The organism is Xenorhabdus sp. TH1 (genome assembly GCF_037260955.1).
GTDB classification, from domain to species: Bacteria; Pseudomonadota; Gammaproteobacteria; order Enterobacterales; family Enterobacteriaceae; genus Xenorhabdus; species Xenorhabdus griffiniae.
Window position 1 is genome coordinate 1,188,873 of the sequence record NZ_CP147734.1, and the last position, 57,671, is coordinate 1,246,543.

Here is a 57,671-nt window from a genome sequence, read left to right on the forward strand (position 1 = left end):
GGATAGCCAATCGGGATATTATCGGTGATATCAGTCGATGGCGTACTCGTTCCATCCACTTTTAATGTGGTCGCAATGACCGTGGTTTCGGTAGGACCATAAGAGTTAATCCAACGGCAGGATTGCGTTTCAGGTATAGATTGCCAACTGATTAAATGGCGCAGTTCCGCTTTCTCGCCACCGACGATAACGGTGCGCAGATATTGGCCGAAACCACTGCGTCCCGCCATCATCTCTTGTACCCATTGATGCCAGAAGGCGGTCGGCATATCCATGATAGTGATTTTCTGCTTATTTAACAGATTGACAAATTCTGCATCCGGTACACGGATATGAGCAGGGCGCAGTACCAGTGTTGCGCCCGATGCGAGGGTAGGGAAAATATCGGATACCGAAGTATCAAAGGCGATAGTCGCAAATTGCAGGATACGATCCCCTGATTGTGGTTCGCTGGTCTGGTGCTGTGCATGGATAAAGTTCACCACATTGCGGTGCTCCAGCATCACGCCTTTGGGCTGGCCGGTGGAGCCGGAAGTATAGATAATATACGCCAGATGTTGGGGTTGAAGTTGAATATCCGGATTATGGATCGGCTGTTTTGCTACGTTATTGCGCTGGCTTTCATCATCCAGCAACAAGACAGGCATGTCTGATATTGGCAACAGCCCCTGTAAAGGGCGTTGTGTCAGCAATAACACCGGTTTGCTGTCCGACAGTTGATACGCCAGACGTTCGGCCGGGTATTCGGGATCAAGCGGAACATAGCCAGCCCCCGCTTTAAGAATGGCGTACAGACCAATAATCAAATCCAGACTGCGGTCAACACAGATTGCCACGCGATCATCGGGGCATACCCCCGCGGCGATCAGTTGGTATGCCAATTGGTTAGCCTGACGGTTTAATGCCGCATAACTCAGTTCGTTTTCGCCAAAGACCAATGCAATTGCATCCGGTGTGCGTGCTGCCTGCTGTTCAAACAGTTGATGGATTAAGGTGTTTTGCGGATACTCAACAACGGTATCGTTAAATGTTTCCAGTAGTTGGGTACGTTCGGCCCGTGGCAATATATCGATAGCGTGGATAGGTTGCCCAGGTGCATATTGCAGCGCGGCCACAATGCCTTCCAGTGCCGTCTTCATATAGGCAGTAATGCGCACCGGATTAATTTGCTGGCTGCATTGTGCAGTCAGTGCAAATCCATCATCAAAATCGTCCACATCCAGGGATAAGGGGTAGTTACTGCGCTCTTCACTGTCCAGCACTTGAATACCGTCCCAAGCCAATGAATGCGCCACTTCCTCATCACGCGGGCTGTGACGGAAATTTAGCAGGCTGTTAAATAGTGGTAATGAAGCTGGCACACCGCTGCATCGCTGGGCAATCGCCAGAGGGGTTTGCTCATGATCCAGTAATTCACTCAGGCGCTGGTAGGTTTCCTGTATCGCCTGTTTTACGGTACGGGCCTGTAACTGGATACGGACTGGCAGGGTATTGATAAACATCCCCAGCACCTGTGAAGCGCCCATCCCTCCCTGTAAGCGGCCCAATAACACCGTACCGAATACCACATCTTCACGGCCACTACACTGTGCCAGTACCTGCGCCCAGGCGACATGGAATAGCACGGCCGCACTGATCCCCAATTGACGGGCGCAATTCCGGATCTGTTGTGCCAGTTCCTCATCTAAGGTGACAATATCTTCCACGATTTTATCGTGCTTATCGCGGCTATTCCCCTGCACATCCAGTAACCCAAAGGGTAGCGTCGGTTCTTCCACGTCCCCCAGTAACTGCTGGAAATAAGCCTGATGCACTTCAATCGGCACCTGACGGGTCTGGGCGATAAAATTGCGGTAAGGCAATGGGGCGGGCAGGTGTGTGGCTTCTCCGAGGATCAGTGCCTGCACTTCACTGAAAATGATTTCCAGTGACAGATGGTCACAAACCAGATGGTGATGCAGCAGGCTTAACCACCATTGATCGGAGTCAGGATCCCGGGCGATATAAGCGGCCAGTAATGGCGCTTGAGTAATATCTAACCGTATGCTGTCTGGATCGGTCAGACGCCGTAGCTGGATTTCGGCACGTTCTCCTGCGGATAACGTCAGCTCTGTGATCGGCAGGGGCGCATGACGGTAGACCACTTGCACGGGAATGGGAAGCTCCTGCCAGTGGAAGGCACTGCGTTGGATATCGTGCCGGTCAATCACCAGCTGCAATGCCTGTAAGAAACTCGTCAGCCGTGGCCGGCTGTCAAAGTGCATCAGAATATTTTCAAGATAGGTGTCACCGGTTTCGGTCAGTAAATGGTGGAACAGAATGCCTTCCTGCAAGGGGCCAAGCGGGTAAATATCCTGAATATTGGCGACACCGCCCGGGACATGGTCAACAATACGGTCAATTTGGGGCTGGGTTAATGTCACCAGTGGCAGCATAGCGGGCGTAATCTGCGGGCTGTCTTCGCGGATCAGGTTAGGCGGAATAACCGCTAGCGCTGCATCTTGCTTTTGATGTAAGCGGGCGCTCATGGCCGCCAGAGTGGGGGCAGCGAAGACCGCGCTGACCGCCAGAGAAAGCCCTTGCTGACGCAACTGTTCGATCAGGCTGACAACCAGCAGGGAATGGCCGCCCAGTTCGAAGAAATTGTCATGGCGCCCGACCTGTTCCAGTTCCAGCAGCGATTGCCAGACTGCCGCCAGTTTCTGTTCGGTTTCGCCCTGTGGCGCTTCATATTCACGGCTGACGATAGCGCTTTGATCCGGTGCCGGCAGTGCTTGACGATCCAGTTTACCGTTGGCTGACATCGGGAAGGCATCTAGCATAACAAAGGCACGGGGTAACATATATTCCAGCAGGCGGGCACTGAGGTGTTCACGTAAATCCGCCGGTTTTAATGTGATGCCGGCTTTGGGGATCACATAAGCAATTAAGCGTTTGTCACCGCTTTCTTCTTCACGGGCAATCACCACGGCATCGCTGACGTCTTCGTAAGCCAGCAATTGGGTTTCAATTTCCCCCAGTTCAATGCGGAAGCCACGGATCTTAATTTGAAAATCATTGCGTCCCAGATACTCAATTGCGCCATCGGGTAGCCAGCGCCCCAGATCGCCGGTTTTGTACATACGGGCATCAGGTTGTGTGCTAAATGGATCCGCCACAAATTTTTCCGCGGTTAAATCCGGGCGATTGAGATAACCACGGGCCACACCGGCACCACCGATATGAATTTCACCACTGACGCCGAGAGGAACCGGCCGGCCGTGCGTATCCAGAATATAAATACGGGTATTCGGCAGTGGATAGCCAATCGGGATAACCCCTTCGGGATACGGTGGATTTTGGTGATCCAATTTCAGGGTGGTGGCAATCACTGTGGTTTCTGTTGGGCCATAAGAGTTAATCCAGCGGCAGGATTGGGTTTCCTGATGAGACAGCCAGCTGATTAAATGGCGATATTCTGCTTTTTCACCGCCCACAATCAGGGTATGCAGATAGGGGCTAAAACCGCTGCGTCCCGCCATCATCTCCTGTACCCACAGGTGCCAGAAGGCGGTCGGCATATCCATAATGGTGATCTTCTGCTCACGCAAGAAGGTGACAAAAGTCATATCCGGTATCCGAATATGGGGCGGTCGCAGAATCAGTGTCGCACCGGCGGCCAGGGTCGGGAAAATATCGGATACCGACGTATCAAAGGCGATGGTGGCAAATTGCAGGACACGATCCCCTGATTGTGGCTCACTGGTTTGGTGCTGCGCATGGATAAAGTTCACCACATTGCGGTGCTCCAGCATCACGCCTTTGGGCTGGCCGGTGGAGCCGGAAGTATAGATAATATACGCTAGATGATGGGGTTGAAGTTGAATATCCGGATTATGGATCGGCTGTTTTGCTACGTTATTGCGGTGGCTTTCATCATCCAGCACCCAGACAGGCATATCTGATATTGGCAACAGCCCCTGTAAATGACGCTGCGTCAGCAATAACACCGGTTTGCTGTCCGACAGTTGATACGCCAGCCGTTCGGCCGGGTATTCGGGATCAAGCGGAACATAGCCGGCTCCCGCTTTAAGAATGGCGTACAAACCAATAATTAAATCCAGACTGCGGTCAACACAGATTGCCACGCGATCATCGGGGCATACCCCCGCGGCAATCAGTTGGTGTGCCAGTTGGTTAGCCTGACGGTTTAGTGCCGCATAACTCAGTTCGCTCTCACCAAAGACCAATGCAATCGCATCCGGTGTGCGTGCTGCCTGCTGTTCAAGCAGTTGATGGATTAAGGCGTCTTGCGGATAAGTGACGACGTTATCGTTAAATGTTTCCAGTAGTTGGATACGTTCGGCTCGTGGCAGGATGTCGATTGTCTCAATGGCTTGTTCAGGTGCATATTGCAGCGCGGCCACAATGCCTTCCAGTGCCGTCTTCATATAGGCAGTAATGCGCACCGGATTAATTTGCTGGCTGCATTGTGCAGTCAGTGCAAATCCGTCATCAAAATCATCCACATCCAGGGATAAGGGGTAGTTACTGCGCTCTTCATCCTCGATCTCATCAATACCTTCCCACGCCATTGCAGCCACGTGTTCATCTTCGCGTGGGCTATGACGGAAATTCAGCAGACTGTTAAACAGTGGCAATGGTGCCTGAATACCACTGCAACGTTGGGCAACCGCCAGAGGTGCCTGCTCATGTTCCAATAGCGCGGTTAACTGCTGATAAGTTTCTTGTACCGCCTGCTTAACGGTACGTGCCTGTAACTTAACGCGAATAGGTAAGGTATTGATAAACATCCCCAGCACTTCGGCTGCACCAACCCCACCTTGTAACCGTCCCAACAAAACAGTACCGAACACGACATCATTCCGTCCACTGCATCGTGCCAGCACCTGTGCCCAGGCCACATGAAACAGCACGGCAGCACTCATACCTAATTGGCGAGCACAATCACGGAGATTTTGAGCCAGCTTGCTATCCAACGTGAGAACATTTTCCTCTATCTCATTGAGATTGCCACCTTGTACGTCAAGCAACCCAAACGGCAGAGTGGGTTCTTCCACATCACCCAATAATTGGCGGAAATAGTTTTGGTGAACCGCCAACGGCACATTGCGGATCTGCGCGATAAAGTTTCGGTAAGGCAGCGGCGTGGGTAAATTGTCACTTTCCCCCAAAAGCAGGGTTTGTATTTCACTGAATATCATATCCAGTGAGATGTGATCACAAACTAAGTGGTGATACAGCAAGGAGAGTAGCCATTTATCAGAAGCGGGATCTTTGGCTATATGAGCAGCTAACAATGGTGCTTTGGTAATAGCCATCCGTATTGCACGGGGATCGGTAAGGCGGCGTAGCTGGGTTTCTGGGGGTTCTTCTGTCGATAGTGTGAGTTCAATAATGGGCAATGGTGCATGACGATAGACGACTTGTACGGGTTTAAGAAGCGCTTTCCAGTAAACGGCGCTGCGCAGAATATCGTGCCGATCAATCACCTGCTGCAATGCTTGCAAGAAACTCTCTAACCGTGTCCGGCTGTCGAAAATCATCAAATGGTTGTCCAGATAGAGATCACCTTCCGTTTCCAGCAAATGGTGGAACAGGATGCCTTCCTGCAATGGCCCCAATGGATAAATGTCCTGGACGTTAGAGATACCGCCGGTTACATGGGAAACAATCTGATCTATCTGGTCTTGGGTCAATTCCAGCAGTGGCAGCATATCTGGGGTAATGGTGGTGCTGCCTTCTTTAATCAGGTTAGGCGGTACGTCCTGTAGAGGCGTGGATTGAGTATCATGGTGACGAGTTAGGGTGCTCATGGCTGCCAGTGTGGGAGCAGAAAAGACCGCGTTGACATCCAGAGAGAGGCCGTGAAGACGCAGTTGCTCAATTAAATTGACCACGAGTAGTGAATGCCCGCCTAGTTCAAAGAAATTATCTTGCCGTCCGATTTGTTCTACATTCAGCAGGGATTGCCAGATTGCGGCCAGGGTTTGTTCAGTTTCGCCTTGTGGCACTTCGTATTCACGGCTGACAATAGCGCTTTGATCCGGTGCTGGCAGGGCCTTGCGATCCAGTTTGCCGTTGGCGGACATCGGGAAGGCATCCAGCATCACAAAGGCACTGGGTAGCATATGCTCCATCAATCGGCTGCTCAGTTGCTTGCGTAATTCAGCCGGACGAAGTGTCATGCCGGTTTCCGGGATCACATAGGCTATTAAACGTTTATCACCGCTTTCTTCTTCACGGGCGATCACCACGGCATCGCTGACGCCTGCGCAAGCCACCAGTTGGGTCTCAATTTCCCCCAGTTCAATGCGGAACCCGCGTAGCTTGACCTGAAAATCGTTGCGCCCTAAATATTCAATTGCGCCATCGGGTAACCAGCGTCCCAGATCGCCGGTTTTGTACATACGGGCATCAGGTTGTGTGCTAAATGGATCCGCCACAAATTTTTCCGCGGTTAAATCGGGGCGATTGAGGTAACCACGGGCTACACCGGCACCGGCAATATAAATTTCACCACTGACGCCAATGGGAACCGGCTGGCCGTGCGTATCCAGAATATAAATACGGGTATTAGGCAACGGATAACCAATCGGGATAACCCCTTTAAGCTGGGGTAAATTTTGGTGATCCAATTTCAGCGTGGTGGCAATCACCGTAGTTTCCGTTGGGCCATAAGAGTTAATCCAGCGGCAGGATTGGGTTTCCTGATGAGACAGCCAGCTGATCAAATGACGGTACTCCGCTTTTTCTCCCCCCACAATCAGGGTATGCAGGTGGGGGCTAAAACCGCTGCGCCCAGCCATCATCTCCTGTACCCACAAGTGCCAGAAAGCGGTCGGCATATCCATAATGGTGATCTTCTGCTCACGCAGGAAGGTGACAAAAGTCATATCCGGTATCCGAATATGGGGCGGACGCAGCACCAGTGTCGCACCAGAGGCCAGGGTGGGGAAAATATCCGATACCGAGGTATCAAAAGCGATAGTCGCAAATTGCAGGATACGATCCCCCAATTGTGGTTTGCTGGTTTGATGTTGAGCGTGGATAAAGTTCACCACATTGCGATGCTCCAGCATCACGCCTTTAGGCTGGCCGGTAGAGCCGGAAGTGTAGATGATATAAGCCAGATGATGCGGTTTCAGTCCCAATTGATCAGTATCGGGATTATGGGCTGGCTGTTTTGCCACGTTATCCCGATTATATTGATCATCCAGCAGCCAGACAGGAATATTCTGTATTGGCAAATGAGTCTGTAGATGCTGTTGGGTCAGCAATAACACCGGTTTGCTGTCTGATAACTGGTAGGCCAGACGTTCAGCCGGGTATTCCGGATCGAGTGGAATGTAGCCGGCGCCAGCCTTAAGAATGGCGTACAGACCGATGATCATATCCAGACTGCGATCAGCGCAGATTGCCACGCGATCATCGGGACGAACACCCGAAGCGATTAAATGGTGTGCCAGTTGGTTAGCATGACGGTTCAGCTCTGCGTAACTCAGTTGGCTATCGCCAAACACTAAAGCGGTAGCGTCAGGGGTTTGTTCCACCTGTTGTTCAAACAGTTGATGGATCAATAATGTTTGTGGATATGGGAAGGATGTATCATTGAAATCATCTAACACTTGAGTGCGTTGGTATGGTTGCAATAGGGGTAAACTTTCCACTGGTTGCGAATCATCTTTAACCATCGCGGTCAGCAGGGTTTGCAGGTAACTGGCGATATGTTCAACGCTGGCAGGGTCAAACAGATCACTGGAATATTCCAGGCCACCCACTAACCCATTTTCGGTATCATTTATTGAGAGAGACAGATCGAAATGCGAGCTGTTTTCAGCCAGATTGATTTCACTAATGGTGATATCCGGCAATGCTATATTCTGCTGTCCAGGGGTATTATCCACTGACATCATCACCTGAAAAATCGGGCTATGACTGAGGCTACGTGGTGGTTTTAGCACTTCCACCAATTGTTCGAATGGCAGATCTTGATGTGCGTAGGCATTGAGTGCATGTGCCTTGACCCTGGCTAGCAGAGCGCTGACCGTTGGATTGTCATCTATTTGAATGCGCAGAGCCAGCGTGTTAACAAAAAAGCCAATTAACGGCTCTAATTCGCTATATTGCCGATTAGCAACAGGTGTGCCAACCACCAGATCTTTCTGCCCGCTAAGACGGGAAAGTAAAGTAATCCACCCCGCCATCAAGGTCATGAATAATGTTGTCCCGTGACGCTGGCTAAGGCTTCTTAATCCACTACTTAATTCCGGTGACAGAGTAATATCAACATACCCTCCGGCATAACTTTGCTGCTCTGGGCGTGGCCGGTCTGTCGGTAGTTCCAAAAGCGCAGGAGCACCCTGTAACGCATCGCGCCAGAAATTCACCTGTTTTTCCAATAATTCTCCCTGTAGCCACTCTCTTTGCCAAAGGGCATAGTCAGCATATTGGAGTGTCAAAGCGGGCAGGGGATCACCTTGTCCTTCGCTGAACGCATGATAAAGCGTGGAAAGCTCGTGCATCAGGATGTTAAGGGACCAACCATCGGAAATAATATGATGCTGGGTTAATAACAGGATATGTTCATTTGCAGCCAGTCGCAGCAAGCGCCCCCTGATTAGGGGGCCTTGCGCAAAGTCAAATGGCTGGCTGGTTTCACGCTGGGTTATCTCTTCGAGGGTAATTTGTTGTTTTTCCGCAGGCAGATGGCTGAGTTCTTCCACTGCCAAAGAGAAGCCGCTATCTGGTTTACCAATAACTTGCAGGGCTTGGCCTTCGACCATCTTGATAGTCGTGCGCAGAATTTCATGACGAGCAACAATTCTGTTTAATGCAGCTTGCAGGGCATCTAAATTCAGATAACCTTGCAGACGCAGACCGCCTGGAATGTGATATGCCGTTTGTGCTGCTGGATCTAACTGCGCCAGAAGCCATAAGCGTTGCTGTGCCCAGGAGAGGGGAAGCGTTTGCTGATCAGCGTTTCTCGGGATAATGTGCCTTTTTTCTCTGATCTGCTTTTTTTCCTCAATCTGACGGTTTTCAATGCGTTCTTTAATTTTTTTCTGGAGTACCGCTTGCCTTAATTCAAACAGGCTTAGTTCTTTGTTACTCATTTAATTAATTATCTCCATTTAGCAGGGCACGCAGTTCATCTTCGGACAAGTTTTCCAATTCTTTTTGCAGCAATTCGATGTCTTCTTGTGCGAAAAAGGTTTCGATCTGTCTTGATGCGATAAGCTCGGCGAGTTCAGAAAGTTCTGGATGGGTAAATATGTCTTGAATAGACACTTCAAGATGGAATGCATCACGTAATCTTGCCATTAACTGAATGATTGATAGGGAGTTTCCACCCAGATCAAAGAAGCTGTCATGGCGTCCTATTTGTTCTAGTCCCAATAAATTCTGTAGGATAGCGGCAATTTGCTGTTCGATTTCACTTTGGGGCGCTTCGTATTCACGGCTGGCGATGGCGGAACGATCCGGTGCTGGCAGTGCTTTGCGATCTAATTTGCCGCTTCCGGTTAGCGGGAAGGCTTCCAGCACAACAAACGCGCCAGGCACCATATAACTAGCCAGACGGTTATTGAGTTGTTCACGCAGGCGATTGGCTTCTAGTGTGAAACCGGATTGTGGAATGACGTAGGCTACCAGACGTTTGTCGCCGGTTTCTTCTTCACGGGCGATGACGACAGCATCTCTGACGCCTTCACAGGTGGCGAGTTGTGCTTCAATTTCCCCCAGTTCAATGCGGAAGCCGCGTAGCTTGACCTGAAAATCGTTGCGTCCCAGATAGTCAATCATACCGTTTGGCAACCAGCGTCCTAAGTCACCGGTTTTGTACATGCGCGCATTTGGCTGTGCGCTGAATGGATCGGCGACAAATTTCTCCGCTGTCATCTCTGGCTTATTCAGATAACCCCGTGCAACACCTGAACCAGCGATGTGAATTTCACCACGGACACCAATAGGAACCGGTTGACCGAGGGTATCCAAAATATAGGTACGGGTATTGGGTAATGGGCGACCAATCGGAATATTGTCATTGAGATATGGCACTTGCGTGTTATCGATCGTCAGATGATCTACGGTCAAGGTTGTGGCAATAACGGTAGATTCGGTCGGGCCATAGGAGTTAATCCAGCGGCAGGATTGCGTTTCCGGGTGAGACAGCCAGTTCATTAAATGACGATGTTCTGCTTTTTCGCCACCGACAATAAGGGTGTGCAGATAGGGGCTAAAGCCACTGTGCCCCGCCATCATCTCCTGTACCCAGTGATGCCAGAAGGCAGTGGGCATATCCATGATGGTGATCTTCTGCTCGCGCAAGAAGGTGACAAATGTCGCATCTGGTATTCGGATATGGGGTGGACGCAGAACCAGTGTCGCGCCGGAGGCCAGGGTCGGGAAAATATCGGATACTGAAGTATCAAAGGCGATGGTCGCAAATTGCAGAATACGATCACCCCATTGTGGCTGGCTGGTCTGGCGTTGCGCATGGATAAAATTCACCACGTTACGGTGTTCCAGCATCACGCCTTTGGGTTGTCCGGTAGAGCCAGAAGTATAGATAATATAGGCCAGATGGTGTGGTTGAAGCCCCAGTTGGCGAACATCAGGGTTATGAATAGGTTGTTGTGCTAGCGCGTTACGATGGGCGTCATCATCCATCAATAAGGTTGGTATATCTTGCGTCGGCAAACGTGCCTGTAAATGGTGCTGAGTTAACAACCAGGCAGGTTGGCTGTCTGATAGCTGATAAGCCAGTCGTTCTGTGGGGTACTCTGGATCAAGGGGAATATAGCCAGCACCTGCTTTAAGGATGCCGTACAGACCAATGATCAGATCCAGACTACGGTCAGCACAGATAGCGATACGATCATCGGGACGCACGCCGGATGCAATCAGATGATGAGCCAGTTGATTGGCATGATGGTTCAGTTCGGCATAGCTCAATTGGCTTTCACCAAACACCAGCGCAATGGCATCAGGTGTCCGTTCAACTTGCTGTTCAAACAGTTGGTGGATTAAAACATTTGGCGGAAGATCAACGGCAGTATCGTTAAATGTTGCCAATACCTCAGTGCGCTCTTCTGGGGACAGAATATCGAGCGATTCAATTTTCTGTTCTGGCGCGTGTTGCAAGGCTGCGATCGTTCCCCTTAAAGCCATCTCCATATAAGTATTGATACGCGCCGGATCAATTTGCTGATAGCACTGTGCAGTGAGCGCAAATCCATCATCAAAATCATCGACATCCAGTGACAGTGGATAGTTACTGCGTTCTTCACCACTAAGTATCTGCACACCTTCCCATGCCAGCGATGCAGATTGAGATTTATTACGTGGGCTATGGCGAAAGTTCAGCAAGCTGTTAAACAACGGTAATGGTGCCTGGATGCCACTGCAACGTTGAGCAACAGCCAATGACGCTTGCTCGTGATCGAGCAATTCACTGAGTTGTTGATGGGTTTCCCGAACTGCCTGCTTAACGGTACGCCCCTGTAACCGAATACGGATAGGCAGGGTATTGATAAACATACCCAATACTTCAGAAGCTCCCACTCCCCCCTGTAAGCGTCCCAGCAGGACTGTGCCAAACACCACATCGTTTTGCCCACTGCATCGGGCTAATACGTGCGCCCATGCGACATGGAACAGCACTGCGGCACTCATACCGAGTTGGCGGGCACAGTTACGCAGGTTATTGGCGAGTTCGTTATCCAGTGTGACAGTATTTTCTACAATTTTATTGCGGTTTGTTTCTTTAAGATCATCAAGTAATTCAAAAGGTAAAGTGGGTTCTTCAACATCCCCAAGTTGTTCGCGGAAATAGGCTTGATGGATTTCCTGCGGCACACTACGGGTCTGGGCGATAAAATTACGATAAGGTAGGGGAACCGGCAGCGTGTCACTTTCTCCCAAGATCATCGCCTTAATCTCATTGAAGATCATGCCTAATGAAATGTGATCGCACACTAAATGATGGTGCAATAAGGAGAGCAACCACTGTCCAGATTCAGGATCTTGGGTAATATGTGCTGCCAGAAGTGGTGCTTTGGTGATCGCCATTCGCACCGTGTGTGGGTCGGTGAGATGACGTAATTGCGCTTCCGTTAACAACGTGTGTTCAATAACCGGCAGCGGTGCACGACGATAAACAATCTGAACAGGTTCTGGCAATTCTTGCCAATGTACCGCACTACGCAGGATATCGTGCCGATCAATGACTTGTTGCAGTACCTGTAAGAACGTATCTAAACGTGTCCGGCTATCAAATGCCATAAGCTGATTATCCAGATAGATATCGCCTTCTGTTTCCAGCAGATGGTGGAACAGGATACCAGCCTGTAATGGCCCAAGTGGATAGATATCCTGAATATTGGTAACGCCTTCAGGAACGAGGTTGACAATCTCCTCGATCTGGTTTTGTGTCAACGCCACCAGTGGCAGCATGTCTGGGGTAATAATCTGGCTGTCTTCGCGGATCAGGTTTGGCGGAACAGCCAATTCGGTGCGACTCCGTGCGCTATTTTGATTTAAACGAGCGCTCATGGCAGCCAAGGTGAGTGCAGAAAAGACGGTACTAACATCAAGGAATAGATCATGCTGGCGTAATTCTTCGATCAAATTAACGACCAACAAAGAATGTCCGCCCAGTTCAAAGAAATTGTCATGGCGTCCCACTTGCTCCAGACCCAGCAGGGATTGCCAAACTGTCGCCAGGATTTGCTCCGTGTCTCCTTGCGGCGCTTCATATTCACGGCTGACAACGGCAGAGCGATCCGGTGCTGGCAGCGCTTTACGATCCAGCTTGCCATTGGCGGTTAGCGGGAAAGCATCCAGCATAACAAAGGTACTGGGGAGCATATGTTCCATCAAACTGGTGCTCAATTGCTCACGCAGATAGGCTGGGTTGAGGGTCACTCCCGATTGTGGAATAAGGTAAGCAATCAGGCGCTTATCACCATTTTCCTCTGCACGGGCAATCACCACCGCATCACTGACACCTTCGCAAGCGGCCAGTCTCGTCTCAATTTCTCCCAGTTCAATGCGGAAACCACGTAGCTTGACCTGGAAATCGTTGCGCCCCAGATATTCAATGGTGCCATTTGGCAACCAGCGTCCCAGATCCCCTGTTTTATACATACGGGCTTCGGTTTGTTCACTAAAGGGATCGGGAATAAATTTCTCTGTCGTTAAATCGGGTTGGTTTAGATAACCACGAGCCACCCCTGCGCCGCCGATATGAATTTCACCACTAATCCCAATGGGAACCGGCTGGCCTTGGGTATCCAGAATATAAATTCGGGTATTGGGTAGTGGATAACCAATTGGGATCACACCTTCAAGTTGTTGCAGGTTTTGGCTATCCAGCTTCAATGTTGTGGCAATAACGGTGGTTTCAGTCGGGCCATAGGAGTTAATCCAGCGGCAGGATTGCGTTTCCGGGTGAGATAGCCAGTTTATTAAATGACGATGTTCTGCTTTTTCGCCGCCGACAATAAGGGTGTGCAGATAGGGGCTAAAACCACTGCGACCTGCCATCATTTCCTGTACCCAGTGGTGCCAGAAGGCAGTTGGCATATCTATGATGGTGATCTTCTGCTCGCGTAAGAAGGTGACAAAAGTGATATCCGGTATTCGGATATGAGGCGGACGCAGAACCAGTGTCGCGCCGGAGGCCAGGGTCGGAAAGATATCGGATACCGAAGTATCAAAAGCGATGGTCGCAAATTGCAGAATACGATCACCCCATTGTGGCTGGCTGGTCTGGCGTTGCGCATGGATAAAGTTCATCACATTACGGTGTTCCAGCATCACCCCTTTGGGTTTGCCCGTGGAGCCGGAGGTATAGATGATATAGGCCAAATGATGGGGTTGCAGTCCCAGTTGGCGAACATCAGGGTTATGAGTGGGTTGTTGTGCCACCGCGTTACGATGGGCGTCATCATCCATCAATAAGGTCGGTATATCCTGCGTCGGCAAACGTGTCTGTAAATGGCACTGAGTTAACAGCCAGGCAGGTTGGCTGTCTGACAACTGATAAGCCAGTCGTTCTGTCGGGTACTCTGGATCAAGGGGAATATAACCCGCACCCGCTTTAAGGATGCCATACAGACCAATGATCAGATCCAGACTGCGGTCGGCACAGATAGCGATACGGTCATCGGGACGGACGCCAGACGCAATCAAATGGTGAGCCAGTTGGTTAGCATGACGATTCAGTTCGGCGTAACTGAGTTGGTCATCACCAAACACTAATGCGAGCGCATCAGGTGTTTGTTCCACTTGTTGCTCGAATAATTGGTGGATCAACTTGTCTTGTGGATAGGGTTGAGCGGTATGGTTGAAATCCACTAATACCTGCTTGCGTTGTTGCGGTTGCAGCAACGGTAAATCTTGTATCCGCAGAGCATCATCAGCCACCATCGCGGCTAACAGGGTTTGCAGGTAGCGTGCCAGCCGTTCAATACTGGCACGATCAAACAGATCACTGGCGTATTCCAATTCGCCAGCTAACCCATTATTGGTGTCGTTCATGGAAAGTGACAGATCGAAATGGGTGCTTCTGCGGGCCAACGGCAACTCATCCAGCACTAGACCGGGTAATTCAAGGGATTGTTGTATCGGTGTGTTATCCAGCGCGAGCATAACCTGAAATATCGGGCTATAACTCAAGCTACGTGGCGGTTGCAACGCTTCGACCAATTGTTCAAAGGGTAAGTCTTGATGTACATAAGCTGCCAGTGCATGGGCTTTGACTTGTGCCAATAACGTGCTAACGGTGGGGTTATCTTCCAGTTTTATCCTGAGTGCCAGCGTATTGGCGAAGAAACCAATCAACGGCTCTAATTCACGGTGCTGCCGGTTAGCGATCGGGGTTCCAATAACAATATCGTGTTGACCACTGATGCGGGCAAGCAAGATTGACCATGCAGCCAGCAATGTCATAAATAATGTGGCACCATGGCGCTGGCTCAATGCCTTTAAGCCATCACTTAATGCAGGTGAAAGGGTGAATGCCACTTGATCGCCATGGTAGCTCTGAACCGCAGGGCGTGGCCTGTCTGTTGGTAGCTCCAGTAACGCCGGGGCGCCTTGCAGGGCTTCTCGCCAGAAACTGACCTGTTTTTCCCGCACTTCACCCTGTAGCCATTGTTGCTGCCAGAGAGCATAGTCAGCATATTGCACTGTCAGTGCAGGCAGTGGATCGTTTTGCCCCTGAATGAAAGCACGGTAGAGGGTGGTGAATTCATATATCAGGATGTTTAATGACCAGCCATCCGAAATCATGTGGTGCTGAGTCAACAACAGAACATGTTCATTATTGGCGAGTTTTAGCAATTGTCCGCGAATTAATGGCTCCAGGGCAAAATCAAAGGGATGGTTAGTTTCAAATTGAGCGGCGGTATCAATAGCCGCCTGTTTTTCTGTCTCAGTTAACTGACTGAGATCTTTAATGGTTAACTTGAAGCCACGCTCCGCATCGGCAATGACTTGCCGGACAATACCCTCCTCCATTTTGATCGTTGTGCGCAGAATTTCATGGCGGGCAACGATCTTATCCAAAGCCGCTTGCAGTGCATTCAGGTTTAACTGGCCTTGCAGACGTAACCCACCAGAGATGTGATATGCCGTTTGGGCGGCAGGATCTAACTGCGCCAGGAACCACAGGCGTTGTTGTGCCCAGGAAAGTGGCAGAATTTGTTGCCGGTCGGCGGGTAATATCACCGGTTGTGTGGCATGTTGTAATGGTTGATTGGTTGTATCCAGTGATTGTGCCAAATCGGACAAAATGGGATGAGTAAATAGATCTTGCAAATCCACTTTACGGTTGAAAACCTGACGCAAGCGGGTTGCCATCTGTACTGTCAGTAAAGAGTGACCACCCAACTCAAAGAAATGGTCATGACGTCCCACTTGCTCCAGCCCCAGCAGGGATTGCCAGATTTCTGCCAGTTTCTGCTCAATATCCCCTTGAGGGACTTCATATTCACGACTGGCAATGGCAGTACGATCCGGTGCAGGCAAAGCCTTGCGATCTAATTTACCGCTGCCGGACAGGGGGAAGGTGTCCAGTATGACAAATGCACTGGGGATCATGTGCTCCATCAGGTGGATACTCAATTGTTCACGCAGATGGGAAGGAGTGAGCGTAACACCAGGTTGTGGTATCAGGTAGGCAACCAGACGCTTGTCGTCAGCCGTTTCTTCACGGGCAATGACGACAACATCTTTAACTCCGTCGCAAGCTGCCAATTGCGCTTCGATTTCTCCCAATTCAATACGGAAGCCACGTATCTTGACCTGAAAATCATTGCGTCCTAAATATTCAATGTTACCGTCCGGCAGCCAGCGCCCCAGATCGCCGCTTTTATATAGACGGGCATTAGCTTCTTTGCTGAACGGATCGGGTATGAAGCGTTCTGCCGTCAGTTCTGGTCGGTTTAAGTAACCACGGGCGACACCGGCGCCACCAATATAAATCTCTCCACTGACACCGATAGGAACAGGTTGACCGGAGGGATCGAGAATATAAATACGGGAATTGGCATTGGGGCGGCCAATAGGAATGCTATGGATAATCTCGGTAGGGGTGTCACTATTTAGGATCAGGGAAGTCACGATCACGGTGGTTTCAGTTGGGCCATAAGTGTTGATCCAGCGGCAGCGTTGCGTTTCGGGCAATGATTGCCAATCTACCCAATGGCGGTATTCCGCTTTCTCACCACCGACAATCACCGTATGCAGGTAAGGGCTGAAACCTGTACGATCGGCTTTCATCTCCTGTACCCATTGGTGCCAGAACGCAGTCGGCACATCCATAATGGTGATCTTCTGCTGCTGTAAAAAATCGATAAATTCTATATCCGGTACACGGATATGGGCAGGACGCAGGACTAAAGTTGCCCCCGCAGTCAGGGTCGGGAAAATATCTGAGACGGAAGTATCGAATGCCATGGTCGCAAATTGCAGAATGCGATCCCCTGGTTGGGGATGGCTGATTTGATGTTGGGCATGAATAAAGTTGACGACATTACGGTGTTCCAGCATCACGCCTTTAGGCAATCCAGTCGAACCGGAGGTATAGATAATATAGGCCAGATGGTGTGCTGACTGGCTAGCATCAGGATTATGGGTCGGCTGTTGTGCCGCAACATTTAGATAATTTTCATCATCCAGTAACCAGAACGGCACTTCCGTCAGCGGTAAACTTGGCTGTAACTGTTTTTGGGTCAACAATAATTTTGGTGTGCTGTCTGATAACTGATAAGCCAGCCGTTCGGCAGGATATTCTGGATCGAATGGAACGTAACCTGCCCCTGCTTTGAGAATGCCTAACATGCCAATGATCATATCCAGGCTGCGCCCGACACACAGTGCCACGCGGTCATCTGGGCGTATACCAAAGGCAATCAGGCGGTGGGCCAGTTGGTTGGCGCGTTGGTTTAGTTCGGCATAACTTAGTTGCGTATCTTGGTACACCAAGGCAATAGCATCAGGTCTTGATTCTGCTTGTTGTTCAAAGAGCTGGTGGATCAACTTATCTTGTGGGTAGGTGAAGTTTGTGTCATTAAAATCCACCAACAATTGTTGGCGTTGCTGGGGCGTTATCAACGGCAGTTCAGCCACGTGCCGGCTATCATCAGCCACCATTGCCGCCAGCAAGGTGTTTAAGTGGCTGACTATACGTTCAATCGTGGCGTGGTCGAACAGATCACGGGCATATTCCAGATCACCCACTAACCCATTTTCAGTTTCATCCAGGGTTAATGTCAGGTCAAAGTAAGCACTATCCCTGATTAATGGCCGCTCATCTAATACCAATCCTGGCAGCTCAAAATGCCGTTGTCCCGGCGTATTATTGGTTGCCAGCATGACCTGAAAAATGGGGCTATGACTTAAGCTGCGCGGAGGTTGTAAGATCTCGACCAATTGTTCAAAGGGCAGATCTTGATGGACAAAGACATTGATTGCTTGTTCTTTTACTTGTGCCAGTAGTTCACTGACAGTAGGGTTATTATGCAATTGCACACGTAACGCCAATGTATTGGCAAAAAAGCCGATTAAAGGGGCTAATTCAGGCTGCTGGCGATTGGCGATGGGAGTGCCAATCACAATATCATCCTGACCACTCAGTCGGCCAAGCAATGTAGCCCATCCCGCCAATAACGTCATAAATAAGGTAGTTCCGTGACGCTGGCTGAGTTCTTTTAAACCGGTCTGTAATGCGGGGGGAAGAATAATATTAACCCGTCCGCCGGTATAGCTTTGCTTCGCGGGGCGTGGACGGTCGGTAGGTACTTCCAGAAGTGCGGGAGCACCTTGCAGGGTGTTACGCCAGAATTCGGCCTGTTTTTCCAGCGCCTCTCCCTGTAACTCATTTTTCTGCCAGAGAACATAATCAGCATACTGAATGGTCAGGGCGGGCATGGGATCAGGCTGTCCTTGACAGAATGCGCGATAAAGTGTGGACAGTTCTTGCATAAAGACACTGACTGACCAGCCATCAGAGATAATATGGTGTTGAGTTAACAGCAGGACATGCTGATCTTCTGCCAGTTTTAGCAAGCGTCCCCGTGCTAATGGGCCATGGACAAAATCAAAAGGGTGGTTTGCTTCAAGACAGGCGATTTTTTCAATAGCCGCTTGTCGTTCTGAGTCTGTTCCTGCGGAATAGGATTGGCTGAAATCTTCTTGTATCAGGGGAAAACCACAATCTGCATCATGAATGATTTGTTGGGCTTCGCCTTCTACCGTCACGATAGTGGTACGCAGAATTTCATGGCGTGCCACAATACGATCCAAGGCTGCTTGCAAGGCATTCAGGTTCAGTTTTCCCTGTAGGTTCAACCCTACTGACATATGGTATGCCGTTTGTGCAGCAGGATCTAACTGAGCAAGGAACCATAAACGTTGTTGTGTCCAGGATAATGGCACGCCGTTATCACGCGGTTGAGCCGTGATTGTTGTCTTTTGTGTCGATTGGCGGGTTATTTTTGCTGATTTGGCTAACTCAAGTAGTCTTCTGCGTTCCGCTAATGGTAGAGATGAAAGCTCGTTATTATTCATTTGATTATCACCATTTAAAACAAGGTAAATTAAAATCTAATTCATTGATTTATAAACATCTTGCAGAGACTCTGAATCGAATTGCAGCAATAGAGAGTCAATAATGCATTCTTCAAGTTGACAGAGGGTTGGGTGGGAAAACAGTTGATGAATAGATAATTCAACATCAAATGTTTGTTTTATTTGCGACTGTAGCTGTAGCACTAACAGAGAATGACCACCTAGCTCAAAGAAGTTGTCATAGCGACTTACCCGATCCAGCCCCAATAATGTTTGCCAAATAGCGGCCAACTGCGCTTCGGTTTCGCTTTCTGGAGCCGCATATTCACGACTTGACATCGCTGCGTGATCGGGAGCAGGCAGAGCTTTGCGATCGAGCTTGCCATTTGGCGAGAGAGGAAACGCCTCCATTACCACAAAGGCAGCCGGTATCATGTAATCGGCGAGAGTGCGGCTTAATTGCTCACGCAGTTGAGAAATGCTTGGGGTGCTATCCTGATTTGGGATCAAATAGGCAACCAGTCGTTTGTCATGGGGTCCATTGTCACGGGCAATCACCACCGCTTCACGAATGCCCGCACACTGGGTCAGGCAAGTTTCAATTTCACCCAGCTCAATACGCAATCCGCGAATTTTGACTTGAAAGTCGTTGCGTCCCAGATAGGCGATACTGCCATCTGGTAGCCAACGTCCCAGATCGCCAGTTTTATACAGACGAGCATCAGGATCGGCATTAAATGGGTCGTTAATAAAACGTTCAGCGGTTAATTCAGGCAGGTTTAAATAACCACGGGCGACACCCACTCCACCGATATAAATTTCCCCCGCCATACCAATTGGAACGGCTTCTCCATGAGTATCGAGAATATAGATTTGGATATTGGCAATAGGCTGTCCAATCGGCACTTGTCCGATATAGCGATCCGGAACACATTGCCAGGCCGTGACATCAATGGCTGCTTCCGTGGGGCCATATAAATTATGCAGTTCACTGTGAGGCAAGTGAGAAAGACAGTGTTGTTGCAAGGCATAAGGCAGCGCTTCTCCACTGCATAAAATTTGGCGTAGGGAAAGGCAGCGTCCGGCTGGAATGTAATGGAGAAAACTTTGCAACATGGAGGGGACAAAGTGGATCGTCGTGATATGACGGCGTTCTATCTCTTCCAATAAATAATGCGGTTCTTTATGACCGCCGGGGCGAGCCATCACTAATTGCGCCCCAGACATCAGGGGAAGGAAGAATTCCCAGACGGAAACATCAAAACTAAACGGCGTTTTTTGTAAGACGCGATCGTGTGGGGTTAATTGATAAGCCTCTTGCGCCCAAAGCAAACGGTTAACCACGCCGCGATGCTCATTCATCACCCCTTTGGGGAGTCCGGTTGAGCCAGAGGTATAGAGGACATAGGCCAGATGACGTGATGTCAGCCCTAAATAAGCGGCCTCTAAGTTATCATTATCCTGGCGGGTAATATTGGCCTGAACGGTGGGATTATCTAAAAACCAGACAGGAATTTCAGTCACGGGCAGTTGTTCTTGCAAGCCATGATGAGTTAGCAGGATCACAGGTTCACTGTCTGACAGGATATAAGCGAGCCTGTCTGTGGGATATTCCGGATCGAGTGGCACATAAGCCGCCCCCGCTTTCAAAATCCCCAACAGACTAATGACCATATCCAAACTACGTTCCATGCAAACGGCGACGCGATCATCGGGATGAATTCCCGTTGCGACAAGGGCATGAGCTAGCTGGTTAGCCCGCTGATTCAATTCCATATAACTGAGCTGCGTATTCTCATATAGCAGTGCAATGGCAGTTGGGTTGCGTGCTGCTTGTTGCTCAATAAATTGATGGATTAAGGCGTGTTGCGGGAAGGGCTTATCCGTATTGTTAAAATCATGAAGGATTTGCTGACGTGCCTGTTCATCCATCAATGGCAAACGATCAATTGTCTGTTGTTCGTCGTTTATCATCGCTTCCAGCAGAGTCAAAAGGTTTTGCATAAGCTGGGAGATGAATGCTGCATCAAATATTGCCGTGTCGTAATAAAAGGTATAACCAATATGCTCGCCAGATTCTAAGACATTTATCATTAATGGAACGGGGACATCGGCATAGAGAGGATATGGGAAAGGTCGTAACTCTGCATTTCCCCACTGTACCGTGATATCGTCATCTTCCGCCATCCAGAGGGTAGTCAGGTCACCGATATATCTGGCTTTTTGGAATATCATGACTGTCTGGAAAACAGGGTGAACTTCTGCATTGCGTTGCAGTTTTAGTTGTTCCAGTATCTTGGTGAACGGATATTTCTGGTTTTCAATACCCTGCCGAATAGTCTTCGTCGCTTGTGTGATATGTTCCTGTACGGTCATATCACGGTTTATCTGGCAGCGTAAAGCAACCGGATTGATAAATTCGCCGACTAATTTTCCCCAACGTGCCCGGCCTCTGCCCGGCAAGATAGAACCGATAATGACGTCATCCACTGCGGTATAACGGCTGAGAAGGATTTGGTAGGCAGCCAGAAAAACAGCAAATAGGCTGTTGTCATATTTTAGCGCTAATGCTTGCAGCTTGTGCGTCAGTGACTGGTTAATGATTTTCTTTAACGATATTTTTCCTGTGGCGTGCAGGGGGCTGTTTTTTGGTGGCCATTGTGAGATAGCTAAATCACCCGCCAATGTGTTTTGCCAGAATTGTTGTTGTTTTTTAGCGCTGGTACTTTTTAGCCATTGTTGTTGCCATTCCACATAATCGTGGAAACTATTTTCTGGTGCGGGTTCCAGGGGTTTTGCCGACAGCAGAGCATCAAGTTCATCTAACAGTATCCAATAAGACCAGCCATCAACGGCCAGATGATCAAAGGTCAAGACCATGACACTTTCTTGTTGATTGCGTTGATACCAGCTGGCATAAACCCGCAACGGATGGGCCAGGTCAAACATATGCCAGCAATCGTCCTGAACACGCTGTTTAAGCGTTTCTTCGCTAAGATGCTGGGCATCGTGTACTGTAAGTGTGATGTTAGCGCTGTCTGCGATGCAATAACCTAATTCGCCGTGGTATAGTCCAAAACTTGCCCGCAGCATCGGATGTCTTTGTACCAGTTTATTGAGAGCCTCTTCTAAACGCTTGGCCGTTAATCCTTTAATGCGTGTACAAAATGCACTATTATTTTGACCGCGTTTGTCAGGATCAATTTGATATTGAAACCAGCGGCTGCGTTGAGCTTCTGATAAAGGGAATGATTTCAATTTTTCGGGGTAATTCATTCTATAGCTCCCTTTTTATGGGTACATTAAAAATAAAAACATGAGAACGGATAAAACAAAAAATCACACTTGGGTTTTAACAATAAAAATAACTGACCATTCTAATAAAAAAGAACAGTCTTATTTTTTATATTTATTTAATTCCTTCTTGCCGACTAGGAAATTATGTTTATACCAATCCAACTTCAAGGTGCAGTTTGCGAATCAATGTGATTGTTTATATCTCCCTGCGTAGCGGGGAGATATAAGACACATATTGAAAGACGATTGGTATATTACAAAATTAGATAATTCACATTAAATAGTTCTATTACATATTTCTAATAATATTTTTCTAATGTATCTCACTTTATTATGGGAATTATGTAATAAATTTTATTACCGTTAGTGATTTTTTTCTCAAGTTTTTCTGGGTATCTAAAGTGAAATAAGAGCCTGCTTTATCAGGCTCTCTGCCATAAGATTTATTTCATTTTATTGAATATAATGGCCCTTATGATCAACTTCTTTAATATGGCCATCCTCTAATTTAATAATGCGGTCAGCTATATTAAAGTAAGCATCGTCATGACTAATAACCAGGACAGTTTTACCTCTGGCTTTTAATTCTGGCAGTAGCTCAGTATAGAATAAGCGTTTAAACACCGGATCCTGGTCGGCGGCCCACTCATCAAACAGATAAATAGGGCGGTCTTCCAGGTAAGCTGAAACTAAAGCCAGTCGTTTCCGTTGACCTGCGGAAAGATTTGTGGTGGAAAATCCGCCATCAACAATTTTAACTTTGTGTGCCATATTTAACGCTTCAATATAATGTGTTGCTTTTTCGGTGACATTCGCATCGCTATTGAGTAACTGCTCAAATAGATGGTAATCAGAAAAAACGGCCGCAAAATGTTGACGATAATGTTCATTATTTGCTGGTGTGACTTCCACACCATTTAATGAGATAGTACCGGATTCTTGCTCAAACAGGCCAACAAGCAACATGGCAAGTGTTGTTTTCCCACTGCCATTCCCACCGACGATAAAAACAATTTCACCTTGCGATATTTTTAAACTTAATGGGCCGAGTGCAAACTGGCGATCTTCTTTATCCGTTGTGTAATGGTGGACAACATCTTTCAGCTCAATCTCGATGGCTTGCTGCTTGTTAAATGGGTTGGGGCCTTCAATTTGTGCCGATAGGGCTTCTTCCAGTTGGCTGTCAAGACGCCGCATTTTATTTAATGAAACTTCCGCCTCTCTCAGCTCCGGAATTGCGCCAATAACTTCACTGATTGGGCCGGATAAGAAGAGAACAAGCAACGATACAGTCACCAATGTTGATGGTTCCTGGGGAAGCCAAATCGGAACAACAAAAATAATGATACCAATCATGACATAAAATGTTACAGAACTGGCATTAATCACCCAGGCATAGCTGGAGTTCGCTTTAATACAGATCTCCTGAAACACTTTGGCAGCAGGCGCAATCACTTTATTAATGAAAAGATTTCCTTTTTGTTTATTGAGTTGCAGCTCTTTACTGCCATCAATCAGGCTTTGGAAATTAAGGTATATTTTATCTATTTGATCACGCATATCTGTCATTAATTGTAATGGATATTTTTCCCATAGATAAAACACATACATGCCAATCAGGCTAAGTGCCGCTAAAATGAGAAACAGTTGCCATGACATCCAGGCTAAATAACCAAAACAGGCTATGATTAGGGTGATATTACCAAAAACAGAGGGAGCCAACATAAAGGAGTGTACAAAAACATCGACATCTTTGGTTAAAACCGCCAATAAACCGTGCCGCCCAAGTTTATGTAGTTTTTTAAGTGGCGCCCGCAAAATTTTATTACTTAAACTTAGACGTAATGAAAAAACCGTGGATTGGGCTAAATGCGATAATGTAATTTCTGACACGGTCTTAGTAATGAAAAAAATAAAACAGATGCCAAAAAAGCTCCAAAGAAATGTAATCAGGTTAATCTCTTCTGTTACTCCTTGACTGATCATCCCAACTATCGAAGCACCGGCAAACCCACTAATTAATGCGCTTATTGTCGATACCAACAATAATACCCAAGATTGACGATATAAATAAGCTATTAGAGTCATAGAAAACAAGCCATTTCGAAGGTTATAATTAATATGAAAATTCATATATCTGCTTACTCAATCCATTATGGTTATTTTTTTCTTATAAAACTGCAAGCGTGATTTATGGCATAGTAATATTAATAAATATAATTTTGATAAAGATTATTCTCAATGTGAATGATAATGCGAAATTGCTTCCCTTTATCGCCGACAAACAGGCTGTGGCCATCTGCTTATTATTTCCTGTATCGATCCTCTCATTGCAGCGATTTTTGTGAATGAGGTCAATGCAGATATATTTTCGAATGGCAGGCAACTTTCTGTCTGGTGTGGTTTGGCTTCCCGGCAACACAGTTCGGGCGGTGAAATCCGCTTGTTTTCCCTCAGTAAATATTGCTATATGATCGAGCAATTCAGAATACATTATCCAGTGGCTTTCCTTGCCAACTGTTCGGAAATTTTGATATTTCTACTCATCTTGACGAGCAGTTTGCGGTCACTGAACCCCATCAAGTATAGGGATGTGACCGACATTTGGATCGGTAAACGTTGGGTGTATTTGGCTGTAGTTCTCGACTTGTTTGCGTGCAACCCCATTGGCCGGATGATGTCATTTTCCCGGATTCTGAGTTGACATAGAAAGAGTTAGAAATAGTATTTGAATCAAGGGAGAAGCTATAAGGTATCATGTTTCATCGCGATCAAGGCAGCCAATGTACTAGCAAAGCCTTCCAGGACTCAATAGATTAATGTCATGATCCAAAATCCCCATACCCACGCAATAGTTAGATGACTTTTCTCTGTTGCTATATCTATAGAAATTTTTACAAGAAAACGGTATCAATTAATAATACAAATTACATTGATAATCATTTCTATTTAAAATATTGTAATGGGGTTTTCCTTCTCAGGAGCCAACACCTCTCCTGATGAACGTTTTGTCAAATTGGATTTCTGGCGCCGCCTGTAAGCAGCACAAATTAATTGTTATTAAATATTTTCATAAGGCAAATCAGACGGTGTTTGATTATGTTTAAGATAAGAAGAAAAAAATTTATGGCGAAAATCATCGCCAGACGTACAAAATTTGGGTTTCAGGCGACACTATTTTCAATATCCATGTTATCTGACGGGGCGTATGCGGCTAGCGATGGGGAAGGGACCATAAGGGATGCAGTCGCGGAGCGGAAAAGCGTAACGCTACCCATGAGAAGGATTGTAGCGAAAAGTTTCGTATCAGGCGCTAAAACGGCGATCCTACTTCTCAAACTACGGCAGGTCATCTCCGTGGTTACTCGTCACCAGATGGATAGCAAAAGAACGATTTTCATATCCAAGGCACTAAATTATACCAACAGTGTTTTCACCAATTATCTAGATTCATCTAACCGCAACGATGAAGTCGTAAGCCACCGCTTTTGCTACATAAGTAATAAACTAAGAAAAAATACTTCCAATTTGAAAGGCGCATCTGTGCAGTTTAACGTCAATAACCTCACCATGTCGCCTCCTGCTGTAGAAAAGAAGCGCGCTTCTACTGCTACGACTACAGCATGTTCTCCACGTCCAGCTATCGCTAATAACACCTGGTATCCGGCACCGCTGGCGGCTCGCTCTCATGTTGCCGTCGGTATTTTTCTCCTCTCAGGAAAGGGGGAAAAGCTGGCACCTACACCAACAAGAGGAACTTGATTTTGTCTGGTATTACCCATGATCTTCCTTCACTAACGTTGCAAGAGGATGACTTTATCTTTCTGTCGCCCCACAAAAGCCTGCTCGCTCGGGGATGCTTCGCTACCTTGACACATCCTGCCGCATCCGGACATCATGTTGAGAGTGAGTTCCAGAAGAAAGTGCAACAGTTGCTTGGTCAGGCTCAGCAGGCCGGAGTAGAAAACCCCATTGTAGTGGGAGCTATTCCGTTTGATAAACGCCAACCCTGCTCGCTGTTTATTCCGAAGACCCACTACTGGTTCGATCGCCACGCCTTTAATCTCTCCGATTCTCCGGTGCAGGTGAAGGGGCAAGCTCACTACATTCCAGATCATGATGTATTTTGCAGCATGGTAGAAAACGCCTTGAATCCACTGCGCATTGGTGAACTGAATAAGGTGGTGTTGTCACGCTTGCTGCAGATTGAAAGCACTTCCCCGCTTAATGCTTTGAGCTTATGGCTACAGCTCAACAGACAGAATCCTGAGAGCTACAACTTTCACTTGCCGCTAGCAGATGGCACTCTAATCGGTGCTAGCCCTGAACTGCTGTTACGTAAAGAGGGGAATGTCCTGCGCTCCTGTCCTCTTGCCGGCTCAGCGCGGCGAGGTGACGATGACTCTAGTGACAGAAATATCAGGGAAAAGTTGTTGAACTCCGGAAAGGATCGCCATGAGCATTTGGTGGTCACAGAGGCTATCCGTCGCCAATTGACGGATCTCTGCCAGTCTCTGACGATCCCTGCAGAACCCTCGCTGCTCAGCACGCCTGCGCTTTGGCATCTCGCTACTGAGATCCAGGGGATATTGTCTGGTGATTGCGATAACGCATTGTCTCTTGCCTGTCTACTTCATCCCACGCCTGCATTATGTGGTTCTCCTTATACCTCATCCCGCAACCTGATCGGCGAGCTGGAACCATTCGACCGCGGTTGGTTTGGCGGTATTGTCGGCTGGTGTGACGCCCGCGGAGACGGGGAATGGGTTGTGGCGATCCGCTGCGGTAAAGTTCGGTCTCATCAGATTGAGTTATTTGCCGGTGCTGGCATTGTTCCGGATTCTGTTCCGGAAAACGAATGGTTGGAAACCCGTACCAAATTTAACACCATGCTGAGTGCACTTGGTTTTGCAACGCAACAGGAGCAGATATTATGATTGAATTTAGTCGCTGGCCTCAGGATATGGCCGAACGTTATCGACTGAAAGGGTATTGGATTGATCGCCCGTTGAGTGAGATCCTCGATATTCACCGCGAGAACGATGCTGTGGCACTATTCTGCGGGGAGCGATGCTGGAGCTATCGAGAGCTTAATGAAGCAGTAAACCGACTCGCTGCTTCCCTGTATCGACGTGGCGTGCGTCAGGGACAAACTGCATTAGTACAGCTTGGCAATGAAGCGGAGTTTTATATCGTCTTTTTTGCCTTGTTGCGCCTGGGCGTTGCACCCGTTAACGCGCTTTATAGCCACCAGAGCAGTGAATTAACTGCGTATGCGCACCAGATTACGCCAGAGATACTCATTGCCGATCGCCAGCATCGCCAGTTTCATGACGATACTTTTATTGATCTTCTGATAGCCAAGTGTCCGGAATTGAAAACAGTGGTGCTTCACCATGAGGATTCAGATTCGAACCGTTCGCTTTCACGCCTGATATCGGAAGAGCCCGGAGACTTCACGCCAACGCCAACGCCAGCGGATGAGGTCGCATTTTTCCAGCTTTCCGGCGGCAGCACTGGCACCCCCAAGCTGATTCCACGCACCCACAACGACTATTATTACAGTATCCGCGCCAGCAATCCGATCTGCGACATCAGTAGTAAAACTCGATATCTCTGCGCACTGCCGGCCGCACACAACTATCCTATGAGTTCACCGGGTGCGCTGGGCGTATTTTATGCGGGTGGTCAGGTCATCCTCGTCCCCGATCCTAGCCCGGACGGATGTTTTCCGGTCATAGCCCGTCACCAGATCAATATCGTCGCTCTGGTGCCACCAGCAGTCAGCATCTGGCTGGAATATGCCAATATCAGAGGCCACGCCAACGAACTCTCTAGCCTGAAAGTGATGCAGGTCGGCGGTGCCCCTCTGGGAGAAACGCTGGCCAGACGCATTCCAAAAGAGTTGGGCTGCCAACTCCAACAAGTATTTGGTATGGCAGAAGGTCTGGTGAACTACACCCGACTAGACGATGACGATGCGCATACCTTCACAACTCAAGGACGCCCCATCAGTGAAGATGATGAGGTATGGGTTGCAAACCGAGAAGGCCTTCCTGTACCGCACGGAGAGCCTGGATTGCTGATGACTCGGGGCCCATACACCTTTCGAGGTTATTACCGCAGCCCAGAACATAACCAGACGGTGTTCGACAGTAACGGGTTTTATTGTTCTGGCGACGTGGTTATTCAGTTTCCCGATGGATATCTGAAAGTCGTTGGACGTGAAAAGGATCAAATAAATCGTGGTGGCGAAAAAATTGCCGCTGAAGAGGTTGAACATCTGTTGCTGCGCCACCCAGCGGTGGTGTACGCCGCACTGGTCGCTATTACTGATTCTCTAATGGGTGAGAAAACCTGCGCCTTTGTGGTAACGCGCGAACGCGAATCCGTGAAACCAGCTGTGCTGCGACGCTGGCTACGCGAGCAAGGTATAGCTGACTACAAAATCCCCGATCGTTTTGAAAGTCTACCTGAGTTACCGCTCACTCCGGTAGGAAAAATCAACAAACAGGCGTTACGTGCACTTGCCAGCGCCACCTTAGAAAATTGAGAAAATACGCTATGAGCATTCCTAAAATTCAGGACTATATCCTGCCCGATGAAACCGCCTTACCTGTAAATAAAGTCGAGTGGAGGTTGGAGCCACAGCGCGCCGCTCTGCTAATTCACGATATGCAGGAATATTTCCTCAACTTCTGGGGAAAAGAGAGCAATATGATTCAGCAGGTTATCGACAACATAGTGACTCTGCGCGCGCGTTGCCATGAGCTCGGTATTCCAGTGTTTTACACAGCTCAGCCTAACCAACAAAATGACGTTGATCGAGCGCTACTGAATGATATGTGGGGACCTGGCCTGAACAGCTATCCAGAACAGCAAAAAATCGTAGCAGCACTGTCCCCCGAACCGAAGGACACTGTGTTGGTGAAGTGGCGCTACAGTGCGTTTCAGCGCTCTGGCTTGGAAACCTATCTGCAAGAATGTAAGCGCGACCAGCTTATAATCTGTGGCGTGTACGCCCATATCGGTTGCCTAACCACTGCTACTGATGCCTTTATGCGCGATATACAGGCTTTTATGATAAGTGATGCGCTGGCGGATTTCAGCCGGGAAGAGCATATGATGGCGCTCCGCTATACTGCGGGTCGTTCCGGACGAGTGTTGAGTACCTCTATGGCGTTGTCGGCACTTATCCCTCCCGCAGTAGAACGTAGATGGGATCGCGAACGTTTGCTTGCCATATTGCAACCCGCACTGGACGAAGATGCACACGACATTGATGATGACGAAAACCTGCTTGATTACGGCTTAGACTCGCTACGCACAATGTCCTTTGTTTCAAAGTGCCGCCAGGAAGGGTACGAAATTGATTTTACCACGCTGATGAAACAACCAACGCTGCGAAACTGGCTTGCACTGCTGAACGACGATTTGGAAGAGAAATGAACGACTTCAAGGGAAAAACTGTCTGGGTAACAGGAGCTGGGAATGGTATCGGCTTTCGAACAGCCCTCCGTTTTCACGAGGCAGGAGCTAGGGTTTTTGGATTCGATTTGAAATTTCCTGATTCAATGCCGTTTGAGACGCTCATTCTGGATGTCAGCGATGCTCATGCGGTGCAAAAAATCTGCCCTCCATTGCTGAAGGCAAATGGGCTGGATGTGCTGGTTAACGGTGCGGGAATTCTGCGCTTTGGCTCTGCAGAAACGTTAAGCCATGAAGACTGGGAAAGCTCAATCAACGTTAATGCAGGTGCAGTATTTAATCTGTTTAAAATCCTTATTCCACACTTCCAGCGTCAGCGCAGAGGCAATATCGTCTCAATAGCCTCCAACGCAGCTCACGTGCCGCGCGTTAATATGGCAGTTTACTGTGCCTCTAAAGCTGCGATGCGTAGCTTGTGCCTGAGTGTGGGGTTGGAACTGGCCCCTTTTGGGGTGCGATGTAACATTGTTTCACCTGGTTCCACACTGACGCCAATGCTGGAGGGAATGCTCAACGATGATGATATGGCATATCAGCGTCTTATCAACGGCTTTACCGAACAATTTAAGCTCGGCATTCCACTTGGGAAAATCGCACAGCCCGACGAAATAGCCAACGTCATTTTGTTTTTGGCCTCCGACCAAGCAAGCCATATAACGTTGCAAGATATTGTCATTGATGGGGGCGCTACACTTGGTGCTTGATAAACCGAATGTTTAAATTTGTTTACCTGTATGCCACTATAAAGAACGGAAAGACTATAATGAGATGGAATGGGTAAGTATTAAAAATCTAAACCAAAAACTAGTTAAAGGAAAGGGATATAACATGAGCCATATTGCAGCATTGAGAAAAGTCAATAATTTAAAACAAGAATTTGATTTAATAGAAGAAATTTGGTCACCGAAAGTGATAGCTGAAACAAATGAATATAAGATAATCATATTGCTCGCTGAAGGTGATTTTATGTGGCACACACATGAAGATGAAGACAAGGTATTTATGGTTATTGAAGGTGAACTTCGTATAGATTTTAAAAATGATCACGTAATAATAAAGCAAGGTGAGTTTTTTGTGGTTCCTAAAGGGGAAGAAAGTAAGCCTTCGTCCAAGGAATTAACCAAGCTGCTATTAATAGAACCCTATGTAGTCGCGAATTCAGGCCAATAAATGATTAAAAAAATTGTCAGGCCGTGAAGTCAGAGAATAAGTACTACGCGTGATTTAAGATGGAAAAAGGGGGAGCGGCTGATTAGCTCCCCCTTACTTCTTACCACCGATTTACCACCGATAAGTCGGTGCGGTCAATACTGATTTTAGAAGCGTACTTTCATTCCGACACCCACTTCACGTGGCTCCAGCATGTATCCTGAAATCCCAGCTTTACGATCATGGTATTTGTATGTTGGCGCACGTTTGTCAAAGATGTTATTTCCGTAAACAAAGAGTTCGAGATTGTCGATCGGATTATACGATAAACGGAGATTGGAAACTAAATAGGAACTGACGCGCCATTCGGGATCGTTCTGGTCATTTGAGAAGTAACGATCCACATAACGAAGATCGCTACTTAGACGAACTTGTTCCGTGATGTTCCAGTCAACACCGACGTTAAACATGTAGCCAGGCGCTTTAGCGAATTTTTTTCCTTCAAACAAGTTTCCTCGATAATCGGCGAATTTTTTGATTTCAGTATGAAGCAATCCAAGTCCACCACGTAGGCGAAGATTGTCCAGAGCCCGATAATCTGCCGCCAGCTCAAGTCCATAGGTTACCGCCTTATCGGCGTTGACAAGGATAGAACCGTTAGGTTGGTCTTTCCTATAATCCGTTACAGCACTCTGGAATCCCTTATAATCGGTATAAAAGATATTACCGGTTACCAGCAATCGGTTATTGAGTGCTGTACCACGTGCAAACAACTCGTAATTCCAAGCCTTCTCCGGCGCGAAGGTGTAATAGGAATGCCCAGAGAAATTCACACCTGTACCACCCGGCGCATAGCCTTTACTTATCAGAGTACCGACGGTTATATCGTCAGTAACGTCATAGGCGAGAGACGCTTTCGGCAGAATAGCATGGAACCCTTTGCTATATTCATGATAAACACCAGGCACATAGCTGGTGACCCCTTCATGCTTGACTTGGTCATATTGATAACGCAAACCGCCAGTCAGAGCCCATTTTTCCGCAAAACGCCTAGTAGTCTCTGAGAAAAGACCGACACTGGTATTAGTCAGATCGGCGTCTGCCTTGCCCAGCAGATTATCAAGTACATTTGAGGCCTTGTCCCGCGAGTAATATAGCCCTGTCACTCCACTCCAGGTTGAATATTCATCACCGAAGTTCAAATGCATTTCGTTGGAAACATTGTTCGAATCGCGATTCGCGATACCAGAAACCTGCTTCGAGAAAGTGTAACGATACTTCGATGAAGAATATTGGAGCTGGTTGGAGAACACCATATCGTTTTCGAACGTATATTGGAGATCTAAGATACCGACATCACTGTTGGTCTTAGTTCTGTTGATGCCTAGCGTAAAGTTATTCAATTTACTGTAAGGCAATGATGCCGACTCACTGTCAGGATTTTTTGCTGCCATATGGGAGTAGGTCAGTTTGACCAACCAAGGGCTATCCAGAGGTTGCCAAAGTGCCTTAGCACGGATATCCAGATTTTCGAAATCTTTGTTCATATCAGAATCATAGAAATCGGGATTGGTATATTTAATGAATGTCTTTCTATCGCTGTAATCCATGGCGAGGCGTACTGCGAGATTTTCTGTCAATGGGCCGTTGACAGTAAAAGAAGCACGTTTCTTTTGGTGGCTTCCGTATAAAACCTGTCCATCGAATTCGGGGGTAAAGGAGGGATCGTTAGTCTTGATAATAACTGCACCGGCGATACTATTCGCGCCCTGTGTCGTCGTTTGTGGGCCACGGAATACTTCTACTGAATTTACGTCCCAAACAGCTCCTCTCCCCAAACTAAATTCTGCGGAGCTGATATAACGCCCATCAACACTGATAGTCGCTCGTGGTATGGGTTTAGAAAGAAAGGTATTTCCTCCTACGAGAGGCCCATTTGTCTCAATACCACGAATACTCGGTGCATTTGCATTGCTGGTATAAAGCACATTAGGTGTACCCTGCAAAATATCAACGATAGTTGTCGCCTCAGGTTTATCTTGTATCCGCTGCCCAGAAATAACTGTGACTGAACTTGACGTTCTCTGCAGAGTTCTTTCTGTTTTTTCACCTGTTACTGTGATGACATCGACATCATCGCTCCCTGTTTTGTTTTTCTCTGGTGGAGTCAAAGTGGCAGCTTGACTTCCCAAGGATGATAAGGAAAACAAAATCGCACTACTAAGTAACATTTTTTTGCGTGAAAACAGCGGATTTCCCATTTTTACATTAATCGGGGTGGTTGTTTTTGCGGATATAATTCTCATTATCATTATCATTATCATTAATGTTCACAGACTAACAATATTATGTTAACCTTCTTATTTGTCAATTGTATATTTTTGTCAATTCAAATACGGCAGCCACTGCAACGCATATTCTGCAAGGCAGTATTAGTCCTCCTGTGTGGCATTTAATGGATATTGGCTCGTATTGATGCATTGTAAAAAATGACTGTTCAGTTTGATAACACGATAAAATAACGAGAAAATCCATGTTGAATATTGATTCAGGAAAGTTATCGCACCTATCCATATCCCGTTACGAAGAACATATCTGGCTACTACAGCAACAAAATCCTAGCCGCATTCTCAAGCAACTCTCAGCCTGGCAGCTTCGTGACGATGTTAATATTTCAATGCTGATACATGCTATTCAGTCTGTTATTGAAGCAATACCGGATCTGAACGTACGCTATGAGTTAAATGATGACGGTGAGTTACATAAAACCCGAATCATGGGCTGGCAGACATGCCTTGAGTTTTTCCATGCCAGCTCACATGCAGACATGATCAAGCAGATACTAGCTGTACAAGCATCTGCTTGGATCCCTGAACAGCATCCACCTTTTAAAGTACTGATAATACAAAAAAATAATGAAGTTGTTTTATCTCTTATTTTGCACGACATATTGGCACAAGTTTGTCATGAAAAAGAGATACTCGAAATACTGATCCGCGCTTATGCCGGTCACAGTGTAGAGCCTCCATCTCTAAAACGTGTTTCCTTACTACCTTTCGACGGAAAAGCGGCTTCTCTCGTGCCCTGGCTGCGCTGTTGCAATAGTGAGAACAGCATTATTCATTCCTCTTTTGATGTCACAACTGACCTGAGTAAAGATCGACTTGCACTGCGTTGGAAAACAGGACTTAAAATTAATGAACTGAAAACGTCCCTTCCTCACGACAAACTATCCCACTGGGTGTCAGCCATGATTTCAGTCAGGTTTGCCCAGTTTATTGGTCTGCTCGGTGGTCAAGAACACATTGCACTTTGTCTGTTACAGCCGGATGGTTTCCGCCGCATGATTATCGAGTGTGGCAGGGAAGAAACACAGATAGTCAAATCTGTCATGGATAGGCTTCAGGCTCAACCAGACGAAGACAATTTTCTCTCCGGTACTCCTGTAACAGGGGATGATGAGTCTTGGGTATATGTTCGGTTGTTATCTCGTCCGAATGGCCTGGTTGAACAACAGAGTTTCCTGAGCCATCCCATCCTATTGCCAACCTATGAAATGCGTCCCGATTTTGAACTGGCAACAGAGTGTGAAGGTACAGAAGAAATTAGCCTTATATTAACAACCGGCCAGGCGATTTCCGCTCATAGTGGCGAGTTTCTGCTAAATCGTTTTGTGTCATTCCTTAAAGGTAGTGAAGATGCCATTACGGGTTTAGTCGCGAATCCTATACCTAGCACTGCTGTGTATTCTGCTCACAATACCCCCGAAAAGGACATTTCCGCTGGTACTGATGAAATAGCAGAGATCATATTGTCAGAGTTCCGTGAAACTTTGGCGATTACAGATATGACGCTGGATGATGATTTTTTTGACTGTGGTGGTCACTCTCTTCTGGCAACACGCATTATCGGTAAACTCCTTGGCACGCACGGGCTGGAAGTGCATTTCAGTGATTTCTTCAGTCATCCTTCAGCTGCCGCTTTGGCATCACGCGCAGTGATAATAAATCAGAGTAAGGGCGTGGAACCTTCGGCACAGATGCAAAACGATCGCTTGACGGCACCTTTGGCACTTGCACAAACTTCTCTTTGGAATGCCTATAGCGCTTATGAATTTGGCACCATCTTCAACTTGCCATTCGCGCTGGATTTTCTTGATGAGGTTGACGAAACGATCCTTGAGCAGGCTTTTTCTGATCTTATCGAGCGTCACACCAGTCTGCGCACGCTATTCCATGTTCAAAATGGTGAGATCTGTCAGCAGATTGTCGCCATGTCGGACGTGAACAATGATAAGTGGTTCTGGCACAGTCACGAAAGTAAAGGTGTACATCTTGAGGACGAAGCTGCTTATAAGTTCGATCTTTTCCACGAATTGCCAATCAGAATACGGCTGATCCGCAATCCAGAAACCGGACGCCAAATATTGTCATTCCTCGTTCATCATATGGTTATTGATGAATGGTCGTTGAACGTTCTGATGGAGGAACTGGCCCAGGCTTATTTAGCGCGTTCTGCAGGTATGGCGCCTGTCTGGAAAAGAAACGCATTGTCATTCCATAAGTTTGCTCTACAACAGCAGGCAACTGGCTTTAATCAAAAGCACCTTGATTACTGGACTAACATGCTGTGTGATGCAACGTACGGGTTAGAACTCGGCTTATCTGACAACCAGAAGACTATCGCAGCGCATGAAAGTTCGTCAAAAGCTGGTTGGATTGAATACAAACCTAAACCTGAAATTACCCACCGTCTTTATTCCTTTGCTCGACAGAATAATGCTTCTCTGTTCAGTATTGTCTACGCTGCAATTGCGCTTTCGCTACACAAACTTGGCAATCTGAAGGATATCGTGATAGGGACCTCTGCATCGGGTCGTACCGATCCTGATACCTATGAAACAGTAGGCTACTTTACCACCATGGTTGCGCATCGGCTGCAGTTCTATCCAGAGCAATCCGTTGGCTCACTGATCGAAACCACCAGAGACACTATCAATAATTCAATGCCGTATGCGGATGTACCGCTCGACCTTATCCAACAATCGTTAGGGATGACACCGGAAGATGGTCTGATTTTCGACGTTTATATTCAGATTCATGCCAATAATGCGTTGAATGGTGCTCTTAAGACTCCGTCTGGTAACGAGATACGCTACCGACAAATCGATCCTGATAAACAAGAATCCATGTTTGGTCTTCAATTCGAGATCATGGAGGATGTCATTGATGGAGAAAGAATAATGCGACTGGTGATAACTTACCGTACGGATCGTTACCCTGAAGAACACATCCAGCGCATCTGTGAAACCATAGATAACGTTTTCACATTCTTCACAACACCTGAAGTCTCAAGTCTCCCCCTTGCTCAAGTTCCTGTGTGATGTCTATGGGGTGATGAACCAATTATTTATGGATGTAAGTTCGGTCAGGGGAGGTTTGTTGCCTGACCGAGCCACATAACCCTACTTCGTTCTGAAAGAGAAAACATTATGCGATCTGCTATTGCTATCATATTACTGTGCTTAATGGGAACTCCGGCTTTTGCCGCAACGCGGCAGGTCACGGATACTATGGGACGGGAAGTCGTTATACCTAAAGAGCCACAACGTATTGTGGTGATGAGCGAGCCTGCTATCGGTCTGCCCCTAATGGAGCTGGGAGTTCAACCCGTCGGCAGTTATGGCCGTTCGGAAGATGGTACTTATCAGTTTGGTGCCGATTTCGTCGATACTGTACTCGGTGAAGGGCAGACAAAACCACAAGGCATCAGTTCTGGCCGAGAAATCGATCTGGAAAAACTTTACGCACTTAAACCCGACCTCATTATTGGAACAGAGTTCGATGTCGACAAGGTAAAACAGCTTTCAACGGTTGCTCCTGTCTATTTGCAACATTTCCTTTCTGGAAAATTCCATAATTTCAATATTGAAGAAAATTTGGCCAAACTTACCGGGCGTGAGCAGAATTTTCAAAAGCGGCGGGATATGTATTTACAACGTGTAGCGGCAACGCGCACCCTTTTGCCGGAAAATATGGCTAATAAGACCTATTTACCGATCCTGGTAACAGATCAGATCAATGTCGTCGGCGAAGCAACCGGTTTCACTCAAGCATTGGAAGATCTTGGTTTCACCCGCATGAAACTCTCGGCACAAAGCGGTGTTTCTGCTACCTCATCTCAACTACTTTTACAATTGAGCGCTGACAAATTAGGCGAACTCAATCCGGATGTTCTGGTAGTACTCAATAGTTGGGGCAGCAAGGAGCACGATGAGAAAGCGATTCGTTCTGCACTTGATCGGATTGTGCCTGGATGGGCTCACTATATGAAACCTGCTCGCGAAAAACGGATTGTTTTTCTTAATGCAGGCGAAGTTTTTACCCCCACGTTTGCCAGTGCGGAACACACTCTCAGAGCGATAGGAGAGTGGGCTAAGACAAAACAATAAAATGCTCTAGTCCGCCAGAGGCTATGTGAATTCAACTTATTTTTATACTTGTTCCTATTAATCTGGATTTTTAAACCACGTGAATAAACTATGAGAGAATTAACGTCAATGCAGGCAGCCTGCTGGGTCGGGCGTAACGTTCAGGCCAATTTGGGAGGTGTTGCCGCACATCTTTATGCCGAGTTCGACGGCTATGACATTGAGATAGAACGATTTAAACAGGCTCTGGAACGTGTTTGTTCTCTGCACCCCATGCTAAGACTCTGCGTCAACGCTGAAGGGCTTCAGTCTGTTATTCCATCCGGTGAGTCGTCGTTGCTGGAGATTGAGGATTTTAGGGGATTACCAGAACAGGAGGAGGCAAGGTTACTTCTTGCTAAACGCATGGAGTGGACCCATCAGAAGCTTGATCTTTCTTCTGGTCAGGCGTCCCGTTTTTCACTCAGTCTACGAGATGGCGGAAAATTTCGCCTGCATGTCGATACAGATATGATAGCTATCGATCCTTCGAGTTTCAGGATATTAATGGAGGATTTGGCGAGATTTTATGATAACCCGGATCAGCCGATTCCGGTGATCGCGTCATATTTCAACTGGTGCGATCAGGTACGCACCGATCCCTATCTAAAAGCTGCCCGTGAAAGGGACAGAATCTGGTGGCGCTCACGTATTCCGCACATTCCACCAGCCCCTGTGTTGCCGATTAACAAAACCTTGTCCAATCAGGCTCGTAGCCATCGTCTGGCGGCATGGCTCCCGCCAGACGAGCGTCAGGCATTGAAAAGGCTTGCCCGAACACACAGGATAACCATGTCGAGCTTAATGCTGGGACTTTTCTCTATTGTTCTTGGAAGGCATACCGGAGATAAGTGCTTTCGGCTCAATGTGCCGATGTTCTGGCGTTCCCCCCTAGTGGATAATGTGGAAAAGATCGTCGGCGATTTTTCCAATATACTCATACTCAGCGTGGGTATCAATGAAGCAGAAAGCCCTGCTGACCTTTGTAAACGGCTTGGTGGACAATTGACAGATCTACTCGCCTATTCGGCTTATCCGGGGGTGAATCTGATGCGTGATCTTTCGCGACATCATGGCGCTACGCAATTGACTCCTGTCGTCTTCACCGCAGCACTGGATATCCCGGAGGGAGAGCTTCTCTCAGATCGAGTCAAGCGTGCATTTGGTCCTATGAACTGGGTTATCTCACAAGGCCCGCAAGTTGCGCTAGACGCACAAGTCGCTTCCGCCGACGGTGGTATTCTCATCAACTGGGACATTCGTCTGGATATACTGCCAGAAGAATGGATAACCCCAATGTTCGACCGTTTTGTTAATTTCGTTCGTGAAATCGCCACATATCCGCAGCGCTTCGATGAAGCAATACATTCACCCGATGAAATAACATCCCCATCACCGAGAGCCAGAATTGGAACTACTGACTCTACTGTAAAAATCGAGCGAAAGAATAGCATGGAAAAACCATTAACCTCCCTGCAACTGGCATATCTGCTTGGGCGGCGGGCAGAATTACCGCTTGGTGGCGTTGCGATGCAAGAATTCCGCGAGTATCGCGGGCGCATGGACTTGGAACATCTGCGAAATCGCTTGGCGGATATGGTTCAGCGTCATGAAAGTTTACGCACCCGGATAGATGCAAAGCGACTCGTCCAATATGTTAGCGCAGAAGCAGATATCAATTTACAGCAAATCGACCTGAGTACCCTGTCACGGGAAGAGGCACTCCGTCATGTGGAAAGCCACCGTGAAGAATTTGCCCATGCCCTTTTCGACTTGGAGCGTTCTCCGTGGGACATCACGCTGTTTCGTTTGCCAGAGAATCAACCGGAAGAGAATAACCTGATCGCGTTTGTTCGTTTTGACGCACTGATCCTTGATGGACGATCGATAGCTGTCCTGATGGTAGAACTTTTCGAGGGCAAGGTATCAATCGTGGAGGATACTGGCGCTCCCTTGGATGAGGAAGATATCTCTGAAAAGCGCAAGAGAGATGAAGCGTATTGGAAAACAAAGATTGAGGCAATCGGTGGTCCACTACGACTTCCATGGACAAAACCACTGGCACAAATAGGCACTTCTCTCTATGCACGGCAAAGTCTGATTGTAGCACGGGAAGATTATATCGCAGTGTCGAAAGCCGGTTCCAAGCAAATGCTTTTCAAGAATTCTACCATCATGACGTTGGTTCTTGAGGTTATGTCCCATTGGATCGACGAGAAGAGTTTGTTCATTGGCGTTCCCGTCGCACCGCAGGTATCCGGGGTTTTGTGCAATCGTTCAAGTTTTATTGTGGTTAACTGGAATGCTGAGCAGGGCAATCTTTCTGAGCGAGCTAACACTCTACAGAATGAGGTGCTGGAAGGGCTAGAACATCTTGCATTTTCAGGTATAGACATTACCCGACTTCTGGTCGAAAAGCATGGTGCAGGCCCTGTTTTACCGGTGGTGATTACCAACGGACTTTCGTGGCCAGTATCAGGTCATGAAAGTTGTATGCAGTTGCATAGTGGGCTAACTCAGACACCACAAGTTGCGATGGATATTCGTTTTTCGATCAATGCAGATAAAGCGCTTGTTTTTGACATCGATTATGCCACTGAAGCGGTTGAATCGGATCTTGTTCGAGACATATTAAGAGCGATAAGCAAAGCAATACAGGCCATCGCAACTTCAGGCGTATTCGCAATTTCGGCGCAGGATATTATCGATACAAACCACTATCGATTTAACGGCATTGAAACTGATTTTCACTGCGGGCGATTTCTCAGTCGGATAGCCACCAATATTTTCGACAGCAAAAACACCAAAACAGCACTTATCAGTGGCGACAGGCATGTCAGCTACGCTGAACTGGGATGTCATGTGCGTCGAATAATGGGCGCTTTCATGGAGAAAAGGCTTTCCAAGGGGAGTGTCGTTGCCCTCTGTATGCACCGTGGGCCTGAGCACACGGCTGTGACCCTGGCCTGTGCGTTGACAGGGGTGATCTGGGTTCCGATAGACGCAGATTCGCCCTCAGAGCGACTGCGCTATCTCCTTGAGAACTGCCATCCAGATCTTGTGGTAACGACAAAAAGAGAAGGGATTGAGTATCCAGCAGAAACACCTGAAAAACTCTTGTCTGCCGAGCCGTTGGCGGAACTTCCGCTTATGCTTGACGCTCTCTCATCAAGCGAAGAACCCGCCTATTACCTCTACACATCCGGAACAACCGGAAGGCCGAAATGTGTTGTTTTATCCAATAAATCAACATCGAATGTCATCACCAGTACTCTTGACGAATGGTCCGTAACGCATCGGGATGTCTTCATTTCTGTCACGCCTTTGCATCATGATATGTCGGTCTTCGACGTTTTTGGCTGCCTGACCGCAGGTGCGACCCTTGTTCTTCCCGCTATCGGTGAAGAAAAGGATGCACTACGCTGGAACCAGTTGGTTGCCAAGCACAAGGTGACATTATGGTGCTCCGTACCTGCTATTCTGGAAATGCTTCTCGCATGCCGTCAAGGGGATGAATTGAAAAGCCTGCGGCTGATTGCTCAGGGTGGCGATTACATCAAACCGGCGGTTATTGGTAGCCTGCGTACACTCCTGCCGTCAGTACGGTTGATTTCGTTGGGGGGACCAACAGAAACGACTATATGGAGTATATGGCATGAAATAGGGCTGGACGACGTTAGCCAGATCCCCTATGGAAGGCCCTTACCGGCTAACAGTTATTTTCTGCTAGACGGGCGTGGAAATCATTGTCCGGTGGGTGTTACTGGACTTATTCATACAGCAGGCGTCAATGTTGCGTTGGGTTATCTGGAAAATGGAAGCCTCACACAGACCAATTTTGTGACCATCAAAGATACGAACGGAAAAGAGATCCGCGCGTTCCGGACCGGTGATCATGGGCATTATCGTCGTGATGGCATTATTGTCTTTGATAGCCGTGTCAACGGTTATGTCAAGGTGCGTGGAGTACGTATTTCGTTGCCGGATATCGAGAATGAACTGGTTCGCCACCCGTTGGTTAAGCACGTTCTTGTGGTGGATTATGGTGAGGAAATGCACGGTGAGACCGCCATCGGCGTACTTTATGTGCCGCAACAAGAGGAGGCTTTATCAGGCGCAGAATTGCGCAAATATGCCTGCCAATGTCTGCCAGCATCGCATATTCCAACACGGCTCCTACCAGTCACTGAATTACCGCTCTCACCAAATGGCAAGCCTGATCGCTCTAAGGCACGCAGCCTGTTGACGGAATCGGTACATGAGCAACCGTCTGTTAAGCACGACGCTTTCCCTGCTAGAGAAACAGCGATGAAAAAACAGGTGCTGGAAATTTATCTGGACGTGCTCGGCCAATCACACGCTAGCCACATCGATGGAGACAGCGATTTCATCAGCATGGGGTTGCGTCCTCAACACCTGAAAACAATTTCAGCACGGATCTATGAAAAATTTGCGATCGTGCTTTCGCTCCCGCAATTGCTGCGTTGCCGTAATGTAGAAGAAGTTGAACAGCATCTTAATGGAAAAATTTTAGAAAACAGCTCGGATTATTAATATGAATAATAATATTGACCTGCTCGGTATTGGTATTGGCCCCTTCAATCTGGGATTGGCGGCGTTACTTTCGTCACACTCTGATCTGACCAGCCTTTTCCTCGAACGTAAACTTGAGTTTCGCTGGCATGAGGGGCTTTTGTTACCCGGTACAACGCTACAGGTTCCATTCTTGGCGGATCTGGTAACGATGGCAGAGCCTACACACCCTCTGAGTTTTCTGAACTATCTTCATAAACATGATCGTCTTTATAAATTCTACTATTATGAAAACTTTCAGATCCCACGCCAGGAATATGACCATTATTGCCGCTGGGTGACGCAACAGCTTCCCTCCTGCCAATTCGGTGAAAATGTTATTAATGTGGATTATGATCCCGTTTCCGATCATTTCATTATTGAAAGTAAACCTCATACGGGACCGACGCATCAATATTACAGTCGTAACCTTGCTATCGGTATAGGAACCGCTCCATTTCTGCCTGAGTGGGCTAAGATCCAGACCAAAGCGCCTATTTTACATTCGGCAGAATTCATAAACAGACAAGCACAGCTCTCAACATGCCGGCGTGTCACGGTAATTGGCTCAGGGCAAAGTGCAGCCGAATGCGTGCTAGCGCTCCACAATGCATTGACGCCTGAAATGATAGAGGCCGGTGCTTCAATCCAGTGGATCACCCGATCTGCCGGTTTTCATCCTATGGAATCGTCGAAACTGGGTCAGGAGTGTTTCACGCCGGCCTACATGAACTATTTTCACAATATAACAAGAGAGAAACGCCGCAAGATCGTGGAGTCTCAGGGGGGACTTTATAAAGGTATCAGCGTATCAACTATCGCAGATATCTTCGATATTTTGTATGAAGGTTCTATCGGCGGTCGTGATCCAGGACTTCTGCTTGTTTCAAATTGTGAAGTCGAGCAGGTGGAAAATATAGGAGACTCTGAGGCGTTGCGAGTTGTTTTTCGTCATCGGCATCTCGATAAAGTTGGCGTCATTGAAACCGATGCTATTGTCGCGGCTACAGGTTATGAGCATACCAGCCCAGAATGGTTAGAAGGACTCAAAAATACAGTGCTTGCAACCGATGATTATGGCGATCTTATTGTAAAAGAAGACTTTAGCGCTCAGCGCCTTGACAAAGGAAAAGGCTTTATTTTCGTCCAGAATGCTGAGATTTTTCAGCACGGTATTGGCTCTCCTGATCTGGGGCTTGGCGCGTATCGCAATGGGATTATTGCCAACCAGCTGCTTGGGCGAGAGTATTATCGTTTGCCTAAAAACTCATCATTCCAGAGCTTTGATCTACTATAGTGCTACGATACAGGAGATAAAGATGACATTGTCCCTTGCGGATAAGAACAAGCTAGATGCGTTTTGGCATTACTGTGTTAAAAACCAGTATTTCAATATCGGCTATCCTGAATCCTCAGACTTTGATTATTCTTATTTACAGAGATTCATGCAGTTCTCTATCAACAATTGTGGTGACTGGGGAGCGGAGTGTAACTATCTGTTAAACTCTTTTGAGTTCGAAAAAGAGGTCATGAAATACTTTGCTGAACTGTTCAAAATCCCTTTCGAAGACAGTTGGGGTTATGTTACCAACGGAGGAACGGAAGGTAATATGTTCGGCTGCTATCTTGGGCGAGAACTATTCCCGGAAGGGACACTTTATTATTCAAAAGATACGCATTATTCGGTAGCTAAGATCGTCAAATTACTGCGTATCAAATCTTGTTTAGTAGAATCCTTACCTACTGGTGAGATAGATGATAATGACCTGATACAGAAGATTATTGCGCATAAAGAACCACATCCAATTATCTTTGCCAATATCGGCACGACGTTGCGTGGTGCGGTGGATAACATAAAGATCATTCAACAACGTATGCAGCAAATTGGTATCGCTCGAGAGGATTACTACCTACATGCTGACGCTGCCTTAAGTGGGATGATCTTGCCGTTCGTAGATAACCCGCAGCCTTTTACCTTTGCAGATGGTATCGACTCCATTTGTGTCTCCGGGCACAAAATGATAGGTTCCCCCATTCCTTGCGGGATTGTTGTTGCAAAACGGAAAAACGTTGAGCGTATTGCAGTCGATGTTGATTACATTTCTGCCCAGGACAGAACCATCTCAGGTTCACGTAATGGCCAGACACCACTAATGATATGGGCAGCCATTTGCAGTCACTCATTTGCCGATTGGCAGCGCCGCACCAAACACTGCCTGGAGATGGCACAATATGCCGTCGAGCGTTTCCGTGCCGCCGGGATAAACGCCTGGCGTCATGACAACTCCATTACAGTGGTATTTCCATGTCCGTCGGCCGCCGTCTGGAAGAAATATTGTTTGGCAACATCGGGGGATGTTGCACATCTAATCACTACGGCACATCATCGCGACAGTAGTAAAATCGATGCATTAATCAACGATGTCATTGCTGAATCGAGCCAACTCGTTCAAGTGCAGGAGGCTGTCATGTGAGAGGTAACAAACAACGAGATTGGGGCTTACCCTGTGATCTTGGTATACTAACCAAATCATAACTATTACACTGTAATTTATTTTACATAAGATAAACTGAAGGAGTCTTTGGTGCTTACAGCAAAAAATATCACCGCAACTTACGGCAAGAAAACCGTATTGCATGATTTGTCAATAGACTTTGCCCAAGGGCGTATCACTGCACTCGTCGGGTCTAATGGCTGCGGTAAGTCAACACTTCTGAAGTCCATCATGGGTTTCATTCCCCTGAAAAGCGGAGAAATTCTGTTGGAAGGTAAGCCGATTACAGGGATAAGTCGTAAAGCGCTGGCTCGAAGAATCTCTTATCTGCCGCAGGAATGTCACTGCCCGGATTACATGACACTAGGAGAGTTGATCGAGCTGGCAGCTTGTGGGCGCAATTCGCTTTTCGGCGGGCCATCCTCGCGGGATCGCAAATTGTTTCATGATGTACTGGAAATCGTCGGCTTGGCCGATAAAGCAGGCTCTCAAGTCAATGCCCTTTCCGGAGGGCAACGCCAGCGCGCCTGGGTGGCGATGGTGCTTGCACAGGACACTGACATCATTCTTATGGACGAGCCAGTGAACCACCTGGATATCAAATATCAATACACGGTGCTTAAACTGGTTCGCGATCTCTCACTCCAGCACGGAAAAACCATCGTTGTGGTGCTACATGATTTAAATCTAACAACGACTTTTGCTGATGATGTTGTGATGCTGAATACTGGCAGCATTATTGCAGCAGGTGCTGTCAATAAAACGATAACAGTAGATAATATCCAGCGCGTATTCGATATTCCGGCCGATATTTTCAGTCACAACGGCAGCGTTATCTGTCAGCCTTATCCGGGTATAAACCATCCTGAAAATCAGCCTAGAGTATGACAATGAAATCCAGATTGTTCTTTATATTTGCCCCTATTGTATTTCTGCTGATCTTTTTTTCTAGTCTCTCTTTTGGCGTGAATATTGCGTCAGTTTCGCAAATTTATGCGGCCTTAACACAGCCCGAACCGCAGAACTATGAGCAGGCAGTTATTCTATACCAGCGATTGCCACGGGCTTTGATTTCTGTTTATGTCGGTGCGGTGATGGCATGCAGTGGTCTCGTCTTCCAGGGGCTTATCCGCAATCCACTGGCCTCCTCATCAACCTTGGGAATCAATGCTGGTGCGACACTGTTTGTCATAGTCGGTGCAATCAGCCTTGAGTTTGACCTGACATTACAAGGCATAGCAGCTCTTGCCGGTGGATTATTTGGTTTTCTGTCATCTTTTGCGGTATCTCGCTTAGCGGGTGTTAACGGCGTTTCTCGCGACTTGCTACTGATACTGTCAGGCACATTAATAGCGATGCTTTATCTTGGAATAAGCAATGCGGTTCTTCTTGCCTATCCTGCATTACGAGCCGAATATTTGAGCTGGTTAGCAGGGGCTATCAATCATGTCTATATCACAAGACTTCACCATTTCTGGTGGTTCGGTATATTGGCCTTGATAGTACTTTTATTACTGGCACGTCCACTGACACTTATTCTTCTCGGTTATGAAAAGGCGCTTTCGATTGGTGTCAATGCCACACTTGTTTCACGCATTGCGTTGATTGCAGCCATAGTTGCATCCAGTTCTGCCGTTGCCATATGCGGTCCTATTGGTTTCGTGGGGCTGGTTGTCCCCCATATTGTTAAGCCTCTGGTTGGTCAGAATTTTATGCTGTCTCTGCCAGCTTGTGCCCTGACAGGGGCAAGTATCTGCCTGATTGCCAATCTCTGTGCACAGACACTTTTCCAGCCTTATGTCATACATACCGGCATTCTGATGGATTTTTTGGGAGGGTTGTTTTTTATCTGGATCATAAGAAAGCGCTATCTTTCAGTAACATCGGAGAGATCGTTATGAATTTCGGTCAGGCAACAGACGGACAAAGGGTATTACGTTTCGCCAACGGGTTGCAGATGCGTACCCGTGATATAAAAGTCGGTTTATATCTATTTATCATCACGATCATACTCGTGGTTATTTCTTTAAACGTCGGGGTTACGAACGTTGGTATACGCGAATTTACGCATATGCTTTTCGGACATTCCCTTGATCACCACCAATTTTATGCACTCTGGGTTGTACGGATACCTCATATTTTATTGGGTTTGATGGTGGGTTGGTGTGCAGCCCTTGCCGGCGCTATTTTACAGCCGATTGCTCGCAATCCACTGGCTGACCCCGGCCTTTTTGGCATAAGTCAGGGATCTATGACGATGATCATAGTCTTGCTGGCGTTTGTCCCTTCCGCACCTAAGATGCTGATCGTCTTTGCTGCACTGGCTGGTGGACTGGTTGTTGCGTTATTTTTGACTTTGCTCGTTGGTAATAATCGCGCAAGTGGCTTGGCAATTTTGCTGATGGGGATTGCCGTCTCATCCGTTCTTAGCTCTGTCAGCTCTTTTCTTATTCTCTATCTTCCGACAGAGTTATCCTTGAATCTTTCTGGATGGATGCAAGGCTCGTTGTTTCAGGCCAATTGGTCAATTATCGCATCATTCATGCCATTATTCTTATTGAGTATTATCGGGATCCTGATCACTGGCCCCGCGTTAAACCGCTATGAGCTTGGAAACGAACTTGCTATGTCCCTTGGGGAGCCTATCAAATATTCCCGTCCTCTGCTGATGATGTTTTCTGTCCTGTTAAGCGCAGCATCTGTCACCACAGTAGGGCCATTGAGCTTTCTGGGGATATTAGCACCGCATCTAGCTAGTTTTATTTCATCGGCTACAGGCCGCGCCCGGCTGTTTCTTTCCGCTCTGGTGGGCGGCAATCTAGTCATCACCGCGGATATCATGACGAAAGCAGTGCCCTCAGAAGTCTTTCTCCCTATCGGGTTAAGTTTCACACTCATTGGCGTACCTCTGTTCATCTTGACGATGCGGCTGAGCGCACTACGTAAGCGCTGAATAGCTGGGGTGTTTTAAATAAAGCATACGATACATATTATTAAATTAACCTAAATTACGCTTAAGCTATCACTGAAAAATTGTCTTTTGAGTAGAAATTTTTAAGTGATGGCTTTTAAGTTTTTCCAATGAGGTGTTTATTTGCCGGTAACAGTTGTAAGCACTGATATACCCGCTTGACACGCTCGATAGGGGTATTAATTAATAACCAATTGATTTTAAATAGTAATATTGTTTACTAGGATAAAAATCACTAATTGCAAATACATTTTTTAATTTTTGGGTATAACTTATAACTATTATTCTGAATAATTATTAGACAGAAAGACATCACTTCCGCTGTTCTCAATTCCATACCTCTTTTTATTTATTTTTTTATGCATAAACGATGCATAAACTGAAAATAAATGCATTTTTATAAATTGTGAAAAACATCATAAAGTAAATTAATTGTGATTTTGTTGTGTTGACTTTGTTAAATCTCAAGGGGATTATGAGGTCAATTCATGATCAAACAAGATCAAAAAGAATCTTGTAATAATGTCCTTGGAAACTTATCGAAACAATGAATTGATAATTTAAATAAGGCCAATCATTAAAAATTAAATTTAATAATATATAAAATTATTCCTTATTTTTTATATCTTAATCATGTGAGGAAACACAAATGTTGAACACGATCCAAAGAAATTGGTTTGACCAGTATATGGTTCCCTGTTTTTCACCGGCAAATTTTATCCCAGTCGTCGCTAAAGGCTCACGTGTCTGGGATCAGAGTGGTAAGGAATATATTGATTTTGCTGGTGGAATTGCGGTGAATTCACTGGGTCATGCCAATGATGAATTAAAGAATGCACTAAATTTTCAAATGGAGAATATGTGGCATATTGGTAATGGCTATACCAATGAACCTGTTTTAAAACTGGCAAAAGCTCTGGTTGAAAATACATTCGCAGATAAGGTTTTTTTCTGTAATTCAGGAGCAGAAGCAAATGAAGCTGCATTAAAAATTGCCAGGAAATATGCATTAGATAAATATGGAAATCATAAGAACGAAATTATTTCATTTGAGAACTCCTTCCACGGCAGAACATTATTTACTGTGACTGTCGGAGGGCAACCTAAATATTCTCAAGACTTTGCGCCATTGCCGCAGCAAATTACTCATCTGCCATTTAATGATATCGATGCTATCAAGGCCCATATATCAGAAAAAACCTGTGCTGTGATTGTTGAACCGATCATTGGGGAAGGCGGGGTGATCCCTGCCGAGCCGGCATTTTTAAAAGTATTACGGGAATTATGTGATCAATATCAAGCGTTGCTGATTTTTGACGAAATCCAAACGGGTATAGGCCGCACTGGGTATTTGTATGCCTACGAAGGGATTGGGGTAGAGCCGGATATCTTGACTAGTGCCAAAGGGCTGGGTGGTGGATTCCCGATTGGTGCCATGTTGGTCAGACAACATATCGCAGAGGCTTTCCAGCCGGGATCACACGGGACAACATTTGGTGGAAATCCGCTGGCGGCAGCCGTTGCTAACAAAGTCGTCGAGTTGGTAAACCAACCAAAGTTTCTTGCTGAAGTGCAAGAGCGTCACCATGAATTTATGAGACGGATGGCCAAGCTTAATCAACGTTATCAAGTATTCAGTGAATTGCGCGGTAAAGGGTTATTGTTGGGCGCTGAGTTGGTTGAAAAATATCAGGGCAAAGCGAAAAACCTGACTAATATCGCTGCGGAAGAAGGATTGATTGCCTTGATAGCGGGTCCCAATGTGTTGCGTTTTGCTCCTGCATTAAATATCGAACAGCAGGATATCAATGACGGTTTCATCCGCCTTGAAAGCGCCCTCAAGCGATTTGTTCAGGAATAAAGCTGATTTGAGGTGATATCATGATGTTATTTAGACCCGTTCAATATGAAGATCTAGGGGATATCCTCAATCTTTCGTCCCGTGCAGGAATTGGCCTGACGACATTACCCAATAATCAGGAATATCTGACGGCACGGATTTCACGCAGTATTGATTCTTTCAACGATGCAAAGGAACGAGCACAACAAGGATTTTTATTTACCTTGGAAGATACAGAAACGCATCGTGTTGTTGGTGTCAGTGCGCTGGAAGTTGCTGTTGGGTTGGAGGAGCCTTTTTACAATTTTCGCGTACATCGATCAGTGCGAGCTTCCCGCGAATTGGGTGTCTATAACACATTTGAAACGCTGATTGTCGGGCAGGATTATACCGGATGCACTGAATTGTGTACGTTATTCCTTGATCCCGATTATCACGGGGGAGGCAATGGTGTTTTTCTTTCCCGAAGCCGCTTTTTGTTTATTGCTGCATTCAGATCTCTCTTCCCAAAAAGCATTTTTGCGGAAATGCGTGGCATTGTGAATCAACAAGGTGAATCGCCATTCTGGGATGCTCTGGGGAAACATTTCTTTAATGTCTCCTTTGCTGAAGCTGACTACTTGACAGGCATTGGCTCTAAAACGTTTATTGCAGAATTGATGCCATTTTATCCCATTTATGTCCCTTTGTTGTCAGAAGAAGCCCGCCAGACCATTGGTCAGGTACATGAAAATACGCTGCCTGCCCGCGCCATTTTGGAAAAAGAGGGATTTGCTTATCACGATGCGGTCGATATTTTTGATGCGGGCGCCATCTTGGATGCCGAAATTGATAATGTACGGACAATCAGAGCCAGCCGGCTTGTGCATGTTAAAAGAAACGATCAGGTTTCCCGATCACAGGGTGGCGTACAATGCATTGTCTCTAACCTGAATTTTCAGGCGTTTAAAGCACTCCTGTTATCTGTTTCTGAATCTTTGGATAGCGATGAATTGCTGCTTACCTCCGCAGAAATGGCGGTATTGCATGTGGATGATGGCGATCCGGTACGCTTCGTTTCTCTTTTCTCTTAGCAGTTTTCACCATTCTCGGTTTTCACAATTAAAACTTTGTCATTAAGCGCTGTTGCAATTGAGGAATTTCATAATGAATCATCAAGCAAATTACATTGGCGGTGAGTGGATAGCAGGGAAGGGTCTGCCTGTTATTAAATATTCTCCTGTAGATCAGCGGATCTTATGGCAGGCAAACGGTGCTTCTGAGCACCAGGTAGTTGAAGCCTGCCAATCCGCCCGCAAAGCATTTCCTGCATGGTCTGGATTGGCGGTTGAAAAACGGATTGCGATTATTCAGACATTTGCTGATTTGCTGACTCAAGAAAAAGAAAAAATTGCGCAGGTGATCAGTGAGGAAACCAGTAAGCCTTTGTGGGAAACACGGACAGAAGTCCAATCGATGATAGGCAAGGTTGCCATTTCAATTGAAGCATGGCTACAGCGAACAGGGTATTCTGAAACACCGATGCCAGACGGAAAATCGATATTACAGCATCGTCCTCACGGAGTGATGGCTATCTTCGGCCCCTATAATTTTCCGGGGCATTTACCGAATGGACATATTGTCCCTGCGCTCATTGCCGGTAATACATTGGTGTTCAAGCCCAGCGAATTAACGCCGCTGACGGCGGAAAAAACCGTGGAGTTGTGGATTAAAGCAGGATTGCCTGTAGGGGTATTGAATTTGGTTCAAGGAGGCAAAGAAACTGGCGGTGCCTTGCTGGATAATCGCGAAATTGATGGTGTGCTGTTTACAGGCAGTGCAGCAACGGGGTTTCACTTTCATCGCTTATTGGCAGGTCAGCCAGAAAAAATGCTGGCTCTGGAGATGGGCGGCAACAATGCCCTGATTGTAGATGATTATGATGATATTGACGCCGCGGTTTACACCATTGTCCAGTCAGCCTTTATCTCCGCAGGACAGCGCTGCACTTGTGCCCGTAGGTTGTTGGTGAAGCAAGGGGAGAAGGGCGATGCGTTGATCCAACAGTTAGTTGATGTCGCAGGCCAGATTGTGCCTGGTCATTGGAATGCTGATCCTCAGCCTTTTATCGGCGGCGTCATCTCTTTAGCGGCGGTGGAGAGTTTGCTGGGCGCTCAGAATAAGTTATTGGCCCTGGGGGGGAGATCTTTGCTCACCTTAACCCAGCCTGATCCGCATTCGACGTTTATGACACCCGGCATCATTGATCTCACCAATGTCAACGATATTCCTGACGAAGAATATTTTGGACCTCTGTTGACAGTTAAGCGCTATACCACTTTCGATGCAGCCATCTCAATGGCAAATGATACCCGATTTGGGCTGGCAACCGGGCTAATTTCTCCTGATCCCGGCCTGTTTGAGAAGTTACTGCAAGCGGCGAGAGCGGGGATCGTGAACTGGAATAAGCCACTGACAGGCGCATCCAGCAAGGCGCCATTTGGTGGTATTGGGGCTTCAGGTAATCACCGCCCCAGTGCTTATTATGCCGCGGATTATTGTGCCTGGCCGATGGCTTCCCTGACAACGGAAAATTTGGTTTTGCCTGAAACACCGGCACCAGGGCTTAATTTTTTCACCAATCAATCGGATGTCAGAGGTGGTTATGTCAGGAATTGAAGCAAATTTTGATGGTTTGGTAGGCATGACACACCATTACGCTGGCCTGTCAACGGGGAATAAAGCGTCCATCAATCATCAGGGGAAAGAATCTAATCCTCGTAAAGCCGCACTTCAGGGATTGATGAAAATGAAGGCGTTGTCTGATATGGGGTTAGTACAGGGGGTTTTGCCCCCGCAACAGCGTCCTCACCTGTCTGTATTGCGACAGCTCGGGTTTACCGGCAGTGACGAACAGGTATTAAATAAAGTCGCCCAATATTCTCCATTGTTATTGTCTAACCTGAGTTCCGCCTCTTCTATGTGGACAGCAAATGCGGCAACGGTTTCCCCTTCAGCAGATAGTGCGGATCAACGTGTCCACTTCACGGTAGCAAATTTAAATAACAAGCTGCATCGTTCGTTGGAAAGCACTACGACTTCACGAGCTTTGAAAGCAACTTTCCCAGCGCAAGACTATTTTGTTCATCATGATCCTCTGCCCCAACATGTGGATTGGGGAGATGAAGGTGCGGCAAACCACAACCGTTTTTGCGGCGAATATGATGAAGCCGGTGTACAGTTATTTGTCTATGGACGTAAGGTATTGCAGGAAGGGATTGTACCTAAGCGCTATCCCGCCCGGCAGACACTGGAAGCCAGCCAGGCAATCGCCCGCCTGCATCAATTAGAGGACTCCAGGACGGTATTTGCCCAACAAAATCCCGCAGCCATTGATAGTGGTGTGTTTCATAACGATGTCATTTCAGTGAGCAACCGTCATGTTCTTTTTCATCATCAGCAGGCTTTTTTAAATCAGCAATCAGTTTTGGCCGAGTTGGGGGAAAAAATGGCGCGGCTTGGGCACAACTTGGTGGCGATTGAAGTGCCTATGGAGCAAGTCACTCTTCAGGATGCGGTCGAATCTTACTTGTTTAACAGCCAGCTGTTGAGCCAGCCGGATGGCAACATGATGCTGATTTTACCGGAAGAGTGCCGCCAAAATCACAATGTCTCAGCTTATTTGCAAGAATTGATTGCAAAAGGAAATTCCCCCATCAATAAGCTCCACTTTTTTGACTTGCGGGAAAGTATGCGCAATGGCGGTGGGCCGGCTTGTTTGCGACTCAGGGTTGTTTTAAATGAACAAGAGTTGGCAGCCGTCAATCCAGCTACCTTGATGACACCAAAACTGTATCAACGTCTGACAGCATGGGTTGAGCGCCATTATCGGGATTCCCTATATGCGGCTGATCTTGCTGATCCGCAGCTATTGAGGGAGGTCTATTCTGCCCTTGATGAACTGACACAGATCCTCAAATTGGGTTCGATTTATGAGTTTCAGAATTAATCAGGAGATGAAATGGATTTACTGACTTTATTACTTGAAAACAAGATCGAAAATAACCTGGTTTTTCCGCCAACGATTCAGTCATCATGGCTAGCGGAAGGGGTATTACAGTTATTACCGCAAAAACGACCACAAGTAACAGGGGCCTCTTCACAAGAAAAATCTGTCGATACGTTGATTATCTCCGCCGGAATTCATGGCAATGAAACGGCACCGGTAGAAATACTTATCCAGTTATTATTACAACTGGCTCAGGGAAAATTGCCATTGCAACATAATCTTCTGCTGGTATTTGGCAATTTACCCGCCATGCGGACAGGGCAACGATATATTGATCATGATCTCAACCGTATGTTTGGTGGCCGTTATCAAAATTTTCCTTTAGGGAATGAATCGAAGCGGGCATTGGAATTGGAGTCTGTTATCCAGCGATTTTTTCATGAAACAGCGGTGATGGCATCAACGCAATATCGGCATCTTGATCTTCATACCGCAATCCGAGGTTCCTGCCATGAACAGTTTGCCCTATTGCCATACCAGGCACGTGAATATGCTGCGGATTTTTTACAATGGCTGGAAGATAGCGATCTCGATGCCTTGGTATTTCATAACACAGCAGGGGGAACGTTCAGTCACTTTACCAGTGAACATTACAATGTGGATAGTTGCACGCTGGAAATCGGTAAGGCACTGCCTTTTGGACAAAACGATTTGGCCAGGTTCAGCAATATTACCACGGCCTTGCAGGATTTGATTGCTGGATTGCCTTCAGGTAAACGCGTTAAACCGGCGCTTAAACGCTATCGTGTGGTTGATGCAATTATCAAACAGCATGACAGTTTTCAGCTCAATATCCCAGAGGATACAAAAAATTTCACTGAATTACCGCAAGGTTTTGATATCGCCCATCAGCAGCATCAATCCTGGAAGATTGAATCGCCTGCCAACTTTATCCTGTTTCCTAATGCTCATGTTGCTGTTGGGCTACGAGCAGGACTGTTGTTAGAAAAATTAACCTAATCAATTCATAAAACAACAAGCCGTAGAGGTTATTGATGACGAGATCATTAAAAACACCGGTGGAACAATCTGCCGGTGAGCAAAAACTGCACCGTGGATTAGGTAAGCGCCATGTTCAGTTGATCGCAATTGGTGGTGCCATTGGTACAGGGTTGTTTATGGGAGCAGGGAAAACCATTGCAATATCAGGGACTTCAATTATCCTGACTTATCTTTTGATTGGCTTTTTTGCTTTTATGGTCATGCGGGCAATGGGGGAACTGTTGCTCACCAAATTGGATTACAGGACGTTTGCTGATTTTGTCGCGGATTATCTTGGGGATAAGGCCAGCTATTTTCTGGGATGGACTTATTGGATGAGCTGGATCGTCAGTTGCATCGCAGATGTGGTGGTATGTGGTGGCTATATCCAGTATTGGTTCCCAGACAGTTGGCTTTGGTTAACGGCACTGTTTATTTTGGCATTGATGTGCCTATGTAATTTCTTCTCAGTACGGCTGTTTGGTGAAACGGAATTCTGGTTTGCCATGATTAAGGTGGTGACGATAGTGGCTTTAATTGTCGTTGGCATTGGCATGGTTTTTGTCGGCTGGACTTCTCCCAATGGTGTGACCGCTTCTATAAGCCATTTGACGGAGCCTGAAGTCTTCCTGCCCAATGGCGTGTTGGGATTTCTGGCGGGTTTTCAGATTGCCATTTTCTCTTTTACCGGTATTGAACTGGTTGGCACCGTGACAGCTGAAACCAAAGAGCCAGAGAAAATCTTACCCAAAGCGATCAACAGTATTCCGATCAGGATCATTATCTTTTACGTGCTTTCCATGATGTGCATTATTGCTGTTACCTCATGGCCACAGATTTCACCGGAAGTAAGTCCCTTTGTGACGTTGTTTGCATTAGCAGGGTTGCCAGCAGCAGCAGCGGTGATTAATTTTGTTGCCCTGACTTCGGCGATGTCCTCGGCCAACAGTGGGTTATATGCCTGTACTCGTATGCTTTATGGTTTGTCCACGGAAAAGCTGGCGCACAGCAAATTTGGGCGACTTTCAATCAACAGTGCCGTTCCTATATTTAGTTTGATATTTTCGGTGCTTTGCATGGCAAGTGGCGTATTCTTGCTATTTATTATCCCCAATGTCATGAAATTATTTACTATTGTTACGACTGTTGCCGCCATTATGGTGATTTATAGCTGGTGCATGATACTGATTGCTTATCTGGCTTACCGCAAGAAACGTCCTGACCTGCATAAAAAATCTATCTATAAAATGCCAATGGGCATCCCTATGACATGGTGTACCTTGCTATTTTTTGTCTTTACGGTGGTGATCATGGTGTTTGATTATGACACCCGTATTGCACTATATGGTACGCCGGTGTGGTTTGTGATATTGGAAATTTTGTGGCGTCTGCGGAAAAATCGTGAACGGCAGGGCATTCAGGATGAAATGGTAAATTAGGCGTTATGAGAAATAGCCCCACGCTAACAGCATAGGGCTATGCCATGTTTATGCAGCCAAAAAATTATGCATTTTCTTGCTGGGTTGCCTGAATGGCAGTCAGTGCAACAGTGTAAACGATATCATCAACCAGTGCGCCACGGGACAGGTCGTTAACGGGTTTACGCATCCCTTGCAGCATAGGTCCGATAGAAACCAGATCTGCTGAACGTTGTACCGCTTTGTAAGTGGTATTACCGGTGTTCAGATCTGGGAAGATGAACACGGTGGCCTGGCCTGCAACCGGCGAGTTCGGCGCCTTGGATTTCGCTACATCTGCCATGATAGCCGCGTCGTACTGCAATGGGCCGTCGATGATCAGATCTGGGCGTTTTTCCTGTGCCAAACGGGTTGCTTCACGCACTTTTTCAACGTCGCTGCCTGCACCAGAGTTTCCGGTGGAGTAAGAGATCATCGCAACGCGAGGCTCAATACCAAATGCTTTCGCAGAATCCGCCGATTGGATTGCAATTTCGGACAGTTGTTCTGCGGTCGGATCTGGGTTAATCGCACAGTCTCCGTAAACCAGCACTTGTTCTGGCAGCAACATAAAGAAGACCGAAGAAACCAGAGAGCTGTTTGGTGCCGTTTTAATTAACTGCAATGGCGGGCGGATGGTGTTCGCTGTGGTATGTACTGCACCGGAAACCAGACCATCAACTTCGTTTTGTTCCAGCATCATGGTGCCCAGAACGACGTTGTCTTCCAGTTGTTCGCGGGCAACAACTTCGGTCATGCCTTTGTTCTTACGCAGTTCAACCAGACGTGGCACATAGCGTTCACGTACTGATGCAGGGTTAACAAGCTCAATGCCTGTGCCCAGTTCAACGCCCTGAGCCGCCGCTACACGACGAATTTCTTCTGGATCGCCCAGCAGGATACATTCTGCAATGCCACGTTCAGCACAGATAGCCGCTGCTTTGACGGTACGTGGTTCGTCGCCTTCCGGCAGAACGATACGCTTGCCAGCCTGACGAGCCAGTTCGGTCAATTGATAACGGAATGCAGGGGGAGACAGCAGATTTGGACGCTCTGATGTAGCTGCCAGAGAATCGATCCACTCACTGCTGATGTGCTGTGCAACGTAGTTTTGTACTTTTTCGATGCGCTCATGGTCATCGGCCGGCACTTCCAGACTGAAACTTTGCAGGTTCAGGGAAGTCTGCCATGTATTGGTCTTCACAGTGAAAACAGGCAGGCCGGTGTTGAATGCACGTTCGCACAGTTCACGGATAGAATCATCAATTGAGTAACCACCGGTCAGCAATACGGCACCAATTTCAACGCCATTCATGGCTGCCAGACATGCCGTGATCAGTACGTCAGGGCGGTCAGCCGAAGTCACCAGCAGAGAGCCCGGGCGGAAGTATTCCAGCATGTTAGGAATGCTGCGAGCACAGAAAGTCACGGACTTGATGCGACGGCTTTCGATAGCACCTTCATTGATAATGCTAGCTTTCAGGTGCTTAGCCATATCAATTGCACGGGTAGCGATCAGGTCAAAACTCCACGGGATACAACCGAGAATAGGCAGTGGGCTGTTTTTGAAGATAGTTTTTGGATCGACGTTGGTGATCTTCGCTTTGGTTGATTCGTCAAAGATCTCGGATAAATCAGGGCGAGTACGGCCTTGGTCATCAACCGGGGCATTCAGTTTATTAACGATAACACCGATAATGTTTTGGTTCTTGCTGCCACCGTATTCAGCCCGGCTCAGTTCAATTCTTTCTTTCAGTTGCTCTGGAGTATTGGTTCCCAGGGCTGTCACGAACACGATTTCAGCGTTCAGTGTCTTGGCGATTTCAT

Annotated in this window: 26 protein-coding genes and 2 pseudogenes (2 of these 28 cut by a window edge); 22 read left to right on the forward strand and 6 right to left on the reverse strand. The window is 47.1% G+C overall.

Annotation, left to right across the window (positions count from 1 at the left end):
- The 4 genes from WDV74_RS05335 to WDV74_RS05350 form a co-directional block, all read right to left on the reverse strand.
- On the reverse strand, positions 1-9,116 hold the 5' portion of the coding sequence (locus WDV74_RS05335) for an amino acid adenylation domain-containing protein (protein WP_338885025.1). It extends 1,639 nt beyond the left edge of the window; the window shows 9,116 of its 10,755 coding nt (coding positions 1-9,116); it begins with the start codon at positions 9,114-9,116; its stop codon lies off the left edge, out of view.
- A 4-nt stretch (positions 9,117-9,120) separates the two neighbouring features.
- On the reverse strand, positions 9,121-19,077 hold the full coding sequence (locus WDV74_RS05340) for an amino acid adenylation domain-containing protein (RefSeq protein WP_338885026.1): 9,957 nt from the start codon (positions 19,075-19,077) through the stop codon (positions 9,121-9,123).
- Positions 19,078-19,113: 36 nt separating this feature from the next.
- Positions 19,114-22,353 (reverse strand): amino acid adenylation domain-containing protein, encoded by a 3,240-nt coding sequence (locus WDV74_RS05345; protein ID WP_338885027.1) that lies wholly within the window; start codon positions 22,351-22,353, stop codon positions 19,114-19,116.
- A 474-nt stretch (positions 22,354-22,827) separates the two neighbouring features.
- A complete protein-coding gene (locus WDV74_RS05350) occupies positions 22,828-24,462 on the reverse strand; it encodes a cyclic peptide export ABC transporter (RefSeq protein WP_338885028.1) in 1,635 nt (544 codons plus the stop codon).
- A 217-nt stretch (positions 24,463-24,679) separates the two neighbouring features.
- On the opposite strand from WDV74_RS05350, the pseudogene WDV74_RS05355 reads away from it, so the two are divergent.
- From WDV74_RS05355 to WDV74_RS05390, 8 genes and pseudogenes are all read left to right on the forward strand, one after another.
- Positions 24,680-24,835: pseudogene (locus WDV74_RS05355) on the forward strand (transposase); the annotation flags it as partial.
- Between the two features lie 83 nt (positions 24,836-24,918).
- Positions 24,919-25,122: pseudogene (locus WDV74_RS05360) on the forward strand (IS3 family transposase); the annotation flags it as partial.
- A 378-nt stretch (positions 25,123-25,500) separates the two neighbouring features.
- Positions 25,501-26,136: a hypothetical protein gene (locus WDV74_RS05365; RefSeq protein WP_338885029.1), complete on the forward strand. Its 636-nt coding sequence runs from the start codon at positions 25,501-25,503 to the stop codon at positions 26,134-26,136.
- Positions 26,137-26,138: 2 nt separating this feature from the next.
- Positions 26,139-27,311 carry an isochorismate synthase gene (locus tag WDV74_RS05370; protein WP_338885030.1) on the forward strand — a complete coding sequence of 391 codons (1,173 nt, stop codon included), beginning with the start codon at positions 26,139-26,141 and terminating at the stop codon, positions 27,309-27,311.
- Positions 27,305-28,927 (forward strand): (2,3-dihydroxybenzoyl)adenylate synthase, encoded by a 1,623-nt coding sequence (locus tag WDV74_RS05375; RefSeq protein WP_338885543.1) that lies wholly within the window; start codon positions 27,305-27,307, stop codon positions 28,925-28,927. Before WDV74_RS05370 ends, WDV74_RS05375 begins: the two co-directional genes overlap by 7 nt.
- A gap of 11 nt (positions 28,928-28,938) precedes the next feature.
- Positions 28,939-29,823, forward strand: a complete 885-nt coding sequence (locus WDV74_RS05380) for an isochorismatase family protein (RefSeq protein WP_338885031.1) — start codon at positions 28,939-28,941, stop codon at positions 29,821-29,823.
- Complete coding sequence (gene dhbA / locus WDV74_RS05385) at positions 29,820-30,566, forward strand: 2,3-dihydro-2,3-dihydroxybenzoate dehydrogenase (RefSeq protein WP_338885032.1); 747 nt, start codon at positions 29,820-29,822, stop codon at positions 30,564-30,566. Before WDV74_RS05380 ends, dhbA begins: the two co-directional genes overlap by 4 nt.
- 124 nt (positions 30,567-30,690) lie before the next feature.
- Positions 30,691-31,032 (forward strand): cupin domain-containing protein, encoded by a 342-nt coding sequence (locus tag WDV74_RS05390; RefSeq protein WP_338885033.1) that lies wholly within the window; start codon positions 30,691-30,693, stop codon positions 31,030-31,032.
- A 146-nt stretch (positions 31,033-31,178) separates the two neighbouring features.
- Here WDV74_RS05390 and WDV74_RS05395 read toward each other — a convergent pair whose 3' ends face one another.
- Positions 31,179-33,317 (reverse strand): TonB-dependent receptor, encoded by a 2,139-nt coding sequence (locus WDV74_RS05395; RefSeq protein WP_338885034.1) that lies wholly within the window; start codon positions 33,315-33,317, stop codon positions 31,179-31,181.
- A 227-nt stretch (positions 33,318-33,544) separates the two neighbouring features.
- Here WDV74_RS05395 and WDV74_RS05400 point away from each other — a divergent pair, with 227 nt between their 5' ends.
- From WDV74_RS05400 to WDV74_RS05465, 14 genes are all read left to right on the forward strand, one after another.
- Positions 33,545-36,394 (forward strand): condensation domain-containing protein, encoded by a 2,850-nt coding sequence (locus WDV74_RS05400; protein ID WP_338885036.1) that lies wholly within the window; start codon positions 33,545-33,547, stop codon positions 36,392-36,394.
- Positions 36,395-36,502: 108 nt separating this feature from the next.
- Positions 36,503-37,462 carry an ABC transporter substrate-binding protein gene (locus tag WDV74_RS05405; protein WP_338885037.1) on the forward strand — a complete coding sequence of 320 codons (960 nt, stop codon included), beginning with the start codon at positions 36,503-36,505 and terminating at the stop codon, positions 37,460-37,462.
- Between the two features lie 90 nt (positions 37,463-37,552).
- Positions 37,553-42,034: an amino acid adenylation domain-containing protein gene (locus WDV74_RS05410; protein ID WP_338885038.1), complete on the forward strand. Its 4,482-nt coding sequence runs from the start codon at positions 37,553-37,555 to the stop codon at positions 42,032-42,034.
- 1 nt (position 42,035) lies between these two features.
- Positions 42,036-43,349 carry a putative histamine N-monooxygenase gene (gene basC, locus WDV74_RS05415; RefSeq protein WP_338885039.1) on the forward strand — a complete coding sequence of 438 codons (1,314 nt, stop codon included), beginning with the start codon at positions 42,036-42,038 and terminating at the stop codon, positions 43,347-43,349.
- A 22-nt stretch (positions 43,350-43,371) separates the two neighbouring features.
- The gene (locus tag WDV74_RS05420) at positions 43,372-44,526 is read left to right on the forward strand and encodes a histidine decarboxylase (protein ID WP_338885040.1); all 1,155 of its coding nucleotides are present in this window, start codon (positions 43,372-43,374) and stop codon (positions 44,524-44,526) included.
- A 111-nt stretch (positions 44,527-44,637) separates the two neighbouring features.
- Complete coding sequence (locus tag WDV74_RS05425) at positions 44,638-45,435, forward strand: ABC transporter ATP-binding protein (RefSeq protein WP_338885041.1); 798 nt, start codon at positions 44,638-44,640, stop codon at positions 45,433-45,435.
- A 2-nt stretch (positions 45,436-45,437) separates the two neighbouring features.
- Positions 45,438-46,448 (forward strand): iron ABC transporter permease, encoded by a 1,011-nt coding sequence (locus tag WDV74_RS05430; protein WP_338885042.1) that lies wholly within the window; start codon positions 45,438-45,440, stop codon positions 46,446-46,448.
- Complete coding sequence (locus WDV74_RS05435; protein ID WP_338885043.1) at positions 46,445-47,500, forward strand: iron ABC transporter permease; 1,056 nt, start codon at positions 46,445-46,447, stop codon at positions 47,498-47,500. The genes WDV74_RS05430 and WDV74_RS05435 overlap by 4 nt, the downstream gene beginning before the upstream one ends.
- 667 nt (positions 47,501-48,167) lie before the next feature.
- Positions 48,168-49,379 carry an aspartate aminotransferase family protein gene (locus WDV74_RS05440; RefSeq protein ID WP_338885044.1) on the forward strand — a complete coding sequence of 404 codons (1,212 nt, stop codon included), beginning with the start codon at positions 48,168-48,170 and terminating at the stop codon, positions 49,377-49,379.
- 20 nt (positions 49,380-49,399) lie between these two features.
- The gene (astA, locus tag WDV74_RS05445) at positions 49,400-50,431 is read left to right on the forward strand and encodes an arginine N-succinyltransferase (protein WP_338885045.1); all 1,032 of its coding nucleotides are present in this window, start codon (positions 49,400-49,402) and stop codon (positions 50,429-50,431) included.
- 73 nt (positions 50,432-50,504) lie between these two features.
- Positions 50,505-52,016 (forward strand): succinylglutamate-semialdehyde dehydrogenase, encoded by a 1,512-nt coding sequence (astD, locus tag WDV74_RS05450; RefSeq protein WP_338885046.1) that lies wholly within the window; start codon positions 50,505-50,507, stop codon positions 52,014-52,016.
- On the forward strand, positions 52,003-53,346 hold the full coding sequence (gene astB, locus WDV74_RS05455; RefSeq protein ID WP_338885047.1) for an N-succinylarginine dihydrolase: 1,344 nt from the start codon (positions 52,003-52,005) through the stop codon (positions 53,344-53,346). Before astD ends, astB begins: the two co-directional genes overlap by 14 nt.
- Positions 53,347-53,358: 12 nt before the next feature.
- Positions 53,359-54,366, forward strand: a complete 1,008-nt coding sequence (astE, locus tag WDV74_RS05460; RefSeq protein ID WP_338885048.1) for a succinylglutamate desuccinylase — start codon at positions 53,359-53,361, stop codon at positions 54,364-54,366.
- 35 nt (positions 54,367-54,401) lie between these two features.
- Positions 54,402-55,826, forward strand: a complete 1,425-nt coding sequence (locus WDV74_RS05465; protein WP_338885049.1) for an amino acid permease — start codon at positions 54,402-54,404, stop codon at positions 55,824-55,826.
- A gap of 64 nt (positions 55,827-55,890) precedes the next feature.
- On the opposite strand, the gene pta is transcribed toward WDV74_RS05465, so the two are convergent.
- Positions 55,891-57,671, reverse strand: the 3' portion of a protein-coding gene (gene pta, locus WDV74_RS05470; RefSeq protein WP_338885050.1) for a phosphate acetyltransferase. 364 nt of this gene lie beyond the right edge of the window; only the last 1,781 of its 2,145 coding nucleotides appear in the window; the start codon falls outside the window, past its right edge; the stop codon is at positions 55,891-55,893.

Excerpts from the sequence above, each read along its gene's own strand:
- WDV74_RS05340 (WP_338885026.1), bottom strand. The coding sequence starts at position 19,077 with ATGAATAATAACGAGCTTTCATCTCTACCATTAGCGGAACGCAGAAGA.
- WDV74_RS05345 (WP_338885027.1), bottom strand. The coding sequence starts at position 22,353 with ATGAATTACCCCGAAAAATTGAAATCATTCCCTTTATCAGAAGCTCAA.
- WDV74_RS05350 (WP_338885028.1), bottom strand. The coding sequence starts at position 24,462 with ATGACTCTAATAGCTTATTTATATCGTCAATCTTGGGTATTATTGTTG.
- WDV74_RS05365 (WP_338885029.1), top strand. The coding sequence starts at position 25,501 with ATGGCGAAAATCATCGCCAGACGTACAAAATTTGGGTTTCAGGCGACA.
- WDV74_RS05380 (WP_338885031.1), top strand. The coding sequence starts at position 28,939 with ATGAGCATTCCTAAAATTCAGGACTATATCCTGCCCGATGAAACCGCC.
- dhbA (WP_338885032.1), top strand. The coding sequence starts at position 29,820 with ATGAACGACTTCAAGGGAAAAACTGTCTGGGTAACAGGAGCTGGGAAT.
- WDV74_RS05390 (WP_338885033.1), top strand. The coding sequence starts at position 30,691 with ATGAGCCATATTGCAGCATTGAGAAAAGTCAATAATTTAAAACAAGAA.
- WDV74_RS05395 (WP_338885034.1), bottom strand. The coding sequence starts at position 33,317 with ATGAGAATTATATCCGCAAAAACAACCACCCCGATTAATGTAAAAATG.
- WDV74_RS05400 (WP_338885036.1), top strand. The coding sequence starts at position 33,545 with ATGTTGAATATTGATTCAGGAAAGTTATCGCACCTATCCATATCCCGT.
- WDV74_RS05405 (WP_338885037.1), top strand. The coding sequence starts at position 36,503 with ATGCGATCTGCTATTGCTATCATATTACTGTGCTTAATGGGAACTCCG.
- WDV74_RS05410 (WP_338885038.1), top strand. The coding sequence starts at position 37,553 with ATGAGAGAATTAACGTCAATGCAGGCAGCCTGCTGGGTCGGGCGTAAC.
- basC (WP_338885039.1), top strand. The coding sequence starts at position 42,036 with ATGAATAATAATATTGACCTGCTCGGTATTGGTATTGGCCCCTTCAAT.
- WDV74_RS05420 (WP_338885040.1), top strand. The coding sequence starts at position 43,372 with ATGACATTGTCCCTTGCGGATAAGAACAAGCTAGATGCGTTTTGGCAT.
- WDV74_RS05430 (WP_338885042.1), top strand. The coding sequence starts at position 45,438 with ATGAAATCCAGATTGTTCTTTATATTTGCCCCTATTGTATTTCTGCTG.
- WDV74_RS05435 (WP_338885043.1), top strand. The coding sequence starts at position 46,445 with ATGAATTTCGGTCAGGCAACAGACGGACAAAGGGTATTACGTTTCGCC.
- WDV74_RS05440 (WP_338885044.1), top strand. The coding sequence starts at position 48,168 with ATGTTGAACACGATCCAAAGAAATTGGTTTGACCAGTATATGGTTCCC.
- astA (WP_338885045.1), top strand. The coding sequence starts at position 49,400 with ATGATGTTATTTAGACCCGTTCAATATGAAGATCTAGGGGATATCCTC.
- astD (WP_338885046.1), top strand. The coding sequence starts at position 50,505 with ATGAATCATCAAGCAAATTACATTGGCGGTGAGTGGATAGCAGGGAAG.
- astB (WP_338885047.1), top strand. The coding sequence starts at position 52,003 with ATGTCAGGAATTGAAGCAAATTTTGATGGTTTGGTAGGCATGACACAC.
- astE (WP_338885048.1), top strand. The coding sequence starts at position 53,359 with ATGGATTTACTGACTTTATTACTTGAAAACAAGATCGAAAATAACCTG.
- WDV74_RS05465 (WP_338885049.1), top strand. The coding sequence starts at position 54,402 with ATGACGAGATCATTAAAAACACCGGTGGAACAATCTGCCGGTGAGCAA.